The following is a 57,671-nucleotide window of genomic DNA, read 5'->3' as shown; positions in this document are numbered from 1 at the left end:
CCGCGAGTACGACCTGCTCGCGATGTACCAGAACACAGGCCCAGCCCGGGGCACGTACACGACCAGCGAGGACGACATCCGGACCCAGGCACGGATGTACAACACCCAGCTGACCCTCAAGGAGTTCGACGAAGTCCTCGCTGTCCTGCGTGAGGACAGTCTGCGCACCCACCAGTGCGCGCACCGCGACCTCATCGCGGTGAACAACGGGGTCTTCTACTACGGACGCCAGGCACGCGACCTGACGATCGCCGGCAAGGAGTTCCACTTCGAGGCCAAGTCTCTGCACCCGTTCGACCCTGCGCTGGTTTTCCTGACCAAGTGCTACGTCGACTATGGCGACGCGCCCACCAGCCCGGTCATCACCCACTCGGATGACGGCACGGCATGGGACGTCGAGTCCTGGATGCAGGAGCTCTCCGACGACCAAGGCGTGCCCGAACTGCTCTGGGAGATCATCGGCGCGATCATTCGCCCGCACGTCTCCTGGGGCAAGACAGCCTGGTTCTACTCCGAGGAGGGCAACAACGGCAAGGGCACCCTGTGCGCACTCATGCGCAACCTGTGCGGACCCCGGTCGCACACCTCCATCCCGCTGAGCGACTTCGGCAAGGAGTTCGCCCTGGAACCGCTGGTGCGTGCCAACGCCATCATCGTCGACGAGAACGACGTGGGCACCTACATCGACAAGGCCGCGAACCTGAAGGCGATCGTGACCAACGACGTCATCCTGATCAACCGCAAGCACCGGACGCACATTGCCTGCCAGTTCTTCGGCTTCATGGTGCAGTGCCTCAACGAGTTCCCGCGCGTGAAGGACAAGTCCGAGACCTTCTACCGCCGACAGCTGTTCGTGCCGTTCACCAAGAGCTTCACCGGCAGCGAGCGCAAGTACATCAAGGACGACTACTTGCAGCGCCGCGAGGTCCTCGAGTTCGTCCTGTGGTACGTCCTCAACCGGGCCGGCGCCGCCGACCCAGGCAACTACTACGAGCTGTCCGAGCCGGCGGCAACGAAGATCGTCCTGGCCGAGTACAAGGAAGTCAACGACCCGGTGCGCGCCTTCTGGGCGGAGTTCCGGGAGCTGCTGGAGTGGGATCTGGCGCCGTTCACCTTTCTGTACGACCTGTACAAGTCCTGGTTCGTCGACGTCTCTCCGTCGGGCACCTTGGTGAGCAACAAGCAGTTCATCGCCGACCTCGTGGCCATCGTCCGCAAAGACGATCTGTGGCATTGCCCGGACAAGAACCGCAAGATCCGTCCGGGCCAGATGATGAACGGCCCTGAGCCGCTGATCGCCGAGTACGACCTGAAGAAGTGGACGAACCCGAGCTACACGGGCAAGGACCCGAGCAAGATCTCGCAGCCGGTCCGGCGGGCCAGCTACCGCGGACTGCTGCGCCGCCCCGGCGCGCCCGCGCGGGCGGCCGACACCACGGACGAGGAGTGAGACCCATGCGCGCAATCGCTCACACCATCGCGCAGGTCACCCATGTGCTGTGCGATCACGCCGCGCAACCTCGCCGTCTCAGCATGGCGCTGGCCGATCTCGCGCGCGAGCAGAGGACCACCAACCTCCTCCTGCGTGCGCAGATCGCGACCGACCCGACCACGAAGGCCCGGCTCCTGGCCGAGGTCGCCCGGCGCATGGACGGACCGCGGTGACCTCGTCCCCGTGACCCGCTCCGAGCCAGATCTTGACACCGGACAACGCGGACGAGGTTGACGACCGCACGACGAGAGAAGGCATCCTGATGACCAGCCAGCACACACCCGTCACGGTCGACAGCGCGCGCTTCACCTTCTACGACATCGAGTCGCTGAGCGACGTCTTCACGCTGTGCGCCTACACACCTGAACCTGACAGCGCCGTCGACGGCCTGGAGATCTTCTTCCTCGCTGACGACGCACAGCTCGCCGATGCGGTCGACCCGCAGGCGCTCTACGAGGTGGTGGTGCGTTCCAACCCCGGCTTGCCCCCGGTGAGCGTGCAGCTGTGGAACCTGCGCGGTGAGCGCGGCAACCTCCGCCTGGCCGAGCTCGTGGGGCTGTCCGACGCGGAGCAGGTCACCGACACCAGCAGCCCCTCCGCCTACCCCGCGTACCTGCGGCCCGTGTGCGACACGGACCCCGGCTACGACCCGATCAAGCACCCGTTCCTGGCCGGGTACAACTCGATGAACTACGACACGGTCATGCTCGCGCTCTACCTTCACGAGGCGTTCCCGGCCCCGCACAGCGACCGGTTGTTCCAGCCGGCCACGGCGCGCGGGATGCGCGAGCACAACGACCGGCTGTTTGCCGAGCACAACGACTACATGCCGGGCTACCTCGGCTGGGACGGCCCCGCCGCAAGGATCCGCCGCGCAATGCTGCACTCGGGCCGTCATCTCGACGTCGCCCGCCTCAACGAGCAACAGTTCAAGGTGAGCCTCAAGCGCCTGCTCGGGATGCTCGGCGGCCAGATCAAGGAGTCCGACAAGCTAAGCCATGACACCTCGATCCGAAGCCTCGAGGAGCTCTACGAGCTGTTGGCGTACAACGTCTCCGACTGCCTCGGCCTGGCGCAGCTGTCCCACCACCCCGTCTACGCCAGCAGCTTCGACCTCAAGGCCGGACTGATCGCCCAGTACGGCGAGACGGTGTACGCCCAGGACGGCACGATCCGCCGGGACCGGCTGACGATCGACGCGTCCTCGGCGAAGTTCGTCGGCCGCATCCTCGCCCCGTACACCCCGCTGAACGACATCGAGGCCGTCTCGTTCCTCTACCCGGCCAAGGAGGTCGCCGCACAGCAAGGCATCGCCCAGGTCAACGTCCTGGACGAGTGCGTGCGCTTCTTCGAGGAACACGTGGCACCCGACCCCGCCACGAACCCAGGAACGACCCGAGCGCAGGCCAGCGCGCACCGCCAGTTCATGGAGGTGGTGCGCTACTACCGCTCCATCGAGGGGAAGAACTTCAACGACTCCGACGAGTACCAGGACCTCTTCACACTGCCGGCGAACTCGCTGCGCGACGTGCCGAAGCCACCGAACAACGTGCCGTACTTCCGGCCCGACGCCACACCGTCCTCGTGCTTCGTGACCTTCTCCACCGGCGGCATCCATGGCGCCGAGGCCGACCTGTCTGCCTTTACCCTGGACCGGATCGCGTACTTCGAGGCCGACACGATGCTCCAACGGGCCAAGGTCGCCTACCCGGACCCGAAGGACCTGCTCGCCGAGGCCCGACGCCAGCACAACCTGCTGACCCTGCCCGACGGCACCCATGTCGACAAGCGGCTCGTGCTCGTGGGGTCCGACCCGCAGAAGGTCAAGTACCGCAAGCCCAAGAAGAGCGACCCCGAACAGGGTGCCCAGCTCGCGCGCGCACAGGAGCAGGTACCCGATCCCGCCGAGCTGCTCGCCACCCAGCGTCCGGAGAACGAGGCCTTGCACGTGCGCCTGGCCGACGAGACCCTGCTCGACGGGAAGGTCGTCCTGGCCGCCACCTCGGCGACCAGGGCCGCGTACCGCGACGAGCCGGTCCGCAAGGCCCCTGACCTGTTCGTCACCAAGACGGGGGACCCGAACGACAGGTCCACGAAGCTTCACCCGAGATACGCCCGCACCTCCGCGGGGCTGGTCATCCACGAGGACTTCACCAGCTACTACCCGAACCTGCTGCGCAACATGCGGGCCTTCTACAACCCCGAGCTGGGGGAGGACCGCTACGCGACGATCTTCTTCGAGAAGGAGCGTCTGGGCGCGGCGCTCAAGACCCCAGGGACCTCCGCGCAGGACAGAGCCCGGCTGAAGACCCTGCGTGAGGGCACGAAGCTCATCCTCAACGCGGCTTCCGGGGCCGGCGACGCGTCGCACCGGACCCCGATCAGGATGAACAACCAGATCATCTCCATGCGCATCCTCGGCCAGCTCTTCAGCTGGCGCATCGGACAGGCCCAGACCCTTGCCGGCGCACGGATCATCTCCACGAACACCGATGGCCTCTACTCCGTCGTCGACGGCGGCAACGGATTCGACGAGGCGACCAACAACCAGGTGCTCGCCGAGCATCAGGCCGCGATCGGCATCGACATCGAACCCGAGCTGATGTTCCTGATCAGCAAGGACTCCAACAACCGCCTCGAGCTGGAGCCCGCGCCCGCGGGACGGAGCGTCGCCGACAGCGCGATCCTGGCGGCCGGCGGCGGAACCCTGGCCTGTCACGCGGGTCCTACCCCGACGAAGTCGCTGGCCCACCCCGCCGTCATCGACTTCGCGCTGGCCCGCTACCTGCAGACCGTCGCCAGCAGAGGCGAACAGACCCTGGCCGAGACCTTCGACCCGGTACTGGGCCGGAAGACGATCGAGGAAGCGATCGACCTGGCACGCCCCGTGGCGACGCTCCTGCTGTTCCAGAACGTCATCGCCGCGTCCCGCGGGTCGATCACCTACCCGTTCGCCGCCGACCCCATCAACATCGGGTCCGATGACGTGCAGGATGCCGAGCCGGACGGCGACGCCCAGCTCACGAACCCGCGAACATTGCAGATGGTCAACAGGATCTTCATCGTCCACAACGGGACCGCCGCGGCCGTGAGCCTGCACAACGCCGGGGCATGGAAGGTGAGCCCGGCCAGCCGGGACAAGCGCCGCGCGAACGGCAGCGCCGGCGTGCGCCGCGACCCGGTCGCGCTGGACATCCTGCGCCACCACGGGTGGGCGAGGAACCGCAGCGAGGCCATCGCCACCGATGGGTTACGGGTGCTGCCCGACGACCAGGACGTCGCGGTCCGGCGCATCAACGGCATCGACCCGGCGTGGCCGGTCGTGGTCGTCAACGACGACCTGCGAGCGCTTCGTCCCGACCAGGTCGACCGGCTCGTCACCAGCCTCGACCTGGACGTCTACACCCGGATGCTCGGCGAGACCTTCACCAAGAACTGGATGAACGCCACCTGACACCCCGGCTCAGGTGGACGGAGCGGCCCGCTGACGAACGGGCCCTGACCGACACGGCGCCGCGGCGATGGCACGCCCGGCCGGAACAGACACAGGAGATGAGCAGCATGGTCACCACGACCTTCCTCGTCGTCGTGGACGACAACGCCCGAGAGCTCGAGCGAGCCAGGCCGTGGACGGCGACGATCCGTAGCCACGACGGCGCCCTGCTCGCGGCCGGCTTCGGGAGGAGCCAGAGCGACGCCGTGCAGAACGCGTTCCAGGACCCGCTCAGCTCGTGGACCAGGAAGCTCGAATCCTCGACTGCCGCGCCTCCTGTCGCCCAGGCGGCGCGAGGAACCGAGACCAGGGCAGACCCGGCCTGCGCCGGAAAGGGCGACGAGCTTCACGGCCCGACGCCCATGCCATGAACGGTGCCGAACCTGCAGGAGGAACCCCAAGATGACCACGAACCCGGCCCCGGCAGTGAGCTTGAAGCCGCACCAACGCCAGATCCATGACTTCCTCATCAGCCGCCCGTTTGCCGGAGCCTGGCTCGGTGTCGGGGCCGGCAAGACCCTGACGACCCTGGCGGTGCTGCAGACGCTGCGCCCGCTGGGCCACATCCTGGTCGTCGCGCCGGTCGGGATCGCCCGCTCGACGTGGATCGACGAGATCGAGAAGTGGAACTTCCCGATCAGAACGAAGTCGCTCATCGTCGACGACAACGACAAGAAGCTGTCCCGGGCCAAGCGCCTGGAGAGATTCCGCGAGGTCTTCACCGACCCGCCGACCATGTACTTCGTCAACCAGGAGCTGCTCACCCAACCGTCCCACCCGACCCGGCTGCTCAGCACGGTCAGCGGCGCGACGCCGGGCCCAGATGTGTCCACGGACGTCATCTGTCTGCTCGACCTGCTCCGCTCACGAGAGCCGCTCAGCCAGGACGAGCTAATCGCCGCCTACCGTGCCGAGGCCACCGGTTCCGGCGGCAACGTGCCCGCGAAGTCCACGGTCCAGTCCTGGATTCAGGAGCTTGTCAAGGCGAAGCTGATTGCGCGTCGCACCCACGTGTGCCGGTCCTGCGGCGGAGACGGCTGCGCCGCGTGCCGGTTCGGACTCGTCGACCAGATGCCCATCCAGACGATCGACGGCCAGGACACCATCATCTGGCCGTTCCCGACGGTGATCATCGACGAGTCCCAGGGCTTCAAGTCGCACTCGAGCGACCGGTTCAAGGCTCTCGCGCAGGTCCGCCCTGCAGTCACCCGGCTCGTCGAGCTGACCGGCACACCGAGCCCCAACGGTCTGCACGACCTGTGGAGCCAGGTCTTCCTGCTCGACCAGGGGCGGGCCTTGGGGCGGGACATCGACACGTTCCGCGACCGCTGGTTCGTGCCGAAGATGATTCGTGGGACCAGGACGCCGGCGAGATGGGTCGCAACCGAGGACGCCGAGCCGGAGATCTACCAGGCGATCTCCCATCTAGTGATGAGCGCGCAGAACACCAACCTGCAACTCCCGGCGCTCACGATCCACGACGTCAACGTCACCCTCCCGCCCGACCTGCTGCAGGCCTACAAGGACTTCCGGCACAACCTCGTCCTGGACGTCGTCAACGAGGCGGCCCTGCGCAAGGCCAATGCCGCCTACGACCACTGGTTGAACAGCTCACCCGAGCCCGAGGCCGCCGCCATCCGGGCGCACCTGAGCACACTCGCCGGCGGCCAGCGGCAGGCCGCCCACGACGACTTCCGGCAGAGCAAGATCGAGGACTTCGTCACCGAGCCGGACCAGGAGCTCGTCCGCACCGTCGTCGCCGAGAACCAGGCCGTCCTCACCAGCAAGCTCATGCAGTTCGCCTCGGGCACCCTCTACACGGCAGATCCGGAAGCACCCTCCACCGCGGGGCGGTACGAGGTCATCCACGACAAGAAGCTCGAGATGGTCGAGTACCTCGTACGGAACAACGGCGGCGAGCCCGTGCTCATCGCCTACCACTTCCGTTCGGACCTCGAGCAGTTGCTCGCGCGTCTGGAGAAGGCCGGAATCGAGGCACGAGCATTCGACGGCTCGCGGAACATGGTCCGCCGCTGGAACGCCCAGCAGATCCCTGTGATGCTCCTGCACCCCGCCAGCGCCGGTCACGGCCTGAACCTGCAGGACGGGGGCGCGACGATGATCTGGTACACGCTGCCGTTCTCGCTCGAGCACTACCTGCAGACCAACGGCCGGCTGCACCGCATGGGCCAGACCCGGCCCGTGACCATCCACCGGCTCATCGCCAAGGGCACGCAGGACGAACGGATGCCCCAGGTGCTGGCCGGCAAGCAGCAGGTCCAGGACGACCTCATCCATGCGGTCTCCGGCGACCACGCCCTCGAGCATGCCCTGCTGGCTGTGCTGGAAGAAGAGATCCACGAGGACCTCAACGACCTCTGGGCAACACAGCGCGCCTGAGGCCCACGAGCCGACGTCCGCGCCGCCGGCCAATACGTGAGGCATCGGCACCGCCACGCGTGACGGCGCGGAACACGAAGCATCGAGACGACCACCCGCACGTACCCGCGGGCGTAAGGACGTCCCTCGACGTCCCCGCCCTGAGGGGGCCAGGGGAGCGGGGTCGGCGGCGCCGACCCGGGAGACGGCCCGAGGGAACGGGCCGGGCGTCTGGGTCCACCCGACCCGTTCCCGAACCAGACCGGTGGCTCACCAGAGCACCGGCACGTCCCGTGGGGCGTGCTGCGGGACACCCCAGGGGCCCGGGGCGTGCCTGTGTCGCCGACGCGGCGCACCGGGCCCCCACCGCGACGTCCCGGAGCGCCTGCCCCGTCACGACGGAGCGCTCCACGACGCGGGCACACACCCATGCCTTGGTCCCGTCCACCTCAGCACAGCCACCGACCACGACCAGGGAGGACCTCATGCAGGCCTACAGCAGCAGAACCGACCGGCACTACCCCTCGTGGGACGACCTGCTGGCGAGCGAGGCGAACGGCTTCGCCGTCGTGGTCATCATGCGCACGGTGAGCCCCAAGACGGACAAGACCCGCACGTTCGCACGCACCACCGGCCCGATAGCGAGCAGACAGGCCGCACGCACCGAGGCCGCCAGAGCCCGCCGCCGGTTCGCAGCCGCGCACGACGACTTCCCTGGCACGGAGCTCGTCGCAGTCACCGTCGAGCCGCTCTGGAAGCAGCTGGAGCCATGACCTCCAGCACCGCCGTCGAGCTCGTCACGACGGTCACGGGCGGGGACTACGAACGTGCGGTCGACACGGCCAACACCCGCGGCGGATCTACCCGGGCAGTCGCCGAGCATCTGCTCAACCTGGGCCAGGACCAGCGCCCAGCCGGCATGCACACGACCGTTGCAGAGCTGGAGCGCTCACACCGTCAGCTGCACGACGTCGAGTACGACGGCGACACGTACTGGTTGCAGATCGACCATCACGAGGGCGTCTATGCGCTCTACCGCCGCACTGATGCAGGCCGAGATGCCTCTCCTGAGGACGATCCGATCAGCACGGAGCGGACCATCACCGTCGACCTCACGATCGACAACTTCTACCCCGACGAGACGATCCAGACGTTCGTGCTGTCCGCTGTGGTCGCGGCACCGCCGCAGAGCCTCGCCGAGGACGACCTCCAGGACTGGGCGGCCGACGAGCTCTTCGCGTTCACCGGCACCGGCCGCACCACCGGCGACTCCAGCTACGACGTGACCGTCACCGGATCGTCAGAGGCGGCTCTGCTGGGCCGGTGCTTCGAGTTCGGCTGATCCCGCCCCGCGGCCGACGACGCCCGGAGCGTTCCACGCACGGCACCTGCGAGCGCGTCCCCGGCCGGCAGGCCGTACCCACGACCGACCCTCAACCCGCCCCGGGGCGTGCTGTCCCCCCGGCCCGCCCAAGGAGCACCCATGAACGAGCTGTTGCAGGATCTCCTGCTGAACGACCGCGACGTCGAAACACCCACCGTCCCTGTTCCGGCCCTGGACGTCCACGTCGTGGAGGACGGCGACGTGCTGGACGCCGAGCACGTCCGCTCCGGCCCTTGGGCCTGCTTCTGCATCGACTCGCGCCACCGTGACCTCGACCGCAGACCGAACGTGGGCTACCTACCTGAGGGTGCCCACCCCGTCACCGTCCACCTGTACGCCGTCGTCGCGCAGGGCAGGTCATGACCAGCGTCAGCGGTCGCGACCAGCGGCTCAAGCCGTGCGCGGGCGGATGCGGGCGCACGACTCGCGCCGTCCACTGCAAGGCGTGCTTCGCGAAGATCCCTGCCCGGGAACGCGCGGGCTCCTTCGGCAGATTCCAGCTCCGCCGGAGCCACCTCGTCACCAACGGCGACGTCGACTCCGAGCCGCTGCCTCTCATCGCCGCGTCCCAGGCAGCAGACGCACGCCTTACCGTCGCCGTCCTCGCACTGCGCCACACCAGCACTGGTGCCGAGGCCGTCGAGGCCGCACGTGAGGTGGTCAGCATGCTCGGGATCGGCGATGCGACAGGGTCGGCGACCACTCCGTGACGGTCACAGCGACAGACTCTGCCGTTCTCGTCGCTGCTGGTCGGGCACTGTCTGCGCCAGCGGAGCGGTGTCCGCGCCGTGACGACGGCCTGACCAGCATCCCTACACGGGCTGGCCCGAGAGCCCCCATGATCCCAAGAAACGCGTCGGCGTCAGGTGCGCCTGAGGCCTACGAGCAGAGGCAGGAGGGATGAGCGATGGCGAACCAGCGCACGCATGCCCCGAAAAAGTACGCAGATGCCCGGCGTACGCAGGTCACCCCCGAGTGGCTCGCCTGGGACGAGACCCGTCGAGCCAAGGCATCTGACGACGGCTGGTTCGAAGCCGCAGCCGCAGGATTCGACCCCTCGATGTACTTCCCCGAACAGGAGGGCAAGTCGATCCCGGACGGCGGGGCCTGGATCCTCGTGGTCGAGGAGCCCTTCACCGAGCTGCGGTCACGGTTCCGGGTCCCACACCTGAGCATGTGGCGAGCCCGCCCGCACGAACTCAACTCCGGGGCGCTGACGGCCAACGGCGTGAGGATCTACCCGAAGCAGGCCATCATCGCTACCCCGGCGGGAGACCTGCATCTGTGGCCGCACGAATATGTCGTGGCCGAGCGGCCCATGCAGCTCGCGTCGGATCCCGACGCGTGCCTCGTCGCTCTCGGCGGGCAGCCGGTCCTCGAGCAGGACGAGCTGTTCTACCTCATGAGCCGCGGCATCCCGCACCGCGAGGCCGTCATGCTGCTGTTCGACAAGGTCGCGTCCCTCGACTACGTCTACGTGACGTTCCCCGAGAAGATCACCGATGCTCTTGCCGGCGCGGGGCAGAGCCTCAGACGCCACCTGGCTCTGAACCCCCGGCGAACGAGCCGGCGGCCCCTTGCGGATCCGAGTCACGAGGAGCACCACTGATGGCGACCGACGAGGATCACGCGGAGACCACGGCCTGCTGTGCCTGTGGGGACCCGGCGTGCCGCCGCGACGAGGACGGCTGGTGCCTGGCGCACGGGTGGGACTGCGCGGACTATCACACGTACCTGCATGGCATGACACCTACCTCGGGCGGACAAGCCACGTGAACACGTGCCACGTGGCCAGTACTGCACCGCCACGTCCGAGGTTGATCGCAACGGCCACCGGCCCATTCCCTCCGCGGGCAGGCGCGTGGCCGGGCAATGCCCACACTCGCACCGGCGGAGAGGACGCCGGCCCGCGTGCCGTCGCTACCGCGTGGACCCCGTTCCGGACAGGCCACGGACAAGCGATCCACACCAGACCTATGACGTTGTTCTGCAACTACGCCACGCCCATCGACCCGGAAAGGTGCGGAGACCCATGGCTGACGACAGCACCGCAGACGCGCCCGACGCCGCCGCCGAGCGGCTCTCCGAGGAGCTCGGGCTCGACGTCGCGACGCTCGAACTCCACGTCCGCTTCCGGCTGGACCTGATACGCATGCGCCGCGGTGAGGCCGCCGACCTCGGTTACGTGCTGATCGACCGGCAGCACCATCCCGACGCCGCGGTCGTGTTCTCCACGGTCGACGCGGCCCGCGCCGCCCTTGAGGATCATCCGCTCGTCGAAAACCTCGCGCAGGAGGACTGCTTGGACGCCCACGTCCCCACCAGCATCGTCCACACAGAGCTGACCGGTCGCGAGATCTTCCTGCCCTGACATGCCCGTGAGCGTGACGATCGCGTCCTGCCCGACCCGACAGACCCTGCGTGCCGACTCGGGCATGCGGTCCGCGGGCGCTGCCGCCCCTCGGGCGGTTGGCGTACCGCTACAGGTCGAGCTTGATCACCACGTCACGGCCCTGGACGCCGGACCGTACACCCGTGACCGTCATACGTACACGCTGAACGGAACCATCGACCCGGCGAAGGTTTGCTGCCATCGTCCGGGGCTGCTCGGTCTCGCTCGCCGCGGCAGCCGCTGCGATGAAGGCGCGCAGCTCGCCCGGGGAACTGTCGGCGAAGTCACCGAGCCCACCAACGTGGCCGAACCCGGCACGGCGCCACGACTGGGAGGTCATCAGCACGTCGAGCGTCGAGGCATCGACCACCGCGATCGGGTCTCCGGCAAGCTGCATCACCCCGCGAAGGACGTCGTCGACACGAGCCGCGTCCTGCTCCAGGGCCAGGTCCTGGAACGTCGGCGGCGCGTCGTAGCTGAGGCCCTGCAAGACGATCTTGTCGTCGTCGGGTCCGACCGGCACGACCTGGCCGACCAGGCGCAGGTGACGCCGGCCTTGTGACGTCGAGCCGTAGCCGGTGACGACGCTGTAGGTCAGGCAACGCAGTGTGCCCGTGATGCCGTTCAGGCCGTCCTGGACGCTGTCGCGGATCGATGCACTCAACCGCATCTGGTCGGCCTGGTCGATGAGGCCGTTCGCCCACTCGCCGGCTTCCCAGTACCCCTGGTCCTGGCGCTGCTGAGCGATACCAGGGTCGACGTCGTAGATGCGGAAGAGGTTGCGGTCCCAGTAGGTGCGTCGGTGCGATGTCGGTTGACCGTTGCTGTGGCGCTCGATCTCCCACTCCCAGCACCCGATCAGTGGTGGCTCGGGCAGCGCCCGGTCCGCCTCCGTGACGGCAGCCAGCACACCGATGACCGTCGCGGACCGTGGGGAGACCACGGGCAGCAGGGCGACGGTCCACTCCGCATCCGCGTGGGTGACTGTCTCCGTCCTAGTGCTGCCCTGCTGGTAGGCCTGAGTGACCCGGTTCTGGTCCAGCAGCAGTCTGCGCGGGATCGGACGTGTGATCTTCCGTGCCGAGACCGGTCCACAGGGCTCGTCGTCGACCAGGACGAGTTGCCTTCCACCTTGACCACAAAACAACCCCCACGACCCGACATCCAGCTGGACCGGCATCTTTCAGATTCCTCCTGCGACCGGAATCGTGGCTCCGGACATGTACGTGTTCTCAGCAGTGTGGATGATCGCCGATGCCATCTCCTCAGCGGTTCCCAGGCGCTTCAACGGGATTCCCGCCAGCATCGCGGTGCGGGCCTCCGTCGAGACATTCGCCATCATGTCAGTGTCCGTCGCGCCGGGCGCGACGACATTCACTCGAATGTTTCGATCCGCGTATTCCCTCGCCATAGAACGGGCAAAAGCCTCCAGCGCACCCTTCGAAGCGGTGTAGTTGCACTGCCCGATGACGCCGTACTTCACGGACATCGACGAGACCAGCACGATCGATCCGCTGCGCTGACGCACCATGGTCCCCAGGGCCGCCTTGCAGGCCAGCATGGGTCCGATCGCGTTGACCTGCATCACCTCGCTCAGGTCCTCCTCGCTCATTCGAAGCAGCAGCTTGTCGCGGGTGATGCCCGCGGCGACGACAAGCATGTCGAGGCCGCCCAAGGACGCCACAGCCTGCTTCACTCCTGAGGAGATCGACCCGGCGTCACGCACATCCATCTCGATCCCGACCACTCCCGCGGGAACTGATCCCCCAGACCGGTGCGTACCCGCAGTCCGGTATCCGGCCGTGAGCAGACCCCGGGCTGTCGCGGCCCCGATCCCTCGCGTCGCACCAATCACGAGCGCCTTCTTCGCAACCTCAACCACTTGTGCCACCCCGTCCTATCGACTAACCTGATTGCCCTTCGCAATACCAGGACTCGTACCCCTGCGTTTGCCAACGACAGGCGGTGTCCGTACAACTCTCCCCAGAGGACTACAGATGCCTGCCATGACTTCCTTTGTCGTCCGGCCGCTGCGAGATCGTCTGCGTATCAGGAACACGGCCTTGGCCGATGCGTCCCGTCATGGCCCGGCTCAGGATCCGCTCGCGAGCATCGACTGGCCACAGGCCCCCACGATCGAGACGCTCGGGGTGGCCATCGGCGCTATGTGTGGCCTCAAGATCGTGGTCGAGCACATCCCCTCGAAGATGCGCCATCCCGAGATCAGCGGCCTGACCGTCGTCGTCGGGACCACCGCGCACATCTACTACGACGGCGGCGCCTCGCCGCTCAACCAGATGCAGACGGTCCTGCACGAGTACGCGCATCTCCTGCACGGCGACGTCCGGACGAGCTTGGACGCGACCCACGCACGAACGACCTTCGACAGCCCGGTCGAGCAACGTGCCGAGACGACCGGGATGCGCCTGATGGACACCATGCTCCGCAAGCATCACGCGTCCGACCTGCTCGACTTCTTCGCGGGTGACGGTGGCGCCGAGCACGTCTGATCGTCGCCCGTTCGGCCTTTCCGCCATGCTCGCCCCACCCCCGCCCGTGTTGTTGTGCGCCGATGTGTGTGCCGGCCCCCAGCCGCCCCGGGCGCAGGCGTCGGCGTAGCGACGGCCGACCGGCGCGGCCCCGGATCGAGGCCCGCCAACGCGACCCGACGACAGTAGTATTACCGCACTGGAAGGTTTTCCACTAGGGTGGGCATGTCGCGGCGTCCGTAGAGCCGTCGACGAGCCGTATCGCCGATTGCGAGAGGGGCCGGGCCTGTGAGCATTGCGCAGCGACTCGAGGATCTCTTTGCCCAGACCGCCGGGCCTCGTGGCCGTCCGGTCACCATGCAGGAAATCATCGACAGGATGGAACAGCGTGGCATCTCGACGATGTCGCTCAGTTATCTGCAGCAGCTGAGGAAGGGCGAGGCGCAAAACCCCCGGCTGCAGCACCTGCGTGCCCTCGCCGACGCCTTCGGCGTCAAGATGTCCTACTTCGACGACGACATCGCACCGAGCCAAGACGTCGAACGAGAGCTGACGCCGCAGGAGCGCACCATCGCGCTACGGGTCCACGGTCTGAGCCCGGACGCTCTGTCCAGCATCGAGGCCATCATCGAGTTCGCCCGCAAGAGTGAGCAGCTCGATGACCCTCAGCCCGACCCGCGCCACTGACGGTGCGCTTGATCAATTCCAGCCGACTCAAGGCTGTGCTCGGTGCTTCCCCGGCGTGCGCTGCCAGCGGGTAGCGCAGAGCTGCCGAGGTGTGTCGTCGTGAACGTTCTGCCGTGCTCGACTTCATCTGCGTAGAAGCAGGAGGCCAGCCATGCTCTCGATCCTCATCGTCGGTGTCGCCGCCGCGATCGTCGTCGTGATCACGTTCGTCCACAAGGGACGCGGTGACCGATCCAGGCTGTTGCGCTATGCCGTCATCACGATGCTCATCGCGGCAGTCCTGCGCGAGCTCGCGCCCGTCCAAGGGCTGCCGGCGATCGATCTGCTCAAGCGCCTCACCTTCCTCGTCACGCAGACGGCCTCCATCCTGCTGATGCTCACCTTTCGGCGAACGTCCGTCACCCGTCATGCAGCGCGCCGGATCTGGATCGCGACCGCAGTGGTCGGAGCGGCAGCGGCTGTGCTCGTGTGGTTCGTACCCACGCACAGCGACGGCACCCTTTACACCCACGCCGAGGCTGCCGGTTCTCCTGCCGGCATTGCGTACTACGGTCTGTACGAAGCCACCATGATCGTCACGGCCCTCGTGGTCGGCGTCGGATGCTGGTCCGCTCTGGTCAAGCCTGGGCAGCCCGTTGTCGCACGACTGTCGTTGGTGATGATCGGCATCGCCGCGGTGGGCACCGTCGTCTATGTCGGGCTGGGGCTCTATGCCCTGGCCGGGGGCAGCGCGCCGACGTCCGTGCTCAGGGGTCAGGTCTACCTCGTCACGCTGGTCCTGCTGCTGACGGGACTCGCCATCGGCGGCCTGCGCAAGATCGTGGTCGAGGGACAGCAGGCGCTGACCATCCACACAGCGACCGACGTCATCGAGCCCCTGTGGCGCGCGGCGGTGACGCTGCACCCGGACGTCGTGCTCCCCAGGCAGGGGTTCAGCCGGCGCGAACGGCTGATCCGCCTCGTCGTGGAGACCCACGACGCCCTGGGCCTCGTGCGGCGCGACTCCGACCACGCCTTGGATGTCGTCCGTGACCGCTACACCGATGACCCGAAGCTCACCGCTGGGCTTCTCCTGCACCTGCTGGGCGAGGACGCGGTGCCGGATTCGCCCGGGCGCGTGACACGCCTGCTGATGCACCTGATCAGCGGGATGAGGAACGAGGCCCTGATGGCCTCGATCAAGGACCTGTACGAGATCCGGCGTGCCTGCGGCTCGCGCGACCAGTGGTGGCAGCCGGCGACCGTGTGAAGCCGCTGCCTCCAGCGCAGCAGGGCCACCGCCGGTCACATGTACACGGGTGGAAATAATTCCAGCCATGAGGCATGATCGCAGTATTCACCCGGTGATGCCGACACCCAGGACCGCCGCATCACGGGCTCCTTGGCCGCGTATGTGAAGGAGTGCACCGATGCTTCACCCCCCAGAGGCACATGACTGCGACGAGTTCCGGGGCTTCGACGAAGCCAGGCGCATCCTGTGGTGCCATGAGGCTCGCGCCCGCGTGCGTGAGCGTCTCGAGCTCACGACCTATCTTCTGGACGCAGGTGTCGCAGCCGTCTACGTCGACAACTTCACCCGGGCCGACCGGGACGTGCTCGCCGCGTTCGACGCGGACGGCCGGCAGGTCTCCACTGACACGCTCTATGTCGACGAACCGGAGCAGCGCCTCGAGGTGGCCGTCGAGTTTGACCACGACTTCACCGGCCTGATGGTGCCGGCCGGATCCCAGCTCGCCCAGGCCGTCGCGCGTGAGGACGGGTGGATCATCGACATGTCGGTGCTGCGTGACTACGACCTCGTGGCTGACCGTCGGGCGGCGCAGCGAGCGATGTTCATGGCGCACCTGCAGGACATGATGAAGACCGGCCAGGCTCGTGGCTTCCTGATCGGCTGGGAGGATGGCCGCGGGGACGCGGACGCGGCCTGAGCGTCGCTGGTCCCGATCTGCTGTCACCTTCTGGAAGGCCCCGCCGGCGTGCGCCTGGCGGGGCCTCTTCGCTCCCAAAGGGCTTACGAAGCAAAGCTACCCGGGCCGCGCAGAAGGATCAGCAGAGCTGATCCGGGCGGCGAGGCGAGACGTGCGGATCCCACGCTGTGTCCGATGAGGGGCTGCGCGCCTGCCCGGCTCTGACCGGTCCAGCGGTGCATCGCGGACCCGGGCGGAGACATGCTCCATTGCCCGTGTCCAGCCTCCGGGTGACGCCCTGGGCGGCTGGTGCGTGCCCGGTCGCGGCTATCGCCCTCCGAGCGTGATGCCGTCGTCCTCCTTTACTGGCCATCACCGCTCCTGTCTAATGTATAGATCTATGACATAGGCGAATGGCAATGTGTCCCAACCGGTCCGAGAGCGTGACAGATCACTGATCCACCAACCGAAGGAATGCACCACCATGACCACTTACTCCGTCTCAGCCAGCCAGCTCACCGAAGGCACGGCGGTCTTCGTCCGCGGCAAGCTCGCGTTCGCCCGGCTCGCGCGTCTCATCGAGGGCAAGGAGCTCGCGGCGAGCGACCAGCGCCGGGTGAACAACGGCATGAACCCCGTCGGCAAGCCCCACACCACCGCGACCATCACCGAGGCCGAGGTCCAGCTCGCGGACCCGGGCCATCCGACCCTCGCGGAGCAGTTCGTCGCGGAGCGGTGCTACACCTCGAAGCGAAACCCTGACAGCGGTGCGAACTACTCGATCGACTCGCGGGGCAGCAGCCTGCCGATGATCGTGATCCCGTCCGACAAGGACGACGGCACCTACGACCAGGACACCTCCGGTCAGGAGCTCGCCCAGGGCCTTGACGTCACGCTCGTGCTGCGGGTGTACAAGCCGAAGAACTTCAGCAACCGCGGGCTGGCTCTCGACCAGGTCATCGTCCATGAGCAGCCCCGCTACTACAACGTCGGTGTCGACGCCAACGAGCTACGCGCGCGCGGGATCGTGCTCAACAGCCCGCTGCGTGCAGTCCAGGCGTCCGAGGCACGGCCCGCCACAGACGCCCAGCACGAGTCGATCGGTAGCGAGATCGAGGACGGTCTGTCCTTCCCGGCTCCGCAGCCTGCGGCCGGACCGGCGGCCGACCCCTGGCAGGTCCCGGTCCAGAAGGCAGTAGTCGACCCGGCTGCGCCCACCGCCCCGGAAGAGACGATCGAGGAGAAGCTTGCTCGTCTCCAGGCCGAGAACGAGAGGCTGAAGGACGCCGGCTCCGCCGTCGGCGCAGGCCCGTGGGGCAACGCGGGCCAGGCTCCGCAGGCCGGGATCACGTACGAGGGCTGATCCACGCCGACCACTGACGAGACCCCATGTACTCGCGTTCGCGCGGTACGGGGTCTCGTCTTCCCGCCCGACGGCCGGCTCTACCGAAGGCGTACCCGCGATGACCCCAGATGATCCCCATGCCTGGTTCCCGCAGTTCTACGAAAACCCAGCGATCCGAGCTCTCGCCGACGCACGCCGGTGGACCATCTCGGGTCAGATCGGAGACGACCTCGACAAGCCACCGACACGCAAGGCGCCGGTCGACATCCGGCACCTGCTTAGCACGGGCCGGGTCAGGGGCGCCTGGGCCACGGACGAGGCTTGTCTGGTCACCCTGGACGAGCTCACGCGAGCCGTCCCCGATGCGGCGAACAACGCCTTCTACCTGCAAGCCCAGACCGACGGGCTGGTCGTCCTGGACATCGAGCCCAGCTGCCCACCTGAGGTTGCGGCCGACCTGCTCCGGCTGCCCGGCACGCTCTACTCCGAGCTGTCCATGTCCGGCAAGGGGTTCCACCTGCTGGCTGCCCTGCCACGCAACTTCCATGACTTTCCCGTCGCGGCGGCCAAGCGTGTGCTGCGGGAAGAGCATCGGTGGTACGAGCTGCTCCTGGACCACTGGGTGACACTGACACGCCGGCCGATACCCGAGGAGATCGTCGCGTCCGCCGGCGCGCGGTCCCGGCCGACGGCATTCGCCTCGTTCGAGGACCTCTACGCCGAGCTGGCGACGAAGGCCCGCGAGTCCGCGGCAGGTTCTGCGTCGGACATCGAGACGACAGTGGAGATGCCGGAGATCCCCTACGCCCAGGAGATCGTCCAGCAGACCCTGGCGACCGCACGCCACCAGCTGCGGGCTCCGGAGGACTTCGACCACGATCTGTCCCGCTGGGAGTTCTCCGTCCTCGCCTCGTTGCACGCCTGGATGATGACCCAGATACGGGCCTACAACGCGCTGAGTATCGAGTACTCGCCCAGCGACATCGCCTGGCTGCTCTACCGCGCGGCGCTGGAGATCATCCCTGCGCGTCCCAAGCACGGCCAACGGCGCAACGGCCGGCCCTTCCTCCTTGACCGCGCCGCCGCCCTGGTCGCCGACCGCGAGGCCGCCGCGCCACCGGATTCCTGACCCCCGCACCGCACGCTCTCCGAGCGGTCGCGTGCCCGCTCGCTCGACACCAGTTCGCGGGTGGCTCGTAGCGGCAAGGACGCGGGCCAGAGCCTGTATCGCGCGGAGCGCGATCGGGTGGCGGCCGGCGGCAGCCGCCCACGTCCGTCAGTCGTGTTCCGGGTCGTCTCGGTCGATACCTCGCCCGGACTCCGGTGTCCGAGACCGCGCGCAGGCGCTGCCCCACTGCATCGGCACCACCTCATCTGGATGCCTCGCGCCCCGCGCGGTTCCGGTTGCTGCGGCGGCTCGGGCAACCAGCCCCTCCCATCGCCACATCACAGAAGGAACGCCCTCGATCATGAAGTTCACCGACACCCTCTCCGAAATCGTCAAGCAGGACCTGGAGGTCGGGATCGTCCCCGCCCTGATGGGCGAGCCCGGCATCGGCAAGTCGTCCTTCGTCGACGCCCTCGCCTATTCCATGGGCACCAGAGCCTTCGTCCTCCCGGTCAACCAGCTCGCGGACAAGGCGGACCTGACCGGTGCGCGTCTGGTGCCCACCGCCGACGGCAAGTCCTACACGCAGGTCTTCTACCCGCACCACGTCATCCAGGACGTCATCGACTACGCGCTGGCCAACCCGCGCGAGTGGCCGATCCTCTTCCTCGACGAGATCAACCGCACCTCCACCGACGTCACCTCCGGTGCCCTGACCCTGGTCACGCTGCGCAAGATGGGGCACATCGAGCTGCCGCAGAACGTCCGCCTCATGGTCGCCGGCAACGACAAGGGCAACGTGACCACGCTCGACGAGGCCAGCCTGTCGCGCTTCGCGATCTACCACGTGGAGCCCGACGCACCGACGCTGATCCAGATCCTCGGAGACGACCTCAACCCCTGGGTCAAGAAGGTCCTGACGCAGTTCCCGGCCCTCGTCTTCCAGAAGTCCACGCTGAGCGCCATCGTGGCCGACGGCAGCGACGACGAGGACGACGACACGGTCACCATGGCGGAGCTGTTCGACTCCGGCGAGGAGATGAACCAGATCACCACGCCCCGCACCATCGATAACCTGTCGAGGTGGCTGAACAAGGCCGACCGGCAGCAGCTCGCGCAGTACCTCCAGACCCCGACCCAGACCCAGGGACGAGAGGGCACCGAGCTGCACGAGATCGTCGAGGCCAAGGTCGGCAACACCCTCTTCGCCACCCAGCTCATCGCAGCGATCGCGGAAGACCTCGCCTCGGGTGCCGGAAGCCCCCAGCCCCTCCGAGTCAACGTACCCAAGCCGAACTGCTACGCCGGCCTCAAGGCAGCGACCACCGTCACTGACCTCGCCGACCAGATCGCCCTGCTCACGGACAACGAGAAGTCCGGTTCGCTGCTGTACGCCCTCAAGGACAGCGACGACAACGCGCGCCTGATCGAGCAGCTCGCCCAGGGCATGAACCAGATCGAGGCAGAGCACACCCGAACCCTCTTCGAGATGGTGACCGGCCAGCAGATCAACCGCCAGAACCTCGAGGCGTTCATCGACAGCGACACCGCGATCGCCAACAGCGTCAAGCCCGCCCTGTCAGCGTTCCTGTGACGGACGCCGGTCGGCCGGCGCGACGTCGCCCGGCTGCGGTCGAAGAAACGGAGTAGAGCATGACGATCACCGTCACCAATCAGAAGCCGGCTGTGCTCGACCCCCTGCACCTGATCTCGTGCACCGGAGCCTACGATCCCCTGAACGCGGCGCAGGCGACGCTGGTCGATCCGCTGCTGCGCCCGTTGAACTCGGCGTCACCAGTGCGCATCACGAACACGCAGGGCGCCGATCTGTCCGGCGACATCCTGCCGCTCATCCTGGACTGCCTCGGCGAGACCGTGCAGCCGGCGAGCGAGCAGGCCGTCAAGGAGCTCCTCGGTCAGACCTTGGTCAACTTCGACCAGAACACCTCCTTGCCGGTGCGGGAGATGTTCGCCGCCCAGGCGGGGCACCGGAACAAGCTGCCAGCGCCAGGACCCACCGTGCTCTACACGGCCCAGGACGACGTCATCCCAACGGCCAAGGGACTGCTCGGCGGCGCGCACGACGACAGCCTGTTCTTCGCCTCACTGGCCTACGCCTACCACCCCGACACACTGGGATTCTGGTTCCAGTCCAGCGCTGCGTTCAACGACTTCAAGGCGTGGCTCGTCCAGCAGACCTCGGTCATGAGCTCGTCGCTGCCACCCGATACGCGCAAGCTGTTCGGGGACTTCGCGAAGCTCTCGCTCAACGGGCTCACCGAGTCCCTCCTGCTGCGCAAGGACGACAACGACCAGAACGATGAACGCTCTTTCGCACGGGTCCTCGTCCACATGCTCATGCTCTACGTGGAGCAGGAACGTCAGCACGCCTCCCAGAGCGGTACGAGCGTTGCTACCGGCGTCCTGCCGTTCACCGTGGGAGAGCTGTTCTGCCCGCTCTCGCTGGTCCTGGTCAACGTCGAAGCCCACGCCCGGGCTGTGCACGGCAAGGTCACGACCGAGTGGAGGCTCATCAACCAGTCGCTGGCCTCACCCGTCAAGGTGGTCTCGAACCGGGCGCTGTCCAGGCTCACCGCGCTGCCGCGCGTGGCGGCCAGGGCCGCGATGCAGGCGGTCAGGAACCGGCCCGGCATTCCCAGCGGCCGCTCGGCACGGGTGACGTTCCGCAAGCAGCCGCCGAGCAAGGTCGACCTCGTCAAGGACCTGACCAAGGTGCTGAGGCGGATGGGCACCGTCAACCGCTCGCAGAACATCTTCCGCAGCTCGCGCACCAGCTTCGCCAAAGCCAACCGGCGCAACCCGGACGACTTCAACAAGCCGGGCCGGATCACGTCGACGCGCTACATGCCCGACCTGCACGTCTTCGTCGACACCTCCGGCTCGATCAGCGAGAAGAACTACCAGGAGGCGGTGATGATGCTCATCCAGGTCGCCAAGAAGCTCAACGTCAACCTGTACTTCAACTCCTTCAGCCACATCCTGTCCCAGGAGGTCATGCTGAAGGTCCAGAACAGGTCGGTGAGCCAGATCTGGAAGGAGTTCCGCCGAGTCCCCAAGGTCTCCGGCGGCACCCAGTTCCGTCAGGTCTGGGACTACATCAATGCCAGTCCTGTACGTCGTCGCCGGCTCTCGCTGATGATCACCGACTTCGAGTGGCCCCCACCGTCGGCCCGCGTCGACCACCCGGTCAACCTCTACTACGCACCGTGTTCCGCCATGGACTGGAACGACATGGTCCAGTCCGCTCAGCGGTACGCGCGCGGTATGCGCCATATCGACCCCAGCATCAAGCAGAAGCTCCTCGGCATGGTCCTGTGACCGCGCCGTGCGCCGACAGAAGGTGCCGCCCGGTGAACCGGGACGGCACCTTCTGTCGTGCCCAGGCACCTGCGCTCTCCTACCTACCTTCGCCGGCCCGAGGACGTGCCTGTTCGGCACGCACGGTGACCGTGCAACCCACACCAGAGGAGGACCCCGGTCATGGGACTCTCGGGACTTTCGAACTTCACGTCGGGTGGTTCCGACGACGACAAGAACGGCTCCGGCGGTCTCCCGCCAGGGTTCCCGCCTGCTGGACCTCCACCCGCGGGGGCCGATGACGCTGTCGCCGAACTTCTCGTCGACTACAACGAGAAGTTCAAGAACGCCGACCCGACCCGGTTCCGCGATGCGCTCATCGAACAGGTCCTCTCGGTCACGATCAGCGCGACCAAGCCCAACGCACTCCTGGTGGGTTCCGCCGGCGTGGGCAAGACAAAGATCGTCGAGGACATCGCCCGCCGGATCGCGCTCGGCGACACCCTGATCCCGGATCAGCTGCGGGACCACACGATCTACGAGCTGCCGATCACCAACATCATCGCCGGGTCCGGCATCGTCGGCGCGCTCGAGGAAAAGGTCAAGGCGGTCGTCGAGTTCGCATCCGACCCCAGGAACAAGGCCATCCTGTTTATCGACGAGATCCACCAAATCACCGGCGGGTCCGGCAGCCACGGTGACTCGACCGGCCGCAAGATCTCCCAGATCCTCAAGCCCGCCCTCGCGCGAGGCGTCATGTCGGTGATCGGAGCGACCACCACCAACGAGTCCCGGGCCTTCGACGAGGACCCGGCCTTCTCCCGCCGCTTCACGCGGCTGATCGTCGACGAGCTCACGACCGAGCAGACGGAGCTCGTGCTGCGATCTGTCCGGCCGGGCCTGGTGAGCCACTACCGCCACCAGATCAGCATCTCCGACGACGTCCTGGCCGAGACGGTCAGGGTCGCGGAGACGCACTCCCGAGCCGGGCAGCACCGTCCCGACAACGCCATCACCCTGCTCGACCGGGCGATGGCCGACCGGGTACTGGAGCAGAAGCGTCTCATCATCCAGGCGGAGACCAAGGGCGACACCACACTGGCGCAGACCCTGCGGTCCATCTCGCCCATCCAGCTGACCAGCACCCGGGTGCTCGACGTAGCGGTCCGCCTCATGACCGGCAACGCGCAGCCCAAGGAGCTCAATCTCGCCACGCTGCGCGCCACGCTCACCAGCAGACTGCGCGGTCAGGACGACATCCTCGACAAGCTCACCGACCGCCTCGCCCGGGAGTCGCTCGACCTGTTTCCCACCAAGACACCCATGACGTGGATGTTCGCCGGCGCCTCGGGCGTGGGCAAGACAGAGACCGCGAAGATCATCGCCGAGCAGATGACCGGTATGGAGCCGATCATCCTCAACATGGCCGAGTACCACACCCAGTGGTCCTCGTCGAAGATCATCGGCGCGCCTCCCGGTTACATCGGCTCGGACTCCAACCAGGAGCTCCCGTTCGACACGCTGGAGTCCAACCCTCACAGGGTGGTCCTGCTCGACGAGTTCGAGAAGGCCGACAGGGCCGTGCAACGGCTCTTCCTGTCTGCCTTCGACGAGGGCTACATCCGCAACGCGCACGGCAAGCTCCTGGACTTCTCCAAGGCACTGGTCATCTGCACGACCAACGCCGCACGAGAGTCGCTCAGCGGTAACCGCACCGGATTCGGGTCGGCGCCCACGACTGTGTCCAACAAGAGCCTGACCAAGGCGCTGGCCGACTTCTTCGACGCTGAGCTCCTGGCCCGGTTCTCCCTCGTCGTGGGATTCAACCCGATCGACGAGCCCACCTACCGCGACGTCATGGCGGCCGACTACCTACGTCAGCGGGAGCGGATCCTCACCCTGAAGCCCCGCGCTGCCCAGGGGCTGCCCGCCCAGATGCCCGACGACGAGCTGAGAGCCATCGCCGAGGCCACCTACGTCGCCTCCCAGGGCGCACGTCCGGCTCGTCGGGCCGTCCGAGCCTGGATCGAGGACCAGCTCATGACGGCCCACAACGTCAACGTGTCCCCGCCCGCTCCGCAGGACCTATCGAGCAGCATCCCCGCAGCCGATCCCGCGTCGTCGTCGACGTCCCCTGCCCCCGCTTCACCCACGGAGTGAAGCCACGGTGACGGACGCTCACGCGCCCGGGTAGCGCGTGGTGGCTCCGCATGGCTGCGCCACTGCCGAGCTCAGGGGTCTGACGCCCCCTGACGGGTGGGTCGAGAGAAACACGGACGCGGTCCGGCATCTGTGACGGGCCGCGTCCGTGCCGGAATCTGCACGTCTGACCAGGCGCCACCCACCGTGGCTGATGCGCCAGCCTGCGGCAGTCGACCGGCCGTTCGGACCGCGTCAAGACCGCGCGGTCAAAGGTCTCTCCCTCTTCGCGATCCGCCTCCTACCCGGCCGACGAAAGACGACATCATGCCTATCCTGCTCGATGACATCGACCTCTCGACGGCCGCCATGGCGAGCAAGAGAGTCGACCCGAAGTTCTTCTCCTCGAAGCTGACCGGGTCCGGCAAGAAGACCGGCCTGCTCAACGAGAGCCTCCGGCCGGTCAACACGACCACCAACACGGCTTACGCCATGACGAACGACATCGAGGTCAAGCACAGCTCGACGCAGCACGACATCACGACCTCGCACGTCCCGCTCGCGCCGATCACCCGCCGGTCCCTGAACGCTGGTGGGTCCTTCACCCTGCCGACCCCGCACGTCGACGACCGTTTCGCCGTGGACACCTCGGCCAGCCGGCACGACGACTGGGACGTCGTCTTCGACATGACCCCGCAGGCGCTCGTGCTCTACGAGGACAGGTCCGGCGACCGGCCCGCGCGTGACCTGGTCATCCAGTACCGGATGGAGCTGTCCTTCCTCAAGAAGGGGTTGCCCGAGCCGGCGCACGTCACAGCGGTGTCGCTGACCGCCGGCTACGGCAACCACGACGCCGCGGTGTTCCTCCAGTGGGACACCAGCCCGCTGGACAACGCCCGCGCCTTCATCCAGGAGGCCCTGCTCAACGCCGGGCTGACGGGCTCGAACCTGGCCGACGAGCTCGACCAGTGGCTGCGGGAGTACCCGGTCTACGAGCGGATCACGCGCCTGGCCGAGATCTGGGACTCCGAGACGATCGCCGACGAGGTCTGCCGGTACGTCCGGGACATGCCCGCCGGCCCGACGCAGGAACAACTGAACATGCTCGCCGTCCAGCTGCGCTACCTGGAGAACTACAACGTCCCGCTCGAGGCCTACCGTTCGATCCACCGCCAGCTCGGGCAGACCTTCTCCGACCAGGTCGCCGCGACCCTCTCGAAGCAGAACCTCAGCCTCCTGATGAACCACACGCTCGCGCACCTGGAGCAGATGAAGCCCCAGTTGACGGTCCCCACAGTGCCGGCCTCGCCTCCGGCGCTGCCGGGGCACCTTTCCAAGCAGCAGCTCGACGCACTAACCACGCACGAGCCCTTGGTCATGACGCAGGCCGGTGCCGGCACGGGCAAGTCCACCGTCATCCTCGAGCGCATCAAGTACCTCGAAGCCTGCGGGGTCCCGGCCAGCGACATCACGGTGCTGAGCTTCACCAACGCGGCAGCCGACAACATCACAGAAAAGAACCCGAACGTCGGCTCGATGACGATCGCCCGGAAGATCATCGACATCTACGCGCTGAACCACCCGACCCACAAGGTCTCCGCGATCGACACGATCATCAACTCGATCGACATCTTCTACCCGAACGACCAGCTCGCAGCACAGTTCCGGATGCGCCTGCTGGAGGTCGACAAGAACAAGACCGGCGCCTTCACAGCACTGAACACCTTCGTCGAGATCCACTTCGACGCGGTGATCGCGCTGCTCGACCGTATCGAACAGACCTCCCTGGAGCTGCAGATCATCATCTGCTACCAGCGCATCGACACCATGGCCGAGCCCGCGCACGTGGCCTCGAAGTACCTCATCATCGACGAGGTCCAGGACAACAGCGTGTTCGAGTTCATCTACGTGCTGAAGTACATCACCAAGCACGCCCAGAGCCTGTTCATCGTCGGAGACGCCTCCCAGACCCTGTACGAGTTCCGCTCGGCGAACCCGAGGGCCCTGAACACGCTGGAGAGCTCCGGAGTCTTCACGACGTTCCGGCTCACGACCAACTACCGCAGCAACCAGGAGATCCTGGACTTCGCCAATGTCGTGCTGGGCGGCCTGGAGACCAACCAGTTCGCCAACATCCAGCTGCAGGCGAACTCGCTCGTGGTCCCCACGGCGGACTCGTTCCGGCAGAAGGTCACACTGGACTACCGCCCGGTCACCAGGATCACGGACTTCGTACCCCAGGACCTGCAACCGCTCGTCCACAACGTCGTCGTGCCCACGTACGTGGACAGCTGCCTCAGCCGGGGCGAGCAGGTCGCCTTCCTGGCCTACTCACGCCGTGAGGTGGCCCAGATCCAGAAGGCGCTCGAGAAGAGGTACCCGAGCAAGCACGTCGCGTCCCTGGTCAGCGAAAAGGTCTATGCGACCGACATCTTCTCCAAGTACATCAAGCTCTACTGGAACGACGTCCTGCAGGTCCAGCCGGGCAACGCGGCGTTCGTGGTCTCCCAGGGGATCAAGGACAACATGGACAAGCTGACCAGGAACGCCGGCGCCACGAACGTCGAGAAGGCGATCCTGCGCACCATCTCCGAGTGGTGGGTCGAGAACAGCCTCACCATCAACGGGTGGGTCGCGCTCTACAACCAGGGTGCTCTCGCGCACACGGTGTTCTTCGACCAACTCCGGGACAACCTCCTGTCCTTCGAGATCCAGCGCAACCAGAAGAAGCTGAACGTCAACAAGCAGAAGAACCAGGAGCGCAAGCGGAAGAACCTCGAGTCCAAGGCAGACCTCGTCGTCTCGACGATCCACGGTGCCAAGGGCCTCGAGTTCGACAACGTCGTCGTCCTGTACAAGGAAGACACGACGATGAGCCAGGACACCAAGCGGATGTACTACGTCGCGTTCACCCGGGCGATGAACAGCCAGTACGTCCTGTCCTACGGAACGGCGAAAAATCCGCCGATCCAGAGCAGCTACGAGCGGATCGTCAACACCCTGACCGAGCGCGACAAGAGAAGTGCGCTCCTGGCTCAGGGCATCGACCCGGACCTCGTGGACGACAGCGACGACGACGGCAGCCCCGGCGTCGACACCGGCCGCCCGGCCGGCCAGGCCGGCTGACGACCACCGTCCCCCAGACCCACGGCCGCGGGCGTCTCGCACTGCTCAGGTGCGCCCGCGGCCGTGGTCTTCCCCCTCTCCCGGCCTAGGGACGCAGCCCGAAGGAGCACACCGATGAACGCGCCCAGCATCCGGGACTCCGGCGAGCTCGCCCCGGGCCCCTGCACGACCTACGACCTGATCGTCTGCCACGACGACCGCGTCGTCTTCCACGACCACTACGCCACGGCCGAACAGCGCCTGAACGTGTGCGTCGGGATCCTCACCGCCTCGGACATCCTGGCCGACACGATCACCTCCGACCGCGCCGGCCGCGTCCACGACCTCCACCACGCGCACGTCTCGCAGTGGCGTACCGATCCCGACTCGGTCGTCAACGCCATCGCCAAGCTCTGCCGCGCCTGGGGCATCCAGGTGTACGTGAGCACCACCGAGAAGAGGACTGCGGCACCCCGGACGCTCTACTCGGTCATCACCGAGTACGGCCCAGGCCAGATGGTCGCCGAGCACTTCGCCGACCGGGCCGGCCGCACCACGAGCCTCATCGAGCGCGCCCAGCAGTTCTTCGCCGCCCCGGGCCACATCCCTGACAGCGTGCTCGACGACGAACAGCGCCTGGCAGCGCTGGTGGCGACCTTCCTCATGCCGGCCACCGTCTGCCTGACGGAGTCCGTGCTTGACGAGGACCACGGCACGTACCGGCCCGCCGGCCAGTCGCTACCGATCCGCTGAGCACCCAGCCGTCGACGCACTGGCACCACTGCCACCCACGACTCCAGCGAAAGCGAGACCCACACATGCCCGCATCGACGATCGTCGCCTCCGGAGGCGCGCTGCGACTGTACGGCGACTCCGTGCAGACCTACACCGAACTGCCCGTGGGCACCTACACCATCGCGTTCTCGCAGCTGAGCGGGTACAGCCTTCACCGGGCCGAGCCCCTCGCCCCGGGCGAGGAGACCGTCTACGGCAACCATGCCGCCCGTGTGCAGCGCATCATCACCGGCTACGCGGCGATGAACAGGTCCCTTGGCGTCATCCTCTCCGGCGACAAGGGCATGGGCAAGAGCCTCATGATCCGCATGCTCGCCGAGCGCATGCGCGAGCAGCACGGCCTCCCGACGATCCTCGTGCAGCACTCCACACCCGGCCTGGCTTCGTTCCTGGACGAGCTCGGAGAGGCGGTGGTGGTCTTCGACGAGTTCGAGAAGGTGTTCGCCAACGAGGGCGAGGACGAGTCGCAGAACCAGTTCCTGAGCCTGTTCGACGGCCTGAGCACGACCAAGCGCCTCTACGTCCTCTCGGTCAATGAGCTCGGCCGCGTCAACGACTTCATGCTCAACCGCCCCGGACGGTTCCACTACCACATGCGGTTCGCCTACCCGGAGCCCGAGACGGTCGCCACCTACCTGCGCGACCAGGTCCCCGGGATCCTGGACACCCAGGTGGACCAGGTCGTCGACTTCTCCCACAAGTACGACGTGAACTTCGACCACCTGCGAGCCATCGCCTTCGAGGTCCGGCTGGGGGCATCGTTCACCGAGGTCATCGGCGACCTCAACATCAAGCGCACCGAGCGCTCGGGTGCGCACGTCGAGGCGCACATCACCTGGGACACCGGTGATACGGACACCATGGCCGGTCCCGTCGACCTCTTCGACCGGGACAGCACACAGTCGATCTACGACTGGGACCTCGAAGCGAACCTGAGGTTCCGGGTGCGCGACGCCGTGCCGACCGATAACGGCTACCTCCTGCCGGCCGGGACCTTCGAGCTCGTCGAGACCCGCGAAGCGGACCGCAAGGGCGAGGGCGCTGGAACTCGCGCCGCGGTCTCCGTCGTGCTGCGCCGCCCACAGCGACGCTCGATCGACTTCTGAAGCGACGTCTGTCGGCGCGCACGACCGCCGGCCGTGGTTGCCCGCCGACCTGCACCGCGCTCGCGCCGGGCAGACCCCGAGGGGTCCCGCTCGGCGTGCCCTGGCTGGCGGCGCGACGTCCCGAACCCACCCCGACCCAGGAGCGCACCATGGCCACACCCCGCTACGTCGACTGCCCGAACTGCGGCGAGAAGCGCGACACCTCTGGGAACTACACCTCGCCAGCTAACCAGGAGCGTGACCAGCGCCGATGGGCCGAAGAGCACGAGTCCGGAAAGTGCGCCGCAAACGGCCCTCGTGCCTTCTCCCGCGACCAGATCAGCGGCGCGCTCAACCGTGCTGCCGACGCCGTCACAGACCTCGCAGCACAGGACGACCGTGTCGGTGACGCGATCAACCTCGTCGTCAACGCGACGCTGACGTTCCTCGAGTCGCCCGACGCCGACCTCGAGGCAGCCGTGGCAGCCAACTACAGCGATTCGGTCGATGACGTCCTGGGGTGGGTTCGCGCCGGCAACTGACCCTCGACGCCTACGCGTCCCGATTCCATACCTGCCACCCCGCAAGGAGCCACCACCATGAGCTCGTCCATGCTCATCGGGACCCTCGCCGTCCCGGCCGACCGCATCGAACCGCCAGACTTTGACCACGGCCGCCGGACGCTTGAGGAGACCGACGACGTCTCCCAGTTCACCTTCGACGACCCCGATAACGAGATCCGCGACCTCCTGCCCGATCTCCACCACACCGTCGAGGTCACTGATGACCACGGTCAGCCGATCCTGGCGTACGCGCAGCAGGCGGGTGCCGCGATCATCGACAGCCTGGAGGAAGCGCTTGCGTCCAACCAGACCAGCTTCCTGGTCGTAGCCGGCTACGAGATCTACTTCTCCGCCGGCCGGTCCTGGGGAGGCGCGCCCACGGACGCCGCCGACGCGATGTGGGACGCCGACAAGCTGCCCGAACCTGTGCTGCTGGCCATGGGCTTCATCCGCGACTACAGCAAGCCGCTCGCCCGGAAGAACGGCAACCCGGGACACGTCACCGACACCGACGTCGTCGACGCGATCGCACTGGGACTCGGCACCCAGCCGCAGTGGTCCGGCGCGGATGAGCTCCAGTGGATCGCAGACGCGGTCGGTGCCGTCCGCGAGCGGCCCGGGAGCACCGAGCCGGCCCAGTACCTGCGGGCCTTCACCGAGCAGCACGCCTTCGACCCGACCAGCAGCGACTTTCTCGCGCAGTACGTCAGCCACGACGCAGGGACGGACAACGACCGAGAGTAAAGGAGCGCCCGCGCCATGACGACCCTGAAGAAGCTCCTGGAAGCGAACACCGGGTCGGGGCGGCGGCGCGTGACGCAGGTCTTCCAGGACTTCTGCGAGCTGGGCGCTCTCGCGATCCGCAACGTTGTCCAGCGACGTGGTTTCGATGAGCGCGAGGACCGGTATCTCTCCATCGCCGCGACCTACACGCCCGAGGAGATGGACCGGTTCGCCACCGCACTGGCGTACCTCACGCTGGAGCTGCAGGCCCGCCTGTCGGACGTCCTCGGGACGCTGTACATGAGCCTCGATCTCGGCAACCAGCGCCTCGGGCAGTTCTTCACGCCGTACGAGGTCAGCGTGCTCGCCGCGAGGATAACCGCTGGGGACCTGGTCCAGCGCCTGCAGACCCAGGAGTTCGTGACGGTCGGCGAGCCCACCTGTGGATCGGGCGGGATGGTCATCGCGACCGCTGAGGCCCTGCGCGACGCCGGGGTGAACTACCAGACGTCCATGCACGTGACCGCTCAGGACATCGACAGCACGGCCGTGCACATGACGTACATCCAGCTGGCGCTGCTGCACGTCCCCGCGATCGTCGTGCACGGCAACACCCTGACCATGGAGCGGCGCGACATCTGGCCCACGCCCGCGCACGTCCTCGGGGGCTGGCATGCGAAACTGCGCCCCCGCGGTGCCGATGGGCTCACCAGCTCCGAGCCTCCTACCGCCAACCACCCTGCCGGCCATGTCGTCTCCGGGGCCGACGCGCCCTCGCAGACCGGTGGGACCGGTGCAGCGGACAAGACGCTCATACTCTGCGAGTGCTGTGCCCTCAAGCTGGACAAGGACGATGACTCGGCCTGCCGCGGCCTCCATCACCACACCCACCCTGGCCTCGACGCACCTACCAACGCGGTCATCTCCCACGGGCCGCTCACCTGGGACGGCGCCCATGACCTGGCATGCCAGGGTCACCAAGGCGGCATCGTCCGCCCCAGCGAGACGTACTGGCTCACCTCGGCCATCAGCACGCAGGTCGACCCGCTGACCAAGAGCGTCGTCGGTCCGTAAGATCGGCGGCGGTTCGTCCTGCCGCCGTGTCCCGTCACCGTGTCGCCGATCGCTTGGAGCCCGCATGAGCAACCAGCCCCCGCCGCTGCCGGCGCGGAGCCCGTGTGGGTCGTGCCCCTACCGCCGGGACGCTCCCGTCGGCCTATGGCACCCGGAGGAGGCCGCGATCCTGTCCGAATACGATGCGGAGACATGGGAGCAACCGGGCAAACTGTTCCTGTGCCACCAGGAGAACGGTCGGATCTGCTCCGGCTGGGCCAGTTGCCACCCGATGGAGCACAACCTCGGCGCCCGCATGGCTCTGATGACCGGGCACCTGACCAGTGACCAGTACGACGAACTGCTGAGCTACCGCACCGACGCCGACCTGTTCGAGTCCGGCCGACAGGCTGCTGACCACGTCCAGGCCGCTGACCCGTCGCCCGAGACGATCGAGCTGCGGCGCAAGCTCGACGCGAAGCTGCAGCACAGGCTCGCTGAGACCGAACACTGACCACGTCGATCGCGAACAACCCCGGTGATGCCGTGTGCATCACCGGGGTTGTTCTTTTCCCGCGCGGCCTGGGTCTGGTCCTAGATCTCGACGTCCGGTTCGATCTCCTGGCGGTCGTCCTTGGGCTCGTAGTCGACCGTCTCCACGATCGAACGAGTTCGCGGGTCGCGATGCGTGCTCACGACCCTCTCGTGAGACTCCTCGAACCGGGTCTGCGCCGCCACGCGATGGGCTGCGTCGAGCCTCGAGCCGATGTTGCGCTCCCCGAACTCCATCATCGAGCTCAGCGACGTCTTCGCGGCCTTCTTCACGGCGTTGACGTGACCCTTGTTCTGCGACCGTTCCTGCTCCCACCGGCTGCGGTCCTCAGCCGTGACGAAGCCGAACATCCGCGCCAGACGTGACCCGTACCGGGTCTCGGCAGCCTGCTGGTCATCGCTCATGACATCTCCTCGTCCTCGTCGGTGTGGCGTTCATGAGTGCTGGTACCCGGCGGTGCCGGGCCTCTGGTCCGGGGTCTCGGGGTCGAAGTCATCGGCCTGCTCGCTGGAAGGTCCAGGACCCGCTCGGTAGGGCCGTGGTCTGAGCCGTTGCTCCTCGTAGAAGGCCTGTGGGTCGTCGACCGCTCTCTGCAGGGTCTGCTGCCAGCCGTCCCCCAGGGCCAGCCGGAGCTCGTGTGCCAGGTCGGGATGCTTCTCGCCGGCCGCTTCCATCGCGTCGACGTAGGCGTTGGAGTACACGCGTTGCTGCTCCTCGGGCGTCAGGCCGTCGATGGCCATGCTCGCGATCATCACCTCGCACTGGTCCAGGCGGTCTCCGAGCGTGCCGGGCAGTCCGCGGGTGTTCAACCCGTGCCTGCGGGCAGCGAAGCCGACCATGTAGCCCTGCACGTTGGCCGCGAAAGCCTCCTGGTCCTCTCGGTCCAGTGCATGGAGCAAGGCGGTCGTCATCGTCTCGGCGAGCTGCACCTGATGAGAGGTCGCGTCCATCGGGCGGCGCAGCGTGAACATCCCGTCATCGGGCAGGCGCTGGCCGAGCTGGTCCTCGAACTGGCCGCTCCAGACCGCACGCACGTGGTCCGTTCCCCCGATCCGCTCCTGACGCGGGGCAGCCTTGACGATGCGGCCGTGGGCGATGCCGTTGAACATCGTGCGTAGCTCCGGCTCGTACTCCATTCGCTCACCGATGATCATCCGTGCGCGGGTGACCATCTCCGAGCGCTCCACGCCGTCGTGGTCCATCTGGTCGCGCAGCCGCTTGCGCATCGCACGGTAGCTGTCGAAGATCTGGCCGGCGTCGGCGTCTGGCTCACGCATCCTCCAGAAGGCGTTCTCCATGAGGGCGACCTCCGTCATCGCCGCGGAGTCCGGGGTGTACAGCTCCCTGTTGCCCCGTTCACGCCGCTCGAGGTCGTCCAGCCTGCGCTGCCACCGTCTCGACAGAAAGGAACTTCGGCTGGCCTTGTGACCCTCCTGGCCGTGTACCGAACGGGCGGCCGCAGCCGCCGACGGCCTCTCACGCACCAGCGCACGGGCGCGGTCGTCGATCCGCCGGTTGTACGACCGGGATTGGCCCTCGGCCCAGTCACCCACGTACCTCGTTCGGCGGTCGATGCGCTCTTGCACCATGTCCTTGAACGGCTGGAGATAGGTGTCCATCTCCTGCCTGAAGTCAGGCGCGAGCATCCGCATCGCCACCATCATCCCTGCAGCCTGCACGACCGTGCCCGTGCTGACGCCACGAGCGAGAGGCTTCAGGCACGACTGCATCATCATCTGCATGTACACGTGATGCATGACGTCGAGCTCCTTGTCGCGCTCGTCGTCGTTGAACCCGGGCACGAGCAGGTTGGACGCCCGCAGCGAAGCCATGTACGCCTCGCCCGCAAGCCGCGTCTCCGCGCGCAGCTTCAGCAGCTGCTCACGCTCGTCCATGCCCTCGCGCTCATCCTGCGCACGCTCGACGTCGATGCGGTGCACCTCGTCACGGTCACTCATCCGCTCCCGGGCTGTCGCACCGAAGAACCCGCGGACGCTGTCTCGCAGCTTCTCGTGCCAGGGCTGCGAGTCATCCGTGTCCACCGGTTCTCCGGCGTCCGGCTCTGCGCCCCGTACGGGATCGTCGGCCGCCTGAGCATGGTCGAGGTGCACGGTGCCGTCCGAACTGACCGGCAGTGCCCTGCTCGCGCGGGACCGGCCCGCCGGACCCGTCCCCAGATCCTTGCGCTGCGCCATCTCAGTACCCCATCCCGTAGTCGTCTGTACTGGTCCGCTGCTGCTCGACCTCGATGCTCGGTGCATAGACCGGGCGGGGTGCCCCGACGACCACCGCATGCCGCGACCGCCGGCCGGCGCCCCGCGTCCGGTGCCCCTGGTCCTCAGGGACCATCACGTCGGCCTTGATCAGCGAGTCGTCGACGACGATCGGGTGGCTGTCGATCCCGTCCGGGCCGTAGACGTCGAGCGCGGCGAGCTGTCGGTCCGTCTCGGCGCGTGCTGTGCGGGTGCCGGTGGCTGCGAACTGCTCGTTCATCTGCCCGTCGTAGACGTTCTCGCGGTTCTTGGCCGCCTCGACCAGGTCGGCGAACGTCCCGCCGTAGGCCATCCGGTCCATGACGGTGCCGCGCAGCGACGGGTCCTCTTCGAGGTTGCGGACCAGCCCCGTGCCGCGGTCTTCCAGCGCGTGGGCGATACGGGTGACGTAGGCGGGATTCACCTCGACGCCGAAGCCTTCTGTGGAGGTGTAGAAGTCGCAGAACTGCGCTTCCCACTCCTCGACCGTGGCCTGGACCGGCTCGCCGTCGGTCAGCGGGGTGCGCCACTGGCCTGGGCCCACGTGCTCGAGCCGGCGACCCCGCCACAGGTCACGGCCGGGCCCCTGGAGCATCGCGTACTTGTGGCGAGCCTCTGCGGCGTCGTGCTTGGCCTGCAGGATCGACTGCGTGACCGGATAGGTCAGCTCCAGGACCGCCTTCAGGTCCTGGCCGCGCAGGGCCCGCACCGCGCGCTGGCTGAATGAGCCGCCCAGCCCCGTGCCGTGAGCCTTGATCGCCGTGGCGAACATCGACGCTTCCTGATCGGCCTGGGTGATGCCGGGTACACCCCGCTCGTCGCCCAGGTTCCGTGCGTAGTCGGCCAACTTCTGCTGGTTGCCCTTGGCGCCGGTCTCGACGCAGACCTGCCGCACGCTGCGCAGATGCGACTGCCGGTCACCGAAGACGAGCGCGGCGCCGAACTCCGAGCGTTGCGCCGTCCGGTAGAAGGCGCTCAGCTCCTCGGTGACGTTCTCCCGGCACGCGCGCAGCTCCGCGGGCTCGTAGTCGACGAACCGCAGCCGGTTGGCCTCCTTGCGTGCACTGTTCAGGTCTTCGGCGAGGACCGGGTGCTTCGAGACGGCGACCTGGGTGTCCAGCGATACCTGCATAGCCAGCGGGTGCGTCCCGTCCGGACCGGTGACGCCGGTGTCGAGCAGGTTCGCGGGCACCGAGAGCTTGTCCATCGCCTCAGCCCGTGCCGCGTCGCTGTGCAGCTTGACCACGGCGACCGCGTCGCCGTCGAAGTCGCCGTCGAAGCACTTGTCCATCACCGGGTTGATCGCGGCGCCGGTGAGCCGGTCGTCGATCGCGACCCGCAGGTAGCGCACACCCGCGTCGCGCAGCACCGGATCACGCCAGACGAGAGCGTGGTCACCCTCGGCCAGCCCGAGCTGACGGGCCTTGACCGAGCTCAGCGCGACCTGGTCGACATCGAGCCGCGGGTCCGCGGTCCACACCATCGTCGCCGAGTCGGACAGCCGCGAGGACATCAGACCGGTCTTGAAGGTGTTGTTCTTCCCCGTCAGGACCCGGCTGGCGACGTCCGTCGTGATCGCCTCGAAGGCTCGCTGAGCCCGAGAGACCGCATCCCGCATGCTCTGCTGGATCTCGCTGCGCTTCTGCGCGGGCAGGCCGCCGCCGCCCTCGAGCTGCTCGGCCATGTACCGGTAGCGGCAGGCTTCGACGAACACGTCCTGATAGCTGCGGGTGTAGTCGTGGGTGACCGAGGCGCCGTCGTCGAACTCCTGGCCGCTGCGCAGGTGCGAGGACATCACCGGCAACCTCCACGAGACCTCGCTGGCCGTCTCGGTCTCCTCACCGGTCGGGTACCTCAGGGGGAACGGGATCTCCATGTCTCCGCCCCGGTCCCCGATCAGCTGGCCGAACGACCTGCGCATCCCCGTGGTGTTCAGCCCCGGGCGCTGCCCCGGGCTGCGCGGCTGCGTGCGCAGCAGCTCGGGCATGGTGATCATCCGGCGCTCGGGACGCTCGTCGACGGCCTCGGCCTGACCGACCACCCGTAGGGTGCCGTCCGCCTCCATGTCCATACCCACCACCAGCAGGTACTCGCGCAGGTTCGACTCGGCGCCCGAGTTGTGCCCGTAGAACTCCCGCATGATCGCCGGGCAGCCCTGAGCCTGCAGCGCCCACGCGAGCTGCGAGGAGGCCTTGCGGCCCCTGCCGGCGCGCAGCTGAGCCTCGTCGTAGATCTTCGTCTTCTCGTCGACCGCCATGTGGGTGACCACGAACCGCATCTGGCCCAGGCCGCCGGGCTGTACCTGGCCACCGGGAGAACGCAGGTCGTCCAGCCGCCCCGCCATGAGCTCCCGGGCGGAACCCGCGTTGCGTCGCGAGATCAGGGAGAACGGGCTCATCACCACGTCCAGTCCAGGGTTCTGACGGAACCACGCGACCTCGTCCTCGATGCCCTGCTGACGTGCCGTGCTTGGCGGCATGTCGCGGTCGACGATCAGGGAGACGACGCCCTTGTTGCCGTGCAGGTCACTGATCTTGTCCCCGACGACGAGGTCGCGCAGCCGGCCACCAATGCCTCGGATCTTGTGCGCCTGAGCGAACCGCGAGCTGATCACGATCGGGTCGTCAGCCGTCCACCCGCCGAACGTCATCAGCGCTGTGCCGGTGGGTCGGGTGACCTGTGAGGACTGCATGATCGTCGAGGCCGTCATCTGCTGGCGGTCGAACGGGTCGTAGCGCAGGGTCTCGAGCTCAGGCCGGCACATCAGCGGCGCCCGCGAACCCGTCAGGGTCGCGGGGTCGCCCGGGCGGATGGAGCCGTCCGGGGCGACCGCCGCGTCCTGCGTCAGGTAGCGCACGATGCCCTGGTTGGTCGCGCCACCGGTCATCACCGGGTCGAAGTACCCACCCGGGGTCGGGGCGTTGTCCCGGCCCGTGCCGGTGAGCACCGCCATGTTCCGTCCGCCGGTCAGCTGCCAGGCGTCAAAGTGGTTATCGTCAGCTGGATCTGTGCGGTCGCGGTCGGCGCGGTACTCCGCGTAGATGGTCGATCCGTGCTTGATCTCGCTGGAGTAGCGCACCCGACGTGCCTCGGTGGCCAGGATCGAGACCGTCCATGCGTCCAGGTGCGCGCGGACCTCACCGGTGGTCTCTTCTATCTCGTACGTCGTGGCGCGCTCGATGAAATCGACCGGGTGCTTCGTGCCGTACAGCTGCGAGTAGACCGTGTTGAGCGAGGCCGGCTCACCGGTCTGACTGCGTCCCGTGACGAGGTCGCCGGCGATCTGGTACTGGATCCGTTCGTGCATGAGCTGCTCGTAGCCGCGCAGCCGCGTGCGTTCCTCGACCGAGGCCGGCGCCGTGCCGGGGGTCTGCGCCGCGATCCGGGCCTCGTAGCCGGGGACGATCAGAGCGTTCTCCCCGCTGGCGAGGGCGGTGGTGATCTCACCGTGCCGGCCGATGTCGAAGACCTGCCCGAGCTCGCCGGAGATCTCCGTGGACCGCCCGTCACGACGCAGCTTGGCGCCTTGCCACCGGATGACGCCCTGGCCGTCGACCAGGATCGCGGACGGCCGCACCGCATTTCGCTCGAGGCTCTCTCGCACGGTGTCTCCGATACGGCGCAGGAACTGCGAGTGGTGCTCGGCGATCGGGACGGCACGGTCGGCGTCGAAGCGTACGAGGCGATCCTTGAACCGGGTGGTCTGGAAGTCAGATCCCATCATCTCGCTCGGGGAGACCTCGCAACGCCGCAGGGCAGCGGCCAAGTTGTCGAGGTTCGACCATTGCCCGGTCGGACTGGTCATGTACTTCGCCACCCGGCCAGGGTCGAAGCGCTGCTCGACCCACTCGCCGTCGACGTCGTGCAGCTGCGGCTGCCAGGTCCCGACGAGCTCGAAGGGTACGTCTTCGGCGTGTGCGCGGACCTTCTCGGCGCTCGTGCCGCCGTAGACGAGGTTGCCCAGCTGGGGCTCTTCGCCCGACTGCAGCTCGCCGATCGCATCCAGCCGATCCTGGTACATCTCCTGCGTCGCGCCCGGGCGCAACAGATCGCTGCGTGCTCCCGTGAGCACGTCCCAGTACGAACGCTGGATCGCGGCGATCTCCGGGTCAGGGGAGTAGCCCGGAAGCTGCATCGCGTCGATCTGGCCGCCGGTGCGCTCGTGCTCTGCCTGTGCGTGGGCGATGAGACTCTCGACACCGAGGGCGCCCAGCAGGTTCTCCCGGGCGCTGCGCACGGCCTCCTGCACATAGCTCTGTGCGGGCTCGACGTCGACGAAGAACGTCGCCAGCGACCTGTTCTTCGCGTCGCGGCGCAGCATGATCTTCGACCCGCGCCGCGAGCCGGACGGGCCGGGGGCGACGTAGTCGCCCACCACGAACATCGACTCCCGGTCGACGTGGTAGGCATCGGGGACGTCCACGACGGTGCGACCGCGGCTCTGCTCCGGGTGTGTCGTGCCGATCTCACCGACTGCCCGTCCCGGCAGGTCGGTGCGCTCGATCCGCCGGCCCTGGGCGAAACGCAGCAGCTGCACGGCCTCGGCCGGCGTGGGGGAGTGGACCGCCATACCGCCGGGGACCCGATGGTTGGTCGAGTAGCGCAGCACGGTGCCGTTGTCGTAGATCCGAGCACCCGCGTAGTCCTCCTGGCGGCTGTCGGTCAACCGGATCTCCATGCCTGTTCCTGCGATCTTCGCCTTGATCTGGCCCGGTTCACGGTCGCGCACCACTTGGTAGGTCAGTCCCTGGGCCTTGAGCTCCTCGAGCAGGGCCGCCGCACGGGCCACGGCCTTCGGCGACATGAAGCGGTTGTGGTCGACCCGGCCGGTGCGCGGGTCCCGGCCACCGTCGATGACCCACTCACGAACCTGCGCGTACTCTTGCTGGCTCATCTTGTCCATGAGCGCGGTGAGCCCTGCCGCATCGTCGTTGGTCATGGCACGGCCTGCCTCGTAGGGACGGCCTTCGTCATCGATACGCCAGAGCACCATGTTGCCCCGTCGCGGGTCGGCCAGGGTCTCCACCGCACCGCCGGCCACTCGGGTGATCGTCTCGTCGGGGAGATACAGCAGGCCGGTTCCCGCACGCTTCACGCTCGCGCGTGCCGACCAGGCCGGGTCGTACGGGCTGATCGGAAGCCGGGCCGACGCCGTGGCGCTCGGGGACCCGACGCCGGTCTGCTGGGTGAACTCTCGTTGGAGCTGCTGGTAGCGCTCGTCACCCGAGGAGTGGTCACCGAACTGGTCGACGTACCCCGGCACCCGCTCGCCGAGCGCGCGGTCGACGGCGGTGAGGCAGGCGGGCACCCCGAGCTGCGGATCAGCCACCGCCGTGCCCTGCGCCGCGAGGATCTCGTCGACGCGCGCGCGGATCGCCTTGGCCTGAGAGATCGGGATGACCTGGTTGGTCTGGTCTCTCGCCCGTTCGACGGCCTTGTAGAAGACGTACTCGTAGAAGTACCTGCGCAGACCGTGTGCCTTCCTCATGCTGATCAGCCCCCTGCGGACGCTCGGATGTCATAGGTAGTGAATTGATCGTATGCCACGTATGACAAAGGTGTCGATGACCTATCTAATAATCAATGACAAAGGTGCGGCTCGATGGCTGGTGGTCAGCCCGGCGTGAGTGGCAGCGGCCTCGTGGGTGCCGTGCGTCCTACTTCGATCGCATCTCGATGGCCATCGCCCGGTCGAACTGACCGTCGGCGAGCATCTCCCAGCTCGGCAGCGAGGCCAGGTACTGGTAGAAGGCAGCGTGAACCTGCACGGTCGACAGGGACTCGATGTCTTCCTCGGTGATGTCGGCCTCGGCGAAGACCCGCGATCGCTGTCTCGTGGCCTGGTCGTTGATCTGGCGGGCAGCCCTGGTGTACGCGCTCGAACGGACCTGGCTGATGTAGGTCTGCGATCCGTCGGCGCTGCGCAGCTCGCCGTCACCGCCGACGCGGAAGTGCTCGCGGTCCTGCTCGAGGTCGGTCTGTGTTGACCTGTAGGCCTCGCTGATCTCGGCGTCCAGCGTCTTGATCTTCGCCGAGCCGTCGGGGTTGATCAGCATCTCCTTGCTGATCGTCTCCTCGGCGTAGACCAGGCGCTCCCGCTCGGCGCGGGCCGTCTCGCGTTCGGCGACCTGCCTGGCCAGCTCGACGTTCTCGATGAACTGGTCCTCGTCCAGCATCATCGTGGCCTCGTAGGCCTCGGGGTCCACGACGGTCGGAGCACCTGGGTCGTGTCCCTCGTCGGCTGCGGTCATCAGGGTGATGATCTCCATCACCTCGTCGGAGTAGACGTCGGGGTCGAGGCGTTCGATGTCGACGTCTCGGTAGCGGTAGGTCTCCTGGTAGAGCGTCTTGGCGTCTGCGGCGCGGACCGCCTGGCGCATGCGCTTGTCGAGCATCCTGACGAAGTCGGGTTGGTTGTTGCGCACGTCGAAGTCGATGGCCGAGGACAGCGTGGGGATGTCCTGCAGCGTGTAGTCGTGCCCGGGGTGGGTGATCGTGTCCTTCAGCAGGCGCCACGACATCGGCAAGATCGTCTCGTTCCTGTTCCAGACGGGCGCGTCACCGGCCCGGAAGACGATCGAGTTTCGTGGTGGGATGAACGCCATGTCGTTGTAGGAGATCAGTGGCTCCTCCTTGGTGTTCATCGTGTAGGTGACGCGGCCCTCCGTCTTGCCTCCGACGACCCGGTCGACGTCCTGGCTGACCTGCTTGGAGTCGATGTAGGACCTGTGCGTCTTGCCCGACATCTTCTCGAGCGTCTCGATCATCGAGTCGTCGATCGACTTGAGGAACACGATGTTGGAGGTGTTTCCCTGCACGATCTTGTCCACGCTCTCGCCGTAGACGTCTCTCAGCTGTTGCAGGGTCTGGAGGATGAGCGTGAACTGCTGCTCCTGCCCGAGCCCGATCGAGAGCATCGTCTCGAACCCGGCGATGCCGTGACCTTCTGACTGGAGGTTGCCCAGCTCGTCGAGCATGAACCTGGTCTTGTACAGGGGCTTCTGGTCCGACTTGGTCATGTACGACTTGTCGAAGTTCAGGTCGACGAGCTGCTTGACCAGGATCAGGATCAGCTTGGCGTACTTCATCAGGTGTGGAGGGGTCACCAGGAAGACGGCCTTTGGCAGCTCGGAGTAGCGCACCATCGTCTGCGTGATCGCTCGGGCGGCGTCCTCGACGATCTCGGGATTGCCACCGCCGGCGAAGTCCAGCCGAGCTTGGGGGTAGGTCGTGTCGGCTGGCTCGAACGAGACGATCGTCGCGTCCTTCCCCGTGCCCTCGCGCACCGGCCTCAGCTCGCGCAGAACGCCGTTCTTGACGACCTTCTTGCCGGTGACCGGCTCGGTGACGTAGTGCCGGCCGCTGAGCGAGACCTGGTAGCTCTTCTTGAAGTGCAGATAGAAGGTGCGCACCAGCATCTTGGTCTGCGGGTTGACCAGCTCGAGCTTGATCCACGCCTGGTCGGTGGGGAACTTCCCCTTGAAGTAGTAGCGTGCCCACCCCTCGCGGCCGACGATGTCGGAGTGCTCGAAGTCCTCGCCGAGGTCGTGGCTGAACATGTCGTCCCCGTACGCCGACCACCGGGCCTGCAAGCCCTTGAGGTGGTCGCGCTTGAGGTAGTTCGCCGCGAACCGCACACCGAACCGGCGCGGGAAGCTCAGGCCACCCAGATCCGTGTTCTGCGAGGGCTTGCCGGAGGTGAGGGTCGAGATCGTCGGGTCGGTGAAGAACGACATGGCCGTGATCGCGATGCCGTACACGGAGGCGAGCATCTTCTCGGCGCCGGCCATGGCACGCAGGGCGTTGTTGGCGTTGCCGATCAGCGTGCGCATCGTGTTGCGCGGCAGCGCCTCGGTCGCGTTGAAGTAGAGCGTGAGCATGTCCTGCTCCGCCTTGCCTTCCCACAGGAACGCCTGCGCGGCGGCTTTCTCCTGCTCTTCGGCCAGTCCCGGCTCGTCGTCGTTGAACTGGCCGGCCTTGACCTTCTTCTCCAGCTCCGCCTCGGGGTTCTTGACCTTCTTCGACGTCAGCTGCACGAACAGCTGGTAACAGTTGTACAGCGTGGACGCACCCCACATGTCGTCCAGCCGCTTGTTCAGGCTCTCCGGGTCCATGCCGGTGGCTGCCGCGGCGGCGCGCAGCTCACGCTCTTCTTCGAGGTAGAAGTCGATCAGGCCGTAGGCGGCACGCTTGAACGCGTTGTTCGCCGCGTGCGGCCATACCGGGTCCTCGCCGCCGTCGAGCGGGAAGAAGACGTCCGCGATGTTCTCCACGTAGACCGCGCACTTGGTCGCGTCGCCCTCGCGAGCGGCCTCGGCGGCCAGGCCCAGGAGGTTGTAGATGTCGGTGGCCAAGGGGTTGATGAGGTTGAACTGCACCGGCTCGTAACCCCGCATCACCAGCGGGACGTAGAACTTGACCAGCAGCTCACCCTTGGGGTCGTTGATGACCATGTTCGACGGGTTCTTCTCGCGCGACCACATGTCGATCTGCGGCTCGATGTAGGTCTGGCCCTTGCCAGCCCGGGTGATGGCCAGCACCATCGTGTTCACGGGTGCGGTGTCGACCAGGTAAGCCCCGGCCGGGCGTTGAACCTCGTAGTCCGGGAAGGACCAGTCGGTCTTGATGAGGTCGGCGACCGTCTTGTACGTCCCGAGCTTGGCGCGGTCCTTGCCGTCCGGGTTGTAGGGGATGGCCGTGGTGTCGTACGCCTTGCGCAGCGCCTTGTCCTGCGGCAGACCCGAGGCCTCGAACAGATCGTTCCCGAACGCCTCGTCAATGATCGGCAGGGATCTGGTGACCGGCTCGCCCTCGTCGTCCTCGACAGCCTCGCCGGCGTAGTAGGTGACATCACCGTTCTCGTCGACGAGGTCCTTCGGGGCACGCTGGGTCACGTCGACGGTCCCCAGGCCCTTCTGCTTGAGCATCACGTGGCTGATCACCGAGCTGACCTGCACGTCCGAGTGCGCGCCGGCGTCCGGGAACCAGTCGAAACTTCGCTGGATCTCCTCGGGCAGGGCGATGTGCTGGTCGTTCGGGTACTGGTTGATGTCGCTCGTCGTGCTCATCAGGTTCGCCGCACCGACCCCCCGAGCCGACCACGTACCGAGCACGAGCGTGACCAGCAGCCCTGAGGCGAGCGCGACGAAGAGCTTGAACGGGGAGACCGAGGTCAGCTGCTTGACGACAGTCGTGGAGCCCTGTGCGGTCGTGTCGCCCCGCACATCGCTGGAGCCGTCGGGGAGCGGCACGTCCGCGGCGTGGTCGTAGCACGTGGCCAGTGGGTCAGGTTCGCCGTCCTCGGTCAGAGGCCGGTAGCAGGTCACGACCGCCCCGCCCTGTCCGGTGGTGGTGGTCTCCATGTAGTACGCGCCCGGCTCGGTGGCGTGTGGTGCAGCTCCGAGGGACGTGCCCACGGACGTCAGCGCCACGGCGATGACCGAGTACAGGACCCAGACGGCGGCCGCCACGATCGCACCAATCACGACGGAGGCCAGGACGACGGGCGTCCGCGAGCGTCGGGTGCGGAGCTTTCCGCGGTCCAGCTGCTGGCCCTGGTGGACATCTCGGTTCGTCAGCGTCTCGCCGGGTTCGCGAGCCGAGATCTTGTCCCAGCTGTTCGCCTTCGGCCGGGCTGCCCTGCGCTTGTTCACAGCCATGGTGATTCCTCACTCCCGTCGCTCCTGCCGTCCTGCTGTGTGCCGCCGGCTCGCGGCCCCGCACTGCCCGCCCTCTGGTCCCGAGGGGCCTGCCGCGTGCCCGGCTCGTGGATGCTGTGAGGCGTGCCTCTACACCTGGGTGCCGACGATGAACCCCGCGATGCTCGTCAGCAGCGAGATCGCGACGGCAAGGACCGCGTAGGCCTTGCCCGAGCGGCCGTGGATCTCAGCGGTCCGAGCCATGGCGTTGGCGTAGGACTCCTTGTCGGCCGTCAGCTCGGTGACGCGTGCCTCGTAACGCCGGCCGACCGCATCCTCGGTGGTCTCCACCTGCCGCAGCAGGTCTGCGACCCGTGCCGTCTGGGACCTGGTCTTCTCCCGTTCGAGGTTGAGGCTGTGCTGCCACTCCTCGTCACGGGCCGTCATCCGTGCGACGGTGTCGTTCCGGTCTCGCTCGAGCTCGTCCTCCATGCGCTGGATCCGGCCGGCGTGCTCGGTACGCATCGACTGCAGGAGGCTCTCCTGCTGTTGACGCAGCTCACCGATCTCGTCCGTGATGCGGTGGTGCTCGGCCAGGGTCTCGGCCTGAGCGATGTCGGCCTTGCGGTAGTCGTCGACGACGTGTTGGATCTCGACCTTCCACCGGGTCAGGCATGCCTCCTCCTCGGCGAGGTACCGAGACTGGTGTTCTTGCAGCACCTCAAAGATCCGTGTCTGCCCGGTCTGCAATTTCAACGCCGCATGCTGGCGACGGATCCGTAGGATCTCCTGCTGGTCGCGTGAGCGGTCGTCCTCCAGGCCCCGTTCGATCTCGGCGACCGCGTCAGCCTGCGCCCGCTCCATCTTCGGGCGGTTGCGCTCCTTGTAGTGGATCTCGGCCTGCATCGCCGCCTGCCGTGCGTGCTTGGCTGCCTGCTCCTCGTAGTCCTCGAGGATCTCCGTCCTGCGAGCGCGGATCCGGTGGTCCTTCTCGGCGAGCCGTTCCTGGTGCTCGGCCTCCGCCGCCTCGTTCAGGAGCGTGTACCGGGCGCCTTCGCGGTCGGTGGCGACCTCCCGGATGACCTGTTCAGCATGTGTCGACATGAGGTTGACGTACAGCGCACGTAGCTCGTCCTCGTGTGCGAAACGCAGGCGAGTCAGGTCCGCGTTCGCCTGCCGGCCGAGCTGGGCGAGCTGGTCACCGAGCCACTCGGTGGCACCGTCGGGCAAGGCGATCTGTACGACGGGCGCGCCGATGGCGAAGGTCGCGTCGAACTCGTCGAGCCGGATCGTGAGGTCGAGGTCCTCGGTCAGGAACCGGCGGGCGATCACCTCGCGCACCTGGTCCTGGTCGGCCAACGACACGACGTCTTCGGGGCCCGCGACGTCGTCGCTCAGGTAGCCGTCGTCGTGGTCGGCCTCGTGGAGAACTGTGCCAGCGTCGACCTGGGCGCCGCCCAGATCGTCGACAGGGGCCTGGGCGCCGGTGTCATCGTCGAACACCGGTGTGCCGGCGGCCTCGTCCTCATCGGGCGTGTCGCTGAAGACCGGCTCGTCGGCCTCGGCCGCTGCCTGCCCGGGGAGCGGGTCGAAGATCTCGTCCTCGTCGACGCCTTTCTCCCGTAAGCCCTCTGCGTCCGCGCCCGCCGTGCTCGCGTCGGCGGGATCATTGCCCTGATCGTCGTCGTCCGGGTCGACCAGGCCGCTGTGCTCGGCCCAGGCTTGCCTGCCGACGGCGTCCTGGAGGTTGCTGGTGCCGCCGGCGACCGCGCGGGCCTGGGCGAAGGTTGCCGGGTTGACCAGGTCGACCAGCAGCTCGCCGCTGTTCTTCTGCCAGACGACGGCCCAGGCGTACTCGGCACCGGTCAGCAACGAGTACTCGTCCATCCGTGCGAGTGTCTCGTCGGTGGGGATGATGCCGAAGACCTGCTCCTGGAGCATCTCAGCGGTCGCCACGGTGTGGATCTGGTCGGATCCGATGAGCTCGATGATCGAGCCCTTCGCCTCGTCTCGGCCGTGCCGCCGGCTCAGGCCTCCGATCGCGTCGGCGGTGAGCACGAGGATGACCCATGCCGTGCCGCTGGGGAAGACGAACCGCGAGTTCGAGCGCAGCAGCTCGACGGCCGCGGGGACGGGCGTCTCCCGCACCACGGAGGACAGGAGCTCGTCGTGCTTCTTGCGGCGCTCCACCCGCCGGCCCGTTCTGGTTCCCAGAATGCCCATGAGTGCCAGTCCTTTCGGTAGTGAGTCACGTTCCATCCGTCTCATCGCATCGCGCTGACCACGATGCGGGCGGCCGGCCTCAGGAGGGTCTTGTCGTCGCTGACCAGCTCACCGGCGACGTCGACACGGATCTGCCGCTGCGCGCGGTGCTCGTTGATGAACGTCGCTACCGCTGTGGTGACCTCGTTGGTCAGTCTCGCCACGGCTGCGCGGGCGCCGCCTGCATCGGAGTCGGTGTCGCCCTTGTCCTCGGTGAGATAGCGCAGGACCCGCTCGTCGATCTCGACGCGCACGTTGTGCTTGACGAAGACTTCCTGGACCAGCTGGCGCAGCTTGTTGCGAACGATCGTGGTCTGTGTCTGCCGGGACAGAGGCTGGAAGGGCACGATCACGTCGAAACGGCCGAGCAGTTCCGGGGGGAACCTGTTGTCACCGGTGGTCGAGGAGATCGACCGCCGGATGAGCTTCTCGTACTCCAGCAGCTGTCTGCCTGAGCCGGTGTCGTCCGCGGCGTACTGCGCGATCGTCCGGTAGATCTCGGAGCCCGCGTTCGTGGTGAGCACGATGTAGGTGTTGAGGAAGCTCACCTTCCGGTTGTTGTCGTCGGACAGCCTCCCGTCGTCGAGCACCTGCAGCAGCACCCGTGTGACCATCGGCGAGGCCTTCTCGATCTCGTCGAAGAGCAGCACGGCGTGCGAGACGTCCCACACGCGCTTGGTGAGCTCTGATCGGAAGCTCGTGAACGACGAGTCCTCGGCGTACTCCGTCATGTCGAAGCGGATCAGGTGGCGCTGGTCGTCACCGAATAGCAGTCGGGCGAGCTGCTTGGTCAGCTCGGTCTTGCCGACCCCCGTCGACCCGGTGAACAGAAAACTTGCCTCGGGCCGTGTCTTGTCGTTGAGGTTTGCCACGGACAGTTGCAGGCGCCGGGCCACGGCGCCCGTCGCGAGGTCCTGGCTGAGGACCCGTGCGTCCAGCTGTTGTTTGATGTTCGCGCCGTCGACCTGGAACGCGACGTTGACGCCGAGGGACTCGTGGAGCACGTCCGCGAGCAGGGCGCGATCCAGCGGCCGTTTCGTGTACCGGTGCCAGCCGACCATGCTGTCGAGCACGAGGATCGCCTTGCGTGGCTGGGCGCTGGCCGGCATGTACCGCTGGGTGTAGTCGTAGATCTGCCGGAAGATGTGGTCGTCGCGAAACTGGTCGGCCACGCCGTACCGCTGGGCCATCCCAGCCAGGATCCGCACCGTCGTGTCCTGGTCCGGAGGGCTGACGTTGATGCGCTGCAGGCGCTCGACCAGGGCCTGGTTGCGCGAGATGTGCTGGTGGAACTCGTCGTAGGTCGTAGCCCCGATGATCCTGATGCCACGCGCGCCCGATGAGGCCAGGACGGGCTTGATCGCTTCGACCGCCGCGTCGGAGAGCTGGACGATCTGGTGGAACTCGTCGATGAACAGCACCAGCTCGCGCCCCTCGTCCAGGACGAAACGCTCGGCCTCGTCGAAGAGGGCCTTGAGCATCGAAGCCATGTTCGCCGCGTCGCCCGCCTGTGAGATCATCCGGGCAGGGTCCAGCTCGAGGTAGAGCCGCCGCGGGTCCGCGAGCATCGTCGCCTGGACGAGAGCTGTCTTTCCGGTCCCTGCTTCCGCCAACAGGAGGGCGTTGCACAGCTCAGGTCGGCTCAACGCGGCCAGCAGCTGCTGCATCTCCTGCTCGCGTCCGACGATGGCACGCTCGGCCTGCCGCAGCGGAGCCGACAAGCTCGACAGGAGCTCATACTTCTCACACAGGTGCGCGTCGCGGGGCGCGCAGTGACGGCTGGCCCGGTGGGGACCCGGTTCGACGGGCCGACTTTCGGTCGGAGCCACCAGCGCCCCGCCGTGTAGCTGCCGTGGCTGCGGATCGTGGCCGTCTCGTTGGCCGATGCGGGATGACGTCATCCGTCATACCCGCGCTCAGCTGCCGACGACGTCTCCGGTTGCTCGAACTCCGGTCGGTCCAGGGCAGTGCCGGACGGCCGTGCGGCACCTGTCGTGGTCCGGGAGCCCGGCGGGTGGACGACCGCACCGACCTGTGCGAGAAGCGTCGCACCGTACGCGTGGCGCGACAGGCGCTCGTCGTCGTCCGGCGTGGTGTCTCCGGACCGGCCGCGCGGGCTTTCCCCTACCGCCTGGTCCTGTGCTGGGTGCTGCCCGGGGACGGCTCGCGGCCGAGACGACGTTGCGGCTCCCCGGTGCGCGCGACGGTTCTTCGGCACGTCCCGCGAGGTGATCATCGACGGATCCAGCCGCTCAGGGACAGGCCCGCCGCTGTCGGGCACTTCAGGGTTGAACGGTGAACCCTTCTCACCCGGAGGAGGGGACGAGGGGACCCACCGCACCAGGCGGCGAGCCGCGGCCAGGCCCGCCTGGGAGCTGCCCCCGCCAGGTGAACTAGGCTCGATCGCTCGTGCCGCACCCTCGTCCGCAGCGGCTGGCTGGCCGTGGGCGTACTGCCGGTGGGACGCCTCGGGCGTCTGGGAGCGGCTCGGCTCGGCGGTGCGTCGTGCGGTGGGCGCCTTCAGCCTCACCTGTCCGTTCGACCGGCTAGGGCTCCTGCTGAGATCTGCCATGTCCACTGTCCGTTCTGAGCGCAGAGGCCCCTGGATGCTCTCCAGGGGCCTCTCGGCGGGGGAGCCAGTTCAGCCGACTGCAGGCTCGTCGACCTGGGCCACCTGCTCGGCTTCCTGCACCGCGGCAGCCTGGTTCTCCCGGGCCGCCGCCTGCGTGGTCCGTGCCTCGCGCATCGACACGAACTGGTTGTCCAGGGTCGTGGCATCGACCTTGAACTCGCTGGCCTGGACCGACTTGGTGTTGACTACCAGCCCCGTGCCCCGCGAGGCCGGCATCACGTTGCCCTTGAAGCCGTAGAGGGTGCCGACCTCGTTGCCGTCCTTGTCGACGATCGGCTCGGTGTTCGGACCTGCGGCCCGGGCGATCTCATCCACCTGGCTGACCGAGTACGGGGCGCCGTTCTGGTAGCGGGTCTTGCCCTCTCCGTCCGTGTAGCGCTCGGAACGCAGGTGGAGGTTCGTCTGCTCCGGGCCGCGGTTGTCGCGGGAGTCGACCTGAACGTCCGCGTACTGCGTCTTGCCGTCCTTGGTCCGCCCGTTCTTGTAGACCTTCGCGATGAGGTTGACCCCGGTCATCGCGCCCTTGCCCTTGAGGAGTGCCATCGTCTCTCGTCCTTTCGTCGATCCGCCTGCCCTTCCGACAGGTCGGCCATGACCGGGCGAACCATTGACATAGATCATTGGATACGCACCGAACACCATTGACAATAAGGCGCGGTTGGTCATTCCACAAGGATGTGAATGATCATTGACGTTCGTGCTCAGACTCGGTCGGCCGCTCGTCGCGCCCTGGCCCCAGCGCGGTGGCGGCGTCAATGCTGGTGGTGGCCTTGTCGACCTCGGCCTGGATGCGCACGACCAGGCCGGCGTCCAGCGAAGAAGCGTTCGACCGCCGCACGGGCCGGTCTCGATCGTGCTCGGCACCCAGCTCCGCGATCCGTGAGCGCAGCACGTACGTTCCGTCTTCCTCGTGCTGCGCGGACAGCGCGCGCGAGACCCGCGTCATCGTCGCCACGTCGTCCACCGGCAGGTCCGAGATCGCTTCGGCCTGGTCCGACTCATCGAGGTAGCTCATCGCTGCCAGCAGCAGCCTGCGACGCTCAGCGGTCATCTCCATGAAGCTGTGTGCGGCCTTCGGCCCGACCTCGATTTCGTGGGCGAAGTCGTAGCCCATGTGGTGCAGGTCCAAGGCCTTGACCTCGTCGAAGTCGTGCGCGACGCCCTGGACGATCTCCAGCTCCGGACCTATCGCTCGGGTGGCGCCGGGGTTCGCGGTCGTGCGGCCGTCCTCGGTGATCTGGCCTGCGCGCAGGACCAGTCCGGACGCTGCGAGGTCGGTGCGCAGGTCGTCGAGGTGCTCGTCATAGGACCTCTTCATCGCCCGGATGCGTTGGTCGAGCACCGCCCGGCCGCTGGCGCCCGTGGTGAGGTATCTCGCGCCGGCCTGGTCGTAGATCGCGCGTCCAAGACGCTCGGCCTGGTCGGGGTCCTTCATCCGCTGCAACGACGCGTCCCCGCGCAACGCCATCAGAGAAAGCAGCCGCTGGCCGTAGGCCGCGACCTGCTGGTGGCGGTCGTTCCACCGCCCGGTATCCGTGACGAAGGGCAGGAAGTGCTGGTACTTGCCCATCACCCGCCTGTGGTAGTCCTCCTCGAAGCGATAGAAGGCATGGAGCGCTCGGGAGTCCTCCGCGGCGACGCCTGCCTGCTCGGCTCGTTCCCACTGGTGTGCGAGGTTGCGATAGGTGCCGGCCTTGTCCCGGTGGTGCTGCAGGCGTGTGGCATAGCTGCGCAGCCGGAAGCCGAAGGAAACGAGGTCGTCACCGGCCGCGGCGCCGGTGCGCTGTTGGTCGGCGGCGAGCAACGCGATCTGCTCGTAGTCCGTCCCCATGATCTGCAGCATCGGCGTGCGCACGGTCAGCTCCGAAGCGGGGAGCGCCCGCAGGATCTGGTAGACGCCGTTGACCGCGCGTTCGATGATGCGGGCCCGCCCGTGGTCGACGAGTGCCTGCCACTGGTCGGTGGACAGGCCCTCCTTCTCGCGCCGCTGGTCGGCGTAGTCGGTGATCCGGTTCATCGCCTCCGGCAAGGGGGAGGTGGAGCGCTCCAGCTGCTCGACCACCAGCTCGGCGACGAGCTGGTTCGCCTTGCGCATGCGGCGGTCCTTGCTGCCGGCGCGCCACAGACGGCGCTCCGCCGGCAGACACGCCAGCAGGAACTGAGGCAGGGAGTCAGCTCGGATCTGCTCGTGCGCCCACCGCTTGATGTACGTCGTCACGTTGCGGCGCTCGTAGCCGACGGCGCTGGACAAGTGCGCCACTGCCTGCTTCTGGTCGAGCCAGGCGTCGATGCCGCGACGCAGGCGTGACTTGTGGCGGTCGAGCAGCTTGCCGCGCTGGGTCCCGTCCTTCGTCAGCTGGCCTCGGCCAGCGTCGACCATCGCCAGGTGGCAGTGCACGTGCTCGGTGTCCACCTGGATGACCCCGACGTAGCGCAGGTCGTCGAAGCCGCTCGTGCCCGAGCTCATCCGGTCCAGTCCGTGCATGATCGCCATGCGCAGCTTCATCTGGTCGATGTGGCCGCGGTAAGCGCCCGGACCGGTGCAGCGGAAGTCTCGGTCGACGATGCCGTGTCTCTTCAGGAACGCCTCGTCGAAGCTCAGCACCGACTTGAGCACGGTCTTGCCGCTCTCGAAGTGCTGCTGGAGATCCTTCGAGGCCGTTGTGAGCTGTTCGTCCGACAGGGAGACCGAGCCGTAGCCGAAGGCCACGCCGCCATGGCCCTGGGCCTGGCGCATCGTGGTCTTGACCGTGCGTCGCGAGCCGCCGGCGCGCTCGACGGCGGACTCGCGAGCCATGTAGCGCACGACGAAGTCGTCCGTGCGCAGACGCTGGATCGGTGCGAGCGGCTCTGTCGCCTGCTCGCGGGCCATGTACCGCTCGACGTACCGACCTGGTGTCGCGCCCCGGGATCCGCTGCCGTCGCTCCGGAGCACGGAGAACTCGTTGACGACGACGATGTCCTGCTTGAGGCCCATGAGGGATCACTCCTTCGACCGTCGGTGCGGCCCCGGTCTGCGTCGATCTGCGACAGGGGCGGCGCGCCCCGCCCGGTCGATCGTCTTCAGGACTCCAGGCTTGGCTCGCCCACATCGTCGTGCTCAAGGTCCGCCCCTCGGTCGGCCTGCTGACGTCCGAGCTCGTCGAGCGCCGGCGGTTGTGTCTGAGCGCGCCGCGGGTCCCTGGTGCGCTCCGTGTGGTCGTCGGACGCGCGCAGCACCTGAGCCACTCTCTCCTGATACAGGTACTCGAAGGTGCCCTCGATACGTTCGCGCTCGGCCCGCAGGTGGGCGGACTCCTCGGCGATCTCCGCCTCGACCTGCTGCAGCTGCAAGGTCACGCCGTCGGCAGCCTGGTCCATGTGAGCGTCAGGCGACGCGGCCGGGCCGGTCTCGGCGTCCGTGTCCAGCTCGTCCTGGGTGAACAGCGAGTTGACCGCTTCGGATCGTGCCAGCAGGGCTCGCTCGTCAGCCAGGCCGTGCGCTGGGGAGGGGCGATCCGCGAAGTGGTTCGCGAAGTACTCGGCGAGATCGTAGCCGCACGACTCGCGATCGATCTCGAGACCTGCGATGTCGTGCACCCGGGTGAAGACCACGGGTGCGTCGCCGTCGGTCGGCTCTCCGGACGGAGCGAGCACGAGGACGTCCACCGTGGTCGGCAGCTCCCACTCGATCCCCGTGACCTGCTCAGGCACCGCGAATGCGGCGGTGAAGTAGCCCTTGGTGGCGAGCGCGACCAGTTGCGTGTCGCTGAACTCGTAGAACGCGTCAACTCTCTCGCCGTGGCCGGGGGAGTAGGTCACCTGCGTTACCTCATACGGCAGCGCACGGTCGGGGGTGATCGAGCGCAGCTCGCCGGTCAGGTGCAGGTACGGGCGGTAGTTCTCCTCCTTGCTGCGGTGTTCGAGGTCGAGAGACTCGACCAGAACGCCGATCTCGGCGGCCACGCCCTCGATCCGGTACGTCTCGACTCCTCGTTCGCGAAGGACGCGGTGCGCCCACACGTCGTTCATCGTCAGGCCTGCGGTTCGCATCACGTGCTCCTCGTGGGGATCTTGTTGCTCCTGCGGTCGGGGGTACCGGTGGGCTTCGAGGCGGCCGGGTTGCCCTCGGCACGGGCGCTCCGCACGCGACCGATCGTCCGCGTCGACCAGCGCCAGATCTCGCGCATGAGGGCGATCTCGCCGGCGGCGAGCAGCGCGACCAGGAAGAGGAACGGGACCAGCCACATCGCGAGCGTCCCGGCACCTGTCAAGGTGCCCTGCGAGGCGCCGGACTGCGCGTGCAGCCAGGCGCCCAGCGTGGGGACGACGACGACAGCCGTGATGAACGCGATCAGGTAGTCCGCGGCAAGCGCGACTGCGCGCAAGAGCCCGGCCCACACGGCGAGCGGGAGCGTGCCGCGGTGGTGCCTCTTCGCGGCCAGCCGCCGCAGCAACGCTGGCAGCGCCTGGCCCCGTTTCCGAGCCGCCGGCTTCGCCGCGGGCGCGCGCGGCGGACTGGTCGCGTTCAGTGTCGAGTTGTTGCCCATCGTCTCGCCCTTCGTTGAGGTCTTACAGAGGGTTGTGAAAGGAACCGGTGGTCAGTGGGAGCGCAGGGTCGCTGCGCCTGCGGGGACGCCGCGGAGGTCCGAGACTGTCTGGGTGGCGTCGACGGTGACGAAGAGCAGCACCGGTCGGTGCGCCGTGACGCTCTCGCTGCTGGAGTCGTTCTGGGTCACGACGTCGGAGGTGATCTCGACGTCCACCAGGACGACGTAGCTGTAGTCGCTCGCCCGCACCTGGGCGACCTCGATGTCGGGATCCTCCCCGAGCGCCGAGTTCAGCCCGGCTGCGTCGACGTAGTAGTACCTCTGGCCGTCGACGTCCTCGTTGAACCGGGGCGGCGACATGAACTCCTGCAGGAACTCGTCGTCCTCGCTGAGGCCGTAGCGGTCCTTGAGGCGGTCCCGGGCCGTCTCGTACGCAGGTCCCGAGTCCCACGTGAAGGCCACACCGAGCAGCGACTCGATGACCGCGGTATCGACGTCCACCCGGGACCGGCTGATGCCGAGAGACGCGAGGACGTCCGCCTGGAGCCGCTCTTCATGCTGCTGTCGGAGGTCGGCCAGTCGCCCGACGAGCTCTTCGACCTGGGCCTCCTGCCCGGCGAGGTCCGCGCGCTGGCTGCTCCAGGTCACGCCGGCAACGACCGAGAGCAGCACGAATGCCGCTGCGACCACCGGGAACCAGAGGCCCCGTCGGACAGACCTACCCTGGGTCGATCCTTCGTTCATCGGTTACCGCCGTCGTTCTCGCCCGGTCCGGCAAACTGCTCGATCTGGGGGATCGACGGCGCGCCCAGAGCAGTGCTTGAGGTGCGTTGGTACTGCATGCCGGTGGTGGTCGTCGTGACCTCGAGCTTGTCGAAGACCCCTGCCGTGCCGTCGTGCGTGTAGCGAGCACTGGCCCAGGCGAGGACCTTGTCCGTCACCGTGTCCCGGCAGAGCCAGACGACTTGTGCCTGGTTCGTCGTGCCCGAGGCGTAGAGCGACTCGAGGTCTGGCATCACTGTCGCCAGGCTCCAGGTGTACGTACGCGGGTCAGCGGGGACCCGGCCGTCGTAGCGCACGTACCAGGCGTATCGGGGGTCGATCTCCGACGCTGCGTCGAACGAAGCTGCCGTCGACCAGCTGTACGCCTCCTGGTCCCCGACCAGATATGCGGACGTGCGGAACAGCGGGGCGAGCTCTCGACGATGCTCGGCGAGGTCGCGCATGGTCCGGTTCGGTGTGCCGTTGTTCGGGCTCGGTTGTCTGCTCGCCGCGCGGTACAGCCCAGCGAAGGCCTGTTGCGCCGTCACGACTTCTTCGGCGTCCGAGGCCGCCGCCTTGCTCAGAGCCGGCACCTGTCCCGCGTGGTCCCTGTCCTGGGCGATCGTCTCGGCCGCGGCCGCCTGCCTTCCGAGCTCGACGAGCCGGGCCTCGTTGCGTGCGCGGCTCGCGTCGTAGCTCTCGCCTGTCACGCCCATCGCGACGGCGAGGGCAACCATTCCCACACCCATGGTCGCGGCGAAGACACGCCGCAGCGACCCGCTCCGATCCTGCGAGGTGCGTGCCGTAGCCCCCCGCCGCTGGCGCATCACCCAGTCGTCGAAGCGTGCTTCGAGCTCAGCTGCGGTGCGGTGGCGACACGGCACCGCAGCGGCGGCCTCGTCTCGGGGCGCCGAGCCAGTACGGCCCTGCTCCGGGCTCGCCTCGTTCTGGTCCTGGGGTGTCGTCACGGTACAAGCTCCCTCCTTGATGTACTTGCTTCGTCGGCACTCAGGTCCTGACCTGGGCCGCGATCTGGTCGTTCTCGACCATGTCCGAGACGTCGACGAACTCCCACCCGCCGTCCTTCCACTCGGAGACCTCGACCCAGCGCACCCGGCCGGGAAACTGGCAGTACGCGGCCTCACCGATGAGGATCCGGTCGCCCGCGACGGCCAGGACGACGCCCGTGTGCCCGGCCACGGACGTGTTGCCGTGCGAGAAGACCGAATACGGCGCCGGAGTGTTCGTGGTCTGCTTGCCCATCACGCCCGCCATGGCCCCGGCTACGTCGACGCCGTTGCCCGGCGTGTAGCCGCCCTGGTAGGAGGTGTACTTCACGACGAAGTACCAGGAAAAGCTCACGCAGTTCTCGATGTAGCTGCCGTTGCACTGCCCGGGACCGCCGCCCCGGAAGGCGTCCCGCAGCACCTGGTCACCCTCTGCGTTGTAGAGGTCGACGAGCGCCTGGGCGTGATCTTCGGACATCCCCCCGGCGGTGAGGCCGGCGTTCTCGCCGACGGCGGTGCATCGGCCCAGGACCGTGCTGATCTCGTTGCTGACCCTGTCGAGGATGCTGCCGACGATCTCCTCGACGTCCCCGACGACGGAGTCGTCGGCCGCCCAGCCACTCATCTTGCCGAACCACATCTCGGCGTCGGCGGAACGCTCAGCCACCATCGCGGCGTTGTCGGCGGAACGCTCCCACCGATCGTGGAAGTGGACCGCTGCCGCGCTCGGCGAGCCCTGTGAGGTGGTGATCATGTCCCTGAAGACCGCGACGTCGCCCGGATTGTCGCCCTCGACCATGAACGCCAGCTGCGCTTGGACCGTGTACCAGTCCAGCCCCTTGCTCTGGGCGTAGTCGAGCAGCATCAACGTGCGCCCGTTCGACCACTGGCCCAGCCCGATACCACCGTGGGCCTGGCCGGCGATGTGAGTGAAGTCCGTGTCCCATGCTGCTTGCTTGCGCGGGCCGATCCGGTAGGGCTCGTCGAAGACGGCCTCGACGGAGGTCGGGTCGATGCCCGACTCCTGTGACCAGTTGCCCAGGACGCCCGCGATGTTCTCCTCTGGCATCCCCCAGCTGCTCAGTACGGAGTAGACGGCCTTCGCATTGGCCTCTGTGGTCGCCGAGACTGCAGCACCGGACCCGGCACCGTGACCGGTGTCGATCACGCAACCTGATAGGCCAGAGGCCGCGTGACCGTCGGTGAGAGCTCGCTGGTCGATGACACCGGAGACGACCGTGCCCACGAGCGCGATCGCGGCCAACGAGGTGGCTACGCCCGATGCCACAGCCGCCACCGGTGCGACCGTGGCACCGGCGGTCACACCCAGGACCGCACCGACCGTGTTGGCGACGAATCCACCGATGGCCATGAAGGGTGCGGCGAGTGCGTGACCGACCGTCTTGGCGAGGTTGACGACGAACATCCACATCGCGTTCGCGGCATTGGCCGCCAGCGCAACGGACGCGAAGAACATCGACTTCAGCCACTTGAGCAGCGCCATCGTCATGAGTACGCCCATGGCCGGAGGCGCGGCCATGGCCCCGCCGCCGACAGCGGCTGCCTTGATCACTTTGCCACCTGCGCCGTCCTGCCCGTTGCGAGGACCGGTTCGATAGCCGGTGCCGCCGGCGCCCAGGTGGCGCCCGCCCGCCGGCCCGGCATCTCGGCCGGCGTCGGTGACCGTGGCAAATTCACTGGCACGGTTCTTGGCGGCGTCGATGCCGACGCCTTGCACCGCTGCGGCGGGTAGGCCGTGTTGGCCACCCCGTAGGTCACTGTCGAGGCCGCTGGCGAGAGCCTTGCCCGCATCGCGGCGCACGGAGCCATCTCTTGTGTCCGGGGCCGTCAGGCTGCCCACCCTGCCGGCGCCATCCGTCCGGCCTTGAGCGTCGTCCGGTGACCGGCCGGGTCCGCGCCCCCTCTCCGCGGGCGCCGGGACCGGCAGGTGCTTGCGCACGCCGCGCCCGTCGCTGGCGCCCAACGGGCGTCGCTGGCTCACACCCGATCCGTCTGTACCGGTATCGGCGCGTCCAGGGTCGTCCGTTTCTGGGGCCGCGGTGTTCAGGTAATTTGCCTCATCGCCTGGTGCGCTGGCCGTCGACGAGTTGCCCTGGGCGGGGTCCGGCGTGCTGGAGCGGGCCGTGCCGTCCAGCTTGCTCGGCTTGTTGGTGGCCATGAGGTCTTCCTTCCCGGCTCGAGGCCTGGACGCCGTGTTCATCGCCCCGCGTGCGCTCAGTAGAGCGTCGTCAGGAAGGCCGGGTCGTCGCGGACGGTGCTGTTGGACCGCACATCGCGCAGCTCGACCTCCAGCCGCAGGAGCTCGAGCAGGAGCTCGGACTGGTACTCCGCCTTGCCCGTGGCGTAGTCCTGGTACGCGCGGGACAAGTTGTTCATCACGTTCGTCAGCGGCCGCATCGTCAGGTCCGAGGGCTGGTAGTCCTCGGTGAGGCTGGAGCCGTCCGAGAGGGTCCACTGCATGTCCCCGACCTGGTCGTTCGCAATATCTCGGCCTTCCTCGAGCTTCGCCGCGAGGAGCTCGGCATAGCTCTGTCCGGAGGGCACCAGGGCATCGAGAT

The 57,671-nt window shown here is 67.4% G+C and carries 43 protein-coding genes (2 of these 43 running past the window's edge); 27 read left to right on the top strand and 16 right to left on the bottom strand.

Annotated features, from left to right (window positions below; translation table 11 throughout):
• The 11 genes from C8K30_RS05150 to C8K30_RS05100 all read left to right on the top strand — a co-directional run.
• Positions 1 to 1,450: the 3' portion of a phage/plasmid primase, P4 family gene (locus tag C8K30_RS05150; protein ID WP_108491932.1), read on the top strand. The gene continues 380 nt to the left of window position 1, outside the view; the window shows 1,450 of its 1,830 coding nt (coding positions 381-1,830); the start codon falls outside the window, past its left edge; it ends in the stop codon at positions 1,448 to 1,450.
• A 5-nt stretch (positions 1,451 to 1,455) separates the two neighbouring features.
• Positions 1,456 to 1,665 carry a hypothetical protein gene (locus tag C8K30_RS05145; RefSeq protein ID WP_108491740.1) on the top strand — a complete coding sequence of 70 codons (210 nt, stop codon included), beginning with the start codon at positions 1,456 to 1,458 and terminating at the stop codon, positions 1,663 to 1,665.
• Between the two features lie 89 nt (positions 1,666 to 1,754).
• Entirely contained in the window at positions 1,755 to 4,946 is a 3,192-nt protein-coding gene (locus C8K30_RS05140; RefSeq protein WP_108491931.1) for a hypothetical protein, read from the top strand.
• Positions 4,947 to 5,053: 107 nt separating this feature from the next.
• Positions 5,054 to 5,356, top strand: coding sequence for a hypothetical protein (locus C8K30_RS05135; RefSeq protein ID WP_108491739.1), 303 nt, complete (start codon positions 5,054 to 5,056; stop codon positions 5,354 to 5,356).
• A gap of 31 nt (positions 5,357 to 5,387) precedes the next feature.
• A complete protein-coding gene (locus C8K30_RS05130; RefSeq protein ID WP_108491738.1) occupies positions 5,388 to 7,385 on the top strand; it encodes a DEAD/DEAH box helicase in 1,998 nt (665 codons plus the stop codon).
• A gap of 464 nt (positions 7,386 to 7,849) precedes the next feature.
• On the top strand, positions 7,850 to 8,137 hold the full coding sequence (locus tag C8K30_RS05125) for a hypothetical protein (protein ID WP_108491737.1): 288 nt from the start codon (positions 7,850 to 7,852) through the stop codon (positions 8,135 to 8,137).
• Positions 8,134 to 8,706, top strand: coding sequence for a hypothetical protein (locus C8K30_RS05120; protein WP_108491736.1), 573 nt, complete (start codon positions 8,134 to 8,136; stop codon positions 8,704 to 8,706). The genes C8K30_RS05125 and C8K30_RS05120 overlap by 4 nt, the downstream gene beginning before the upstream one ends.
• Positions 8,707 to 8,847: 141 nt before the next feature.
• Positions 8,848 to 9,111 (top strand): hypothetical protein, encoded by a 264-nt coding sequence (locus C8K30_RS05115; protein WP_108491735.1) that lies wholly within the window; start codon positions 8,848 to 8,850, stop codon positions 9,109 to 9,111.
• Entirely contained in the window at positions 9,108 to 9,458 is a 351-nt protein-coding gene (locus tag C8K30_RS05110; RefSeq protein ID WP_108491734.1) for a hypothetical protein, read from the top strand. The genes C8K30_RS05115 and C8K30_RS05110 overlap by 4 nt, the downstream gene beginning before the upstream one ends.
• Positions 9,459 to 9,655: 197 nt before the next feature.
• Positions 9,656 to 10,357, top strand: a complete 702-nt coding sequence (locus C8K30_RS05105; RefSeq protein WP_108491733.1) for a hypothetical protein — start codon at positions 9,656 to 9,658, stop codon at positions 10,355 to 10,357.
• Positions 10,358 to 10,780: 423 nt separating this feature from the next.
• On the top strand, positions 10,781 to 11,119 hold the full coding sequence (locus C8K30_RS05100) for a hypothetical protein (RefSeq protein ID WP_108491732.1): 339 nt from the start codon (positions 10,781 to 10,783) through the stop codon (positions 11,117 to 11,119).
• Between the two features lie 109 nt (positions 11,120 to 11,228).
• Here the strand turns inward: C8K30_RS05100 and C8K30_RS05095 are convergent, their stop codons facing one another.
• Positions 11,229 to 12,320 (bottom strand): hypothetical protein, encoded by a 1,092-nt coding sequence (locus C8K30_RS05095; protein WP_146197342.1) that lies wholly within the window; start codon positions 12,318 to 12,320, stop codon positions 11,229 to 11,231.
• Positions 12,321 to 12,323: 3 nt separating this feature from the next.
• Positions 12,324 to 12,995, bottom strand: a complete 672-nt coding sequence (locus tag C8K30_RS05090; protein ID WP_233257001.1) for an SDR family NAD(P)-dependent oxidoreductase — start codon at positions 12,993 to 12,995, stop codon at positions 12,324 to 12,326.
• Between the two features lie 208 nt (positions 12,996 to 13,203).
• Between C8K30_RS05090 and C8K30_RS05085 the strand changes: the two genes are divergently transcribed.
• The 16 genes from C8K30_RS05085 (at position 13,204) to C8K30_RS30220 (ending at position 31,971) form a co-directional block, all read left to right on the top strand.
• On the top strand, positions 13,204 to 13,650 hold the full coding sequence (locus C8K30_RS05085) for a hypothetical protein (RefSeq protein WP_108491729.1): 447 nt from the start codon (positions 13,204 to 13,206) through the stop codon (positions 13,648 to 13,650).
• A 267-nt stretch (positions 13,651 to 13,917) separates the two neighbouring features.
• On the top strand, positions 13,918 to 14,316 hold the full coding sequence (locus tag C8K30_RS05080; protein WP_108491728.1) for a helix-turn-helix transcriptional regulator: 399 nt from the start codon (positions 13,918 to 13,920) through the stop codon (positions 14,314 to 14,316).
• A gap of 151 nt (positions 14,317 to 14,467) precedes the next feature.
• Positions 14,468 to 15,565, top strand: a complete 1,098-nt coding sequence (locus C8K30_RS05075; protein ID WP_108491727.1) for a hypothetical protein — start codon at positions 14,468 to 14,470, stop codon at positions 15,563 to 15,565.
• A 160-nt stretch (positions 15,566 to 15,725) separates the two neighbouring features.
• Positions 15,726 to 16,244, top strand: coding sequence for a hypothetical protein (locus tag C8K30_RS05070; protein WP_108491726.1), 519 nt, complete (start codon positions 15,726 to 15,728; stop codon positions 16,242 to 16,244).
• A gap of 463 nt (positions 16,245 to 16,707) precedes the next feature.
• Positions 16,708 to 17,586, top strand: coding sequence for a hypothetical protein (locus C8K30_RS05065; RefSeq protein ID WP_108491725.1), 879 nt, complete (start codon positions 16,708 to 16,710; stop codon positions 17,584 to 17,586).
• A 100-nt stretch (positions 17,587 to 17,686) separates the two neighbouring features.
• Positions 17,687 to 18,697 (top strand): hypothetical protein, encoded by a 1,011-nt coding sequence (locus C8K30_RS05060; protein WP_108491724.1) that lies wholly within the window; start codon positions 17,687 to 17,689, stop codon positions 18,695 to 18,697.
• A gap of 340 nt (positions 18,698 to 19,037) precedes the next feature.
• Complete coding sequence (locus tag C8K30_RS05055; RefSeq protein WP_108491723.1) at positions 19,038 to 20,270, top strand: AAA family ATPase; 1,233 nt, start codon at positions 19,038 to 19,040, stop codon at positions 20,268 to 20,270.
• Positions 20,271 to 20,329: 59 nt separating this feature from the next.
• Positions 20,330 to 22,015 (top strand): hypothetical protein, encoded by a 1,686-nt coding sequence (locus tag C8K30_RS05050; RefSeq protein ID WP_108491722.1) that lies wholly within the window; start codon positions 20,330 to 20,332, stop codon positions 22,013 to 22,015.
• Positions 22,016 to 22,177: 162 nt separating this feature from the next.
• Positions 22,178 to 24,154: an AAA family ATPase gene (locus tag C8K30_RS05045; protein WP_108491721.1), complete on the top strand. Its 1,977-nt coding sequence runs from the start codon at positions 22,178 to 22,180 to the stop codon at positions 24,152 to 24,154.
• Positions 24,155 to 24,460: 306 nt separating this feature from the next.
• Complete coding sequence (locus tag C8K30_RS05040; RefSeq protein WP_108491720.1) at positions 24,461 to 27,259, top strand: ATP-dependent helicase; 2,799 nt, start codon at positions 24,461 to 24,463, stop codon at positions 27,257 to 27,259.
• Between the two features lie 114 nt (positions 27,260 to 27,373).
• On the top strand, positions 27,374 to 27,991 hold the full coding sequence (locus tag C8K30_RS05035) for a hypothetical protein (protein ID WP_108491719.1): 618 nt from the start codon (positions 27,374 to 27,376) through the stop codon (positions 27,989 to 27,991).
• Positions 27,992 to 28,056: 65 nt separating this feature from the next.
• Positions 28,057 to 29,139: an AAA family ATPase gene (locus C8K30_RS05030; RefSeq protein ID WP_108491718.1), complete on the top strand. Its 1,083-nt coding sequence runs from the start codon at positions 28,057 to 28,059 to the stop codon at positions 29,137 to 29,139.
• Positions 29,140 to 29,288: 149 nt separating this feature from the next.
• Positions 29,289 to 29,660 carry a hypothetical protein gene (locus C8K30_RS05025; protein WP_108491717.1) on the top strand — a complete coding sequence of 124 codons (372 nt, stop codon included), beginning with the start codon at positions 29,289 to 29,291 and terminating at the stop codon, positions 29,658 to 29,660.
• A gap of 57 nt (positions 29,661 to 29,717) precedes the next feature.
• Positions 29,718 to 30,425: a hypothetical protein gene (locus C8K30_RS05020; protein ID WP_108491716.1), complete on the top strand. Its 708-nt coding sequence runs from the start codon at positions 29,718 to 29,720 to the stop codon at positions 30,423 to 30,425.
• 15 nt (positions 30,426 to 30,440) lie between these two features.
• Positions 30,441 to 31,478, top strand: coding sequence for an N-6 DNA methylase (locus tag C8K30_RS05015; RefSeq protein WP_108491715.1), 1,038 nt, complete (start codon positions 30,441 to 30,443; stop codon positions 31,476 to 31,478).
• 64 nt (positions 31,479 to 31,542) lie between these two features.
• Positions 31,543 to 31,971: a DUF6283 family protein gene (locus tag C8K30_RS30220; protein WP_146197340.1), complete on the top strand. Its 429-nt coding sequence runs from the start codon at positions 31,543 to 31,545 to the stop codon at positions 31,969 to 31,971.
• A gap of 80 nt (positions 31,972 to 32,051) precedes the next feature.
• Here the strand turns inward: C8K30_RS30220 and C8K30_RS05005 are convergent, their stop codons facing one another.
• The 14 genes from C8K30_RS05005 to C8K30_RS04940 all read right to left on the bottom strand — a co-directional run.
• Positions 32,052 to 32,414, bottom strand: a complete 363-nt coding sequence (locus C8K30_RS05005; protein WP_108491713.1) for a hypothetical protein — start codon at positions 32,412 to 32,414, stop codon at positions 32,052 to 32,054.
• A gap of 30 nt (positions 32,415 to 32,444) precedes the next feature.
• The gene (locus tag C8K30_RS05000) at positions 32,445 to 34,205 is read right to left on the bottom strand and encodes a hypothetical protein (RefSeq protein WP_108491712.1); all 1,761 of its coding nucleotides are present in this window, start codon (positions 34,203 to 34,205) and stop codon (positions 32,445 to 32,447) included.
• Position 34,206: 1 nt separating this feature from the next.
• Complete coding sequence (locus tag C8K30_RS04995; protein WP_108491711.1) at positions 34,207 to 39,750, bottom strand: hypothetical protein; 5,544 nt, start codon at positions 39,748 to 39,750, stop codon at positions 34,207 to 34,209.
• 169 nt (positions 39,751 to 39,919) lie between these two features.
• Entirely contained in the window at positions 39,920 to 43,921 is a 4,002-nt protein-coding gene (locus C8K30_RS04990; RefSeq protein WP_108491710.1) for a type IV secretory system conjugative DNA transfer family protein, read from the bottom strand.
• Positions 43,922 to 44,050: 129 nt separating this feature from the next.
• On the bottom strand, positions 44,051 to 46,123 hold the full coding sequence (locus tag C8K30_RS04985; protein ID WP_146197339.1) for a hypothetical protein: 2,073 nt from the start codon (positions 46,121 to 46,123) through the stop codon (positions 44,051 to 44,053).
• A gap of 41 nt (positions 46,124 to 46,164) precedes the next feature.
• Positions 46,165 to 47,883: an AAA family ATPase gene (locus C8K30_RS04980; RefSeq protein WP_199230334.1), complete on the bottom strand. Its 1,719-nt coding sequence runs from the start codon at positions 47,881 to 47,883 to the stop codon at positions 46,165 to 46,167.
• A 920-nt stretch (positions 47,884 to 48,803) separates the two neighbouring features.
• Positions 48,804 to 49,337 (bottom strand): hypothetical protein, encoded by a 534-nt coding sequence (locus C8K30_RS04975; RefSeq protein WP_108491707.1) that lies wholly within the window; start codon positions 49,335 to 49,337, stop codon positions 48,804 to 48,806.
• A 142-nt stretch (positions 49,338 to 49,479) separates the two neighbouring features.
• On the bottom strand, positions 49,480 to 51,771 hold the full coding sequence (gene mobL, locus C8K30_RS04970; RefSeq protein ID WP_158280936.1) for a relaxase MobL: 2,292 nt from the start codon (positions 51,769 to 51,771) through the stop codon (positions 49,480 to 49,482).
• A gap of 86 nt (positions 51,772 to 51,857) precedes the next feature.
• Positions 51,858 to 52,826 carry a hypothetical protein gene (locus C8K30_RS04965; protein ID WP_108491706.1) on the bottom strand — a complete coding sequence of 323 codons (969 nt, stop codon included), beginning with the start codon at positions 52,824 to 52,826 and terminating at the stop codon, positions 51,858 to 51,860.
• Positions 52,826 to 53,323 carry a hypothetical protein gene (locus tag C8K30_RS04960; protein ID WP_108491705.1) on the bottom strand — a complete coding sequence of 166 codons (498 nt, stop codon included), beginning with the start codon at positions 53,321 to 53,323 and terminating at the stop codon, positions 52,826 to 52,828. Before C8K30_RS04960 ends, C8K30_RS04965 begins: the two co-directional genes overlap by 1 nt.
• A 51-nt stretch (positions 53,324 to 53,374) precedes the next feature.
• Positions 53,375 to 54,013, bottom strand: coding sequence for a hypothetical protein (locus tag C8K30_RS04955; protein ID WP_108491704.1), 639 nt, complete (start codon positions 54,011 to 54,013; stop codon positions 53,375 to 53,377).
• A gap of 50 nt (positions 54,014 to 54,063) precedes the next feature.
• A complete protein-coding gene (locus C8K30_RS04950; RefSeq protein WP_108491703.1) occupies positions 54,064 to 55,053 on the bottom strand; it encodes a hypothetical protein in 990 nt (329 codons plus the stop codon).
• Between the two features lie 40 nt (positions 55,054 to 55,093).
• A complete protein-coding gene (locus tag C8K30_RS04945) occupies positions 55,094 to 57,271 on the bottom strand; it encodes a phage tail tip lysozyme (RefSeq protein ID WP_146197338.1) in 2,178 nt (725 codons plus the stop codon).
• A gap of 56 nt (positions 57,272 to 57,327) precedes the next feature.
• On the bottom strand, positions 57,328 to 57,671 hold the 3' portion of the coding sequence (locus C8K30_RS04940; RefSeq protein ID WP_108491701.1) for a hypothetical protein. 961 nt of this gene lie beyond the right edge of the window; 344 of the gene's 1,305 nt are visible here — the last part of the coding sequence; its start codon lies off the right edge, out of view; the stop codon is at positions 57,328 to 57,330.

It is taken from the genome of Promicromonospora sp. AC04 (assembly GCF_003058225.1).
GTDB lineage: Bacteria > Actinomycetota > Actinomycetes > Actinomycetales > Cellulomonadaceae > Promicromonospora.
This window is presented reverse-complemented; position numbering and strand designations above follow the sequence as displayed.

What these genes read in the sequence shown, in the direction of transcription:
- C8K30_RS30220 (WP_146197340.1), top strand. Translation starts at nt 31,543, where the DNA reads ATGAGCAACCAGCCCCCGCCGCTGCCGGCGCGGAGCCCGTGTGGGTCG.
- C8K30_RS05120 (WP_108491736.1), top strand. Translation starts at nt 8,134, where the DNA reads ATGACCTCCAGCACCGCCGTCGAGCTCGTCACGACGGTCACGGGCGGG.
- C8K30_RS05030 (WP_108491718.1), top strand. Translation starts at nt 28,057, where the DNA reads ATGCCCGCATCGACGATCGTCGCCTCCGGAGGCGCGCTGCGACTGTAC.
- C8K30_RS05065 (WP_108491725.1), top strand. Translation starts at nt 16,708, where the DNA reads ATGACCACTTACTCCGTCTCAGCCAGCCAGCTCACCGAAGGCACGGCG.
- C8K30_RS05125 (WP_108491737.1), top strand. Translation starts at nt 7,850, where the DNA reads ATGCAGGCCTACAGCAGCAGAACCGACCGGCACTACCCCTCGTGGGAC.
- C8K30_RS05055 (WP_108491723.1), top strand. Translation starts at nt 19,038, where the DNA reads ATGAAGTTCACCGACACCCTCTCCGAAATCGTCAAGCAGGACCTGGAG.
- C8K30_RS04990 (WP_108491710.1), bottom strand. Translation starts at nt 43,921, where the DNA reads ATGGCTGTGAACAAGCGCAGGGCAGCCCGGCCGAAGGCGAACAGCTGG.
- C8K30_RS05105 (WP_108491733.1), top strand. Translation starts at nt 9,656, where the DNA reads ATGGCGAACCAGCGCACGCATGCCCCGAAAAAGTACGCAGATGCCCGG.
- C8K30_RS05015 (WP_108491715.1), top strand. Translation starts at nt 30,441, where the DNA reads ATGACGACCCTGAAGAAGCTCCTGGAAGCGAACACCGGGTCGGGGCGG.
- C8K30_RS05130 (WP_108491738.1), top strand. Translation starts at nt 5,388, where the DNA reads ATGACCACGAACCCGGCCCCGGCAGTGAGCTTGAAGCCGCACCAACGC.
- C8K30_RS05045 (WP_108491721.1), top strand. Translation starts at nt 22,178, where the DNA reads ATGGGACTCTCGGGACTTTCGAACTTCACGTCGGGTGGTTCCGACGAC.
- C8K30_RS05100 (WP_108491732.1), top strand. Translation starts at nt 10,781, where the DNA reads ATGGCTGACGACAGCACCGCAGACGCGCCCGACGCCGCCGCCGAGCGG.
- C8K30_RS04960 (WP_108491705.1), bottom strand. Translation starts at nt 53,323, where the DNA reads ATGGGCAACAACTCGACACTGAACGCGACCAGTCCGCCGCGCGCGCCC.
- C8K30_RS04985 (WP_146197339.1), bottom strand. Translation starts at nt 46,123, where the DNA reads ATGGGCATTCTGGGAACCAGAACGGGCCGGCGGGTGGAGCGCCGCAAG.
- C8K30_RS05020 (WP_108491716.1), top strand. Translation starts at nt 29,718, where the DNA reads ATGAGCTCGTCCATGCTCATCGGGACCCTCGCCGTCCCGGCCGACCGC.
- C8K30_RS05115 (WP_108491735.1), top strand. Translation starts at nt 8,848, where the DNA reads ATGAACGAGCTGTTGCAGGATCTCCTGCTGAACGACCGCGACGTCGAA.
- C8K30_RS05060 (WP_108491724.1), top strand. Translation starts at nt 17,687, where the DNA reads ATGACCCCAGATGATCCCCATGCCTGGTTCCCGCAGTTCTACGAAAAC.
- C8K30_RS05095 (WP_146197342.1), bottom strand. Translation starts at nt 12,320, where the DNA reads ATGCCGGTCCAGCTGGATGTCGGGTCGTGGGGGTTGTTTTGTGGTCAA.
- C8K30_RS04965 (WP_108491706.1), bottom strand. Translation starts at nt 52,826, where the DNA reads ATGCGAACCGCAGGCCTGACGATGAACGACGTGTGGGCGCACCGCGTC.
- C8K30_RS05040 (WP_108491720.1), top strand. Translation starts at nt 24,461, where the DNA reads ATGCCTATCCTGCTCGATGACATCGACCTCTCGACGGCCGCCATGGCG.
- C8K30_RS05035 (WP_108491719.1), top strand. Translation starts at nt 27,374, where the DNA reads ATGAACGCGCCCAGCATCCGGGACTCCGGCGAGCTCGCCCCGGGCCCC.
- C8K30_RS04995 (WP_108491711.1), bottom strand. Translation starts at nt 39,750, where the DNA reads ATGAGGAAGGCACACGGTCTGCGCAGGTACTTCTACGAGTACGTCTTC.
- C8K30_RS05145 (WP_108491740.1), top strand. Translation starts at nt 1,456, where the DNA reads ATGCGCGCAATCGCTCACACCATCGCGCAGGTCACCCATGTGCTGTGC.
- C8K30_RS05110 (WP_108491734.1), top strand. Translation starts at nt 9,108, where the DNA reads ATGACCAGCGTCAGCGGTCGCGACCAGCGGCTCAAGCCGTGCGCGGGC.
- C8K30_RS05075 (WP_108491727.1), top strand. Translation starts at nt 14,468, where the DNA reads ATGCTCTCGATCCTCATCGTCGGTGTCGCCGCCGCGATCGTCGTCGTG.
- C8K30_RS05005 (WP_108491713.1), bottom strand. Translation starts at nt 32,414, where the DNA reads ATGAGCGATGACCAGCAGGCTGCCGAGACCCGGTACGGGTCACGTCTG.
- C8K30_RS04975 (WP_108491707.1), bottom strand. Translation starts at nt 49,337, where the DNA reads ATGGCACTCCTCAAGGGCAAGGGCGCGATGACCGGGGTCAACCTCATC.
- mobL (WP_158280936.1), bottom strand. Translation starts at nt 51,771, where the DNA reads ATGGGCCTCAAGCAGGACATCGTCGTCGTCAACGAGTTCTCCGTGCTC.
- C8K30_RS05140 (WP_108491931.1), top strand. Translation starts at nt 1,755, where the DNA reads ATGACCAGCCAGCACACACCCGTCACGGTCGACAGCGCGCGCTTCACC.
- C8K30_RS05000 (WP_108491712.1), bottom strand. Translation starts at nt 34,205, where the DNA reads ATGGCGCAGCGCAAGGATCTGGGGACGGGTCCGGCGGGCCGGTCCCGC.
- C8K30_RS05070 (WP_108491726.1), top strand. Translation starts at nt 15,726, where the DNA reads ATGCTTCACCCCCCAGAGGCACATGACTGCGACGAGTTCCGGGGCTTC.
- C8K30_RS05025 (WP_108491717.1), top strand. Translation starts at nt 29,289, where the DNA reads ATGGCCACACCCCGCTACGTCGACTGCCCGAACTGCGGCGAGAAGCGC.
- C8K30_RS05050 (WP_108491722.1), top strand. Translation starts at nt 20,330, where the DNA reads ATGACGATCACCGTCACCAATCAGAAGCCGGCTGTGCTCGACCCCCTG.
- C8K30_RS04945 (WP_146197338.1), bottom strand. Translation starts at nt 57,271, where the DNA reads ATGGCCACCAACAAGCCGAGCAAGCTGGACGGCACGGCCCGCTCCAGC.
- C8K30_RS05135 (WP_108491739.1), top strand. Translation starts at nt 5,054, where the DNA reads ATGGTCACCACGACCTTCCTCGTCGTCGTGGACGACAACGCCCGAGAG.